Consider the following 57,671-nt stretch of genomic DNA (forward strand, 5'->3'; position numbering starts at 1 on the left):
CGAAGGTGCTCGGAGTGGCGGCGGCGCTCGCTCTCGGGCTGGCCGCCTGCAGCAGCGGGAACAGCGGAGGCGGCGGCGGGTCGACCGGCGACATCAAGGGGAAGACGATCTCCTTCGTCCCCGGTGTCTCCGGCGACAGCTTCTACATCACCATGCAGTGCGGCATCCAGGCCGAGGCGGCCAAGAACGGCCTGAAGGTCGACATGCAGGCGCCGCAGCAGTTCGACGCGTCGCTGCAGACCCCGATCGTCAACGCCGTCGTCGCCAAGAAGCCGGCCGGGATCCTGATCGCCCCGACCGACGCCAAGGCGATGGTGCCGCCGCTGCTCCAGGCCAAGCAGGCCGGCATCAAGATCGGCCTGGTCGACACCACACTGGCCAAGGACGGCATCGCCGGCTCCAGCGTCTCGACCGACAACCTGGCGGCCGGCGCCGCCGCGGCGGACGCCCTGGCCAAGCTCATCGGCCAGAAGGGCAAGGTGCTGGTGATCGCGTTCAAGGCGGGCGCCTCCACCTCGGACGACCGTCAGCACGGCTTCGAGCAGGAGATCAAGAAGTACTCCGGCATCAAGTACCTCGGCGCGCAGATCAACGACAACAGCCCGGCCAAGGCCGCCTCGATCATCTCCGCCACCCTGTCGGCCAACCCCGACCTGAAGGGCGTGTTCGCCACCAACCAGTTCGCCGCCGAGGGCGCGGCGACGGGTCTGCGCAACGCGGGCAAGCAGGGCACCGTCAAGACGGTCGGCTTCGACGCCGGGCCGGTGCAGATGCAGCAGCTCAAGCGCGGTGACGTCCAGGCGCTCGTGGCCCAGCAGCCGTACCAGATCGGCACGCAGGCGGTCGACCAGCTGGTCGCGTCGCTGACGGGGAAGAAGCCCAACGCCAAAATCGGGACAAGCACCACCACGATCACCCAGGATGACCTGTCGAAACCGGCAGGTCAGCAGGCCGCCTACAAGACGTCCTGCTAGGGGGTCGCACCGCGCCCCCGCGCACCACGAAGAAGGGACCGATGGTGGCATCGAGCGATCGCGTACGCCGATCCGGCCGTCCTCCGTACGCCGCGCAGCGTCAGCAGATCCTGCTGCAGACGCTGCGCAGCGCGGGGCGCATCGACGTCACGGACATGGCGGAGCGGCTCTCCGTCTCGACGGAGACGATCCGCAAGGACCTCAGCGAGCTGGAACGCCAGGGCCTGCTGCACCGCGTGCACGGCGGTGCGGTGGCCGTGGAGGACCTGTCGTTCGAACCGGCGGTCGCGGCGCGCACCGAGTACACCGAGGAGAAGCGGCGGATCGCGGGGGCGGCGCTGGCCGAGGTGCCGAGCGAGGGCGCGGTGCTCATCGACGCCGGGTCGACGACCGCCTGCCTCGCCGAGCTGATGCCCGGCGACCGCGACCTGGCCGTCTTCACCAGCGCCCTGACGATCGCCATGACGCTGGCGACGCGTCCGCGACTCACCGTCCACACCCTGGGCGGCCGGGTGCGCAGCCGTACGTTCGCCGAGGTCGACAACTGGGCGATCCGCGCGCTGTCGGAGATCCGGGTGGACGTCGCCTTCCTCGGCTCCAACGGGTTCACCGTGGAGGACGGCCTGCGGACTCCGGATGAGTCCGAGGCGACGGTGAAACGCCTCATGCTGGGCGCCGCGCGCCGCCGGGTGCTGCTCGCCGACCACAGCAAGGTCGGCCACATCAGCCTCTACAAATACGGCGACCTTTCCGACATCGACCTGCTGATCACCGACACCGGCCTGTCCGGCGCGGACGTCCGCCGGTTCGAGGACGTGGGAGTAGAAGTGAAACGCGCATGATCGTGACAGTCACCCCCAACCCGAGCGTCGACCGGACACTCGCCGTGGGCCACCTGAGCCACGGCGAGGTCCTGCGGGCGAGCACCAGCTGGAGCGAGCCGAGCGGCAAGGGCGTCAACGTGTCCCTGGCGCTGAACGCCCACGGGTACGCGAGCCGCGCGGTGGTCCCCGTCGGCGGGGCCGAGGGCGCCCGCCTGGAGGCGATGCTGCGCGAACGGGGCCTGGAGTACGTCACCGTGCCGATCGGCGGCGAAGTGCGCAGCAACATCAGCGTCCTGGAACCCGACGGCACGGTCACCAAGGTGAACGAGCCCGGCCCGCGCCTTTCCGACGCGGAGCTGAAGGCGCTGGTCGAGGCGGCGATCAGCGCCGGCGAGCAGGCCGAGTGGCTCGTCGGATGCGGCAGCCTGCCGGTCGGCGCCGGACCCGGCTTCTACGCCGAGCTGGTCGGCGCGGCCCGGCACACGCCCGCGCGCATCGCGGTGGACAGCTCGGGGGCGCCGCTCGCCGCGGCGCTGCCCGCCGGCCCGGACCTCATCAAGCCGAACGCCGACGAACTCGCCGAAGCGGCCGGCCGCGCCATCGAGACCCTCGGGGACGCCCTGACCGCCGCCCGCCGTCTCCGGGAGCTCGGCGCCGGAACCGTCCTGGCCAGCCTCGGCCCGGACGGCGCGGTGCTCGTGGAGGAGAACGAGGTCGTGCACGGGGAGGCGTACGTCGCCGATCCCCGCAGCACCGTGGGCGCCGGTGACGCGCTGCTCGCCGGCTTCCTGGCCGCCGGCGCCCGCGGGCCCGAGGCGCTGCGGACGGCGCTCGGCTGGTCCGCCGCCGCCGTACGGCAGCCGGGCACCGTACTGACCGCCGACGGCACCGACACCACCGCGGACGTCACCCTGCACGACCGCCTGGACGTACGGCGGCGCCTCCGCCGTTCCTGACCCTCGCCGACACGCCCCCTGATCTCACGCGCGGGCTCAGGCCGAAGGGGCGGACGTGACAGCGCCGTCGGCGGCACGGCCGCACGGCCGCCCCAGCACCCGGCACGCCCGATGCCCGGCGCCCGGAGCGTTCCAGCGTCCGGTACACCCGGAGCCGGTGCCCGGCACCCGAACGATGCACGGCGCCCGATGGCCCACGCCCGGAGCCTGGCGCCCCGGACCGTTCCAGCGCGCCCGCGCCCAGCCACGCGCCTGCGCCTGCGCCTGCGCCTGCGCCTGCGCCATGGGTATCACCGTCACCAGTTCCGTACAGCGGAAGCATCTCTTCAACCTGAACGAAGTAGATGCCGGAGAACTCTTGACTCAGTCCCGTGAGCTCACCAATCATTGGTCACCTCACGGAAGGGGTCCTTCGGTTTGACGGAAGCCATGCAAGAAGTGTCACTCGACGGCCCGGGCCCGACCACGGCCGAACGGCTGGTGACACGTCTGGGTCCCCTGACGCTGCGCAACCCGGTCCTGCCCGCGTCCGGCTGCTTCGGCCCCGAGCTCGCCTCGGTCATGCCGGTCGACCGGCTCGGGGCGGCCGTCACGAAGACGGTGTTCAGCGACGTACGGTCCGGCAACCCGGCGCACCGGATCACCGAGACGCGGAACGGGATGCTCAACTCGGTGGGCATCCCGTCGATCGGTGCGACGCGTTGGCGGGCCGAGACCCTGCCCGCCCTGCTGGACTGCGGTGTCCCCCTGGTCATCAGCCTGGGCGGGCTCGCGGAGGCCGACTACCGCCGGGTGGCCGAGGATCTCGCCGGCGTCCCCGCCGCCGCCTTCGAGCTGAACGTCTCCTGCCCGAACCTGGAGGCGGGAGGCGTCGAGCTCGGCGCCGACCCGGCCGCCGTCACCCGGACCGTCGCCGGGGTGCGCGAGGTGACCGACCTTCCGCTGCTGGTCAAGCTGACGCCCAACGTCGCGTCCGTCGTGGAGCTGGCCCAGGCGGCCGTACGAGGTGGGGCCGACGCCGTCGTCGTCGCGAACACGTTCGTCGGAATGGCCATCGACCTGCACCGGCGCCGGCCCGTGATCGGCAACGGTGTCGGCGGGTGGTCGGGCCCGGCCGCCAAACCGCTCATCCTGCGCATGGTCTGGCAGGTCGCCGAGGCGGTCGACGTCCCCATCGTCGGCTGCGGCGGCATCACCAGCGCCCATGACGTCGCCGAGTACCTGGTCGCCGGCGCGAGCGCCGTGCAGGTGGGCACCGCGACCTTCACCCGCCCCCAGATCATGACCGAGATCATCGCGGACCTCCCGCGCGTCCTCGACGAACTGGGCGTCTCCCGAGTCACCGAGCTCATCGGCACGCTCCAGTCGGACGCCCGTCCTTCCCCCGAAAGGACCACGCCTTGACCGACGTCGACCACCACGCAATGGCCGATCCCCCGACCAGCCGTACGACGACGGCCGACGAGAAGCCGAGCCGGTACGGAATCCAGGCCGTCATCGGCGCCGCCGTCGGATACGCGATGGACGGCTTCGATCTGCTCATCATCGGGTTCGCGCTCTCGGCGATCAGCGCGACGTTCCACCTGTCCGACACCCAGGCCGGCAGCCTGTCGACGTTCACCCTGGTGGGAGCCGTCGCCGGTGGCGTCGTCTTCGGCATCCTGTCCGACTACCTCGGCCGCGTCCGGGTGCTGACCTGGTCGATCCTCATCTTCGCCGTCTTCACGGGGTTGTCGGCCGCCGCCTGGAACTACGAGTCGCTGCTCGCCTTCCGCGTGCTCGCCGGAATCGGCCTGGGCGGTGAGTTCGGCATCGGCATGACGCTCGCCGCCGAGGCGTGGCCGGCGAAGAAGCGCGCACGCGCGACCGCCTGGGTCGCCAACGGCTGGCAGGGCGGCACGCTGCTGGCCTCGGCGGCGGCCGCGATCCTGATCCCGATCGGCGGGTGGCGGCTGCTGTTCGTGGTCGGGATCTTCCCGGCGATCATCGCCTACCTTCTGCGCCGGCGGCTGCACGAGCCGGACATGTTCACCAAGCTCAAGGCCGAAAAGGCGAAGACCGACTTCCCGGTGCGCAAGCTCTTCGCCGATGTGCGCACCACCCGCACCACGATCGGGCTGCTGGTCCTGACCTCGGTGCAGAACTTCGGGTACTACGGCGTGATCACCTGGATGCCCACGTACCTGTCCCGCTCGGTGGGCAGCTCGTTCAACAAGTCCGTGGCCTGGACCGCCGTCACGGTGGTCGGGATGATCATCGGCGTCTTCATCTTCGGCAAGATGTGCGACACGGTCGGCCGCCGCAAGAGCTTCTTCGTCTTCGAGATCGGTGCCATCGTCGCCGTCCTGGTCTACGCGAACCTGTCGTCCAGCACCGCGCTCCTGTTCGGCGGCCTCGTCATGGGCGCCTTCATCAACGGCGCGATGGGGGGCTTCGGCGCCCTGCTCGCCGAGCTCTACCCGACCGAGGCGCGCGCCACCGCGCAGAACGTGCTGTGGAACCTGGGCCGCGGCGTCGCCGGCTTCGCGCCGCTCATCATCGCGGCGGTCGAGACGGCGCACGGCTTCCCGTTCGCCATCAGCACGCTCGCCGGCATCTACGTCCTGGCGATGATCGCGCTGCTGGTCATCCCCGAGCGCAAGGGGGCCGAGCTCGCCTGATGCGTACTCCCGAGCGGCCCCGTTGCCGGCAGGTCACGAGACAGGTCACGAGAAAGGACAGGGCGATAGCATGACGGTGTCGCTTCGTGAGGCGCTCGCGTCGGGCGGCCCGGAGGTCTTCCAGGACCCCGGCGACCGGCGAGCCGAGCTGGCCCGCGACGTCGTGGCGGCCGCGTACCTGCGCGGTGACTACGTGCTCTCATCCGGGCAGGCCAGCGACTTCTACTTCGACAAGTACCTCTTCAACACCAAACCGACGGTGCTCCGGCGGCTGGCGAGCCTGCTCGCCGAACGGCTGCCGGCCGACGTCGACCGTATCGCCGGCCCGGAGCTCGGCGCGGTGCCACTGACGACGGCCCTGTCGCTGGAGACCGGAATGCCGTTCGTCGTGGTCCGGAAGGCACGCAAGAAGTACGGCACGGTGACCCGCCTGGAGGGCGAGCTCCACGCCGGAGAGCAGGTGGTCCTGATCGAGGACGTCGTGACCACCGCGAGCCAGGCACTCGCCGCCGCGAGCACGGTCACGGCCGCCGGCGCGAAGGTCAGCACGATCATGGCCGTGGTCGACCGCGAGCAGGGCGGCGGCGCGGCGATCGCGGCCGCCGGATACCGGTTCGACCCTCTGTTCCGCCTCTCCGAACTGCTCAACGTCAGGGCGAGCGCCGACGATCCGAAGGAGAACCGTCCATGAATCCCACGTCCGCGACCCCGTCGTCACTTCGCGACCCGAAGCGTACGGAACGGGTCGGCGCGGCCCTGGCCGAGCGGCTGCGCCCGCACGAGCCGGCCTTCGTCGTCTGCTGGGACACCAGTGAGGACGTCGTCCTGGCGCACGTCGTCGCACGCGAGCTCGGGGCCGACCTCCTCCTCGCCAACGAGATCGAGGGCATCGTGGCGCTGGAGTACGCGCTTCCCGACGGCGCGACCGTCGTCCTCGTCGCCGAGTCCCTCGACTCGCCGACGGCCGTGGCCGGCCTCGCCGGCGTCGTCGATCACGCGAAGGCCCGGGTGGCGGCGGTGGCGACCGCGCACGGCCGGGTCGAGGTCGCCGGTACCAGGGCCGAAGGGGCGGCGGTCGTCACCGCGGAGGCGGCATGAGCGTCACCTCCGAAACGCGTGCGGCCACCGGCCGTACCCGAGCGGATTCGCCCACGGGCGGTGCGGCCGGCCGTTCCAAGCGCGGTGCCTCGCCACGGCGCGGTCCGGAGGCGCCGCCGGCGGGGGCCGACGGCGCCTCCGGACCGCTGCCCGCGAGCGCGCCGCGGATCGCCGACGCCCTGGAGGAGCTGGCCGGGCTGAGTGAGGGCGGCCCCGGCGTGACACGGCTCGCGTACTCGCCGCTGGAACGGCAGGCGCACGAGCTGTTCGCGTCGTGGATGCGTGCCGCGGGATGCACCGTGACCGTCGACCCCGCGGGCAACACGATCGCCACCCGGCCGGGACGCAGCGCCGACGCGCCCGCCCTCGGCACCGGCAGCCACCTGGACTCCGTCTACAACGGCGGCCGTTTCGACGGGATCACCGGGGTCGTCGCGGCCGTCGAGGTCGCCCGGCTGCTGGCCGAGGCGAAGATCGAGACCGAGCACCCGCTGAGATTCGTCGCCTTCGCCGGCGAGGAGGGCGCCCGGTTCGGCCAGGCCTGTCTCGGGTCGAAGCTGGCCGCCGGGCTGTCCTCGGTCGCCGAGCTGAACAGCCGGCGCGACCGGGACGGCGTCTCCGTCGCCGACGCGATGAGCGCGCTGGGCTTCGACCCGGCACGGGCCGTCGCGAACCCCTGGCGCCCGCAGGACTGGGCGGCCTTCCTCGAACTCCACGTCGAGCAGGGCAGCGTCCTCGAGCGCGGTCAGATCAGCGTCGGCGCGGTCGATCTCATCTCCGGCTCGACACGGCTGGAGCTGACGCTCGACGGGCAGGCGTCGCACACCGGCGGCACGCCGATGCGCGGCCGGTCCGACGCGCTCGCGGCGGCGAGCGAGGCCGTGCTGATCGCCGAGGAGCTCGCGCTGGACACCCGGCATCGCGGTACGCGCGCGACCGTGGGGCGGCTGGAGGTCTACCCCGGTTCGATCACCACGATCCCGGGCCGGGTGACGTTGAGCGTCGACGTCCGCGACATCGACGCGGACCGGCAGCGGCTCACCGCCGCCGAGATCGTACGGCGCGTCCAGGCCGTCTGCGACCGTCGCCGCGTGCGCCTCGACGTCCGCCTGCTGGCCGACACCTCGCCGGTCGTGCTTCCCGTCTGGGTGCGGCGGTTCATCACCACCGCGGCGAGTGAGCTCGACGTCAGCTACCGCGTCATGACGTCGGGCGCGAGCCACGACGCGCAGATGATCAATCGGATCACTCCGGCGGGGATGGTGTTCGTGCCGAGCCGGGCCGGCCTGTCGCACGTCCCCGAGGAGTGGACGGCACCCGACGAGATCGCGACGGGGGTCCAGGTGCTGGCCGCCGGGCTGCTCCGGCTGGACCGCGACCTGACCGAGCTGGCGGGCCGGCGATGAGCACGGTCACGCCGTCGGTCGGGCGGGCCGCGACGAGCGGCGTGGCGTCCGGAGGCGCGCTGACGGTGCTCCCGGACGACCGGCGCCCGCGCCCCGTCAGCGTCGACGCGCCCGTCGTCGCCAACCGGCACCTCACCGACCGGTACTGGCGGCTGACCGTCGAGGCCCCGCTGGTGGCGACGACGTTCCTGCCCGGCCAGTTCGTCATGTTGACGGTCACCCGGGACGTCCGCGAGGGCCCGGTGCTGCCGCGGCCGATGGCCGTGTACGACGCCGATCCGGGCACCGGCCGCGTCGACGTCGTCTACTCGGTCGTCGGCGCGGGCACCCGCGCGCTCACCACCTTCACGACGGGCGAGCACATCGGCCTGGTCGGCCCGCTCGGCCGGGGCTTCGACCAGCCGGCGGGCGACCTGCTGCTGCTCGGACGCGGTATCGGCACGTGCTCTCTGACCTCGCTCACCCTGCGGCCGGCCGCCGGCACGACGGTGACCGCGGTCGCGTCCGGCCGCCACCCCGGCGCGGTCATCGGCCCGGAGCTGTACGAGGCGCGCGGCGTCCGCTGCCTTCCGGTGAACGACACCGACGGGTCGTCCGACCCGGGCCGGCTGGGACTACGGCTGCGCGCGCTGCTCGACGGCGCCCCTCCGGCGTTGATCGCGGCGTGCGGCTCGGCCCGGCTGGAGGCGCTGGCGCAGCGCCTGGCCGGGGTCTGGGGCGCCGAGGTCCAGGTCGCCCTGGAGGCGCACATGGCCTGCGGCCTGGGCTACTGCCACGGCTGCTCGACCGGTGACCGTACGGCGTCGTCCGAGGCGCCGCTCGTCTGCCGCGACGGCCCGGTCTTCGGGCTGCCTCCGGCGTAGGGCCGCCTCCGGCGCAGGTCCGCCGGGCCCGCTCACCGCCGACATCCACCCGGCCCACCGCGGCCGACGTCCGTTCGAAAGAGGAGTACGTTTTGAAGCTACTGGTCCGCAACGGCACCGTCGTCACCGAGAGCGGTCTGGTCGACGCCGACATCCTGTGCGTGGACGGCCGGATCCAGGAGCTGCTGGACACGGGTACCCCGGTCGCGTCCGACGAGGTCGTCGAGGCGCGCGGCCGGCTCGTCTTCCCCGGTTTCATCGACCCCCACGTGCACAGCCGCGACCCCGGTTCGACGCACAAGGAGACGTTCGAGCACTCCACGCTCGGCGCCCTGTGCGGCGGTATCACCACCGTCCTGGAGATGCCGAACGCGATCCCGGCCGTCGCCGACCTCGCGACCTTCCACGCGCGGCGTGCCGAGCACGAGCCGCGCACCTGGGTCGACTTCGGCCTGTGGGGCCTGGCCCTGGGACCGGACAACGCCGACGAGATCGCGCGGATGTTCGAGGCGGGCGCGGTGGCGGTCAAGCTGTTCTGGGGCTACGCGCTGCACCGCGAGACCAAGGGCCTGGTCTACAACTTCGCCGACGAGCCGCCGGAGAACCTGCTGCTGCCGCCGGAGAACGGCGAGGTCCTCGAACTCTTCCGCGCCGTCGCGGCGACCGGCGGCGTGCTCGCCGCGCACTGCGAGGACCGCCACGTCCTGGCCGAGTCGGCCGAACGCCTCGGCCACCCGATCGAGACCTACGCCGACCTGCTGGCCGCACGACCGGCCGTCGCCGAGGCCGCCTCGATCGCGGTCGGCGCCCAGTTCGCCCGCGCCACCGGCTGCCGCTTCCACGTGGTGCACATGGCCTCGCGGATGGGCGCCGACACGGTACGGAAGGCGCGCGAGCTCGGCGCGCCGATCACCGCCGAGACGTGCCCGCAGTACCTCACCCTGACCGACGCCGACGCCGAGCGCCTCGGGCCGCTCATGAAGGTGTACCCGCCGGTGCGCGAGGCCGACGACCAGGACGCCCTGTGGGCCGCGATCAACGACGGGACGATCTGCTCGGTCGGCTCCGACCACGCGCCGCACACCCTCGAGGAGAAGAACCTCGGGTTCGGCGCCGCACCGGCCGGGGGCGTCGGCATCGAGACGCTGGCGCCGCTGCTCGTCGACGCCATGTCCCGGGGCCGGCTGACGCCGGGGCGGCTCTCGGAGGTGCTGTCCAGCGGCACCGCGCGGCTGTACGGGCTGTGGCCGCGCAAGGGCGTCATCCGCCCCGGAGCGGACGCGGACCTGACGATCGTCGACCCGGCCGCCGAAGGTGCCGTGCGCAACGACCGGCTGCACGCGCTGAACCCGGTGAGCACCTGGGACGGCACTCCCCTGAAGGGCGTCATCACGGGCAGCGTGCTGGGCGGACGCCTCTCCATGAGCGACGGCGAGCCCGTGGGCGAACGCCACGGCCGGTTCGTACGGGCCGACCACGCCGCGACGCGTGCCGCCGAGGCCGCGCGCACGGGGGCGCGGGTCGCGTGAGCGGACCACTGCTCGACGACCTGGTGGAGGCCGCCCGCGGGCTGGCCGAGCGCGGACCGTCCGCGGACGTGCGGCGGCACGCGGCGCTGCTCGCCGCCGACACGCTCGGCGTCATGCTGGCGGGCGGCCGCCGCCCGGAGGCGGTGGCCCTCGTCTCCGGCGATCCGCTGACCGGGCCCTGGGCGCGCGCCGAGCCGGGCTCCGGGCCGGCCGCGCGGTTCATGACGGCCGGCGGCGGCTGGGGCGCGCCCGACCGCGCCGCCTACGTGAACGCGACCGCGACCTGCGCGCTCGAACTCGACGAGGGCATGCGGCCGACGGGGCATCCGGCGGCGCACGTCCTGCCCGCGGCGCTCGCCGCCGCGGAGGCGCTGGACCGCGACTGGGACGAACTGCTGACCGCGTTCGTCGCGGGTTACGAGGTGGCCGCCGGGCTGTTCGCCGGCATCCGGCTGCGGCCCCCGACGCATCCGCACGGCCACCTGGGCGCGGCCGGTGCGGCCGTGGCCGTCGCGCTACTCGCGGGCGACGACCCGCTGCCCGCGGCGCGCGCCGCGACCACGATCCCGCTGCTCACCACGTGGGCGCCGTGCCTGGAGGGCGCGAACGTCCGGAACTCCTGGGCCGGGCACGCCGCGGCGGCGGGCCTGCTCGCGCGGCGGCTCGTCCACGCCGGGTACCGCGGGGCCGGCACCGCGCTGGAGACCGCCTTCGACGGTCTGGCCGGCGACCGTACCGAGGTGGATCCGGGAGAGGTCGGCACCCGCATCACCGGCGGCTACATCAAGCTGTACTCGGCATGCGCGATCACCCATTCGGCGGTCGAGGCCGCGCTCGCCCTGGCGCCGGTCTCCGCCACGTCGGTCGCGTCGGTCCACGTGACGGTGAACGCCAACAGCATGAAGACGGCGGCCCAGCCGGCCGGCAACGACCTGTCGCGGCGCTTCTCCATCCCGTACGCGGTCGCGGTCGCGCTCCTGCGCGGCGACGCGGATCCCGCGCGCTTCGACCGGCCCGACGCCGAAGCCCTGGAACTGGCTACGAAGGTGACCGTGGCGGAGGACCCGGAGGCCACGGCGGCCTGGCCGGAGTACGCCCCGGCCACCGTCCGCCTGACGCCGGCCGAGGGCCCGGTCCGCACCGCGCACGTCGACGACGCTCTCGGGCATCCGGGAAACCCCGTCGGCCCGGACGCGGTGCGGAACAAGTTCCTGCGGCTGAGCGGCCGCCCCGCCGAGGTCTGGGATCTGCTGACCGGCGGGTACTCGTCGCGGAAGGTCCGGCATGTCCTCGACGCCGTCACCCGTACATGACTCGGGCAGGTCTCGCGCGGCCCGGCCTCGTCGATGCCGCCCGCATCGGCGGAGGCTACTCTCTCTCCGGGGAAGGAGAAGATCATGCAACCCGTCACGCGCGCGCTGTCGGTTCTGAAGACGCTGGCGGCGCATCCCGAAGGCCTGCCGCTGGCCACGCTCTCCCGGGAACTCGGCGTGCCGCAGGGAAGCATGCATCGGCTGCTCGCCGTGCTCGAAGGCGAGAAGTTCATCTCCCGGTCGCCGTCCAACCGGCACTTCTTCCTCGGCCCCGCCGCACGGCAGCTCAATGACGAGAACGCCCGTCACCACTCGCTGCTCGTCCCCTCACATCCGGCTCTGGCCAAGGCCGCCGAGGACAGCGGCGAGACGGTCTTCCTCACCGAACTCGTCGGCGATCGCGCGGTGTGCGTCTCCCTGGTCGAGTCGTCCCACGCGCTGCGGATGTTCGTACGGATCGGCCAGGAGATGCCGCTGCACGCCGCGGCGTCGGCGCGGACGCTGCTCGCGCACCTGCCCCCCGAGCAGGCGCGCAGGCTGCTGACCGGCCGCGAGCTGCCGGCGTACACGGCGGGCACGGTGACCGACCCGGACGAGCTGATGGGCCTGCTCACGCTCATCCGCGCCCGCGGCTACGACGTCTGCGACGACGAACTCGACCGCGGCGTGTGGGCCATCTCCGTGCCGGTCCGCGCCTCGACCGGCCGGGTCGTCGCATCGGTCACGCTCGCCGGGCCCGGCCACCGCATCACCGAGCCGCATCATCGCGACAGCTACCGCGAACTCGTCTTCGAGGCCGCGCGCTCGATGAGCGCCGACCTGGGCTACGCGGACCAGGAGAGCGAACCGGCCATGGCCGGCGAACCTCCGGTCCTCGACGAGATCCGGGGCCTGTCCGAAACTCCCCGTCCGTAGCGAGCGGCGTCCAGGCGTCGCGTCGCGAGGCGGAGGAGCGCGAGCGGGTCCCTCACCCGGCGACGGCCGCGCGGTACGCGTCGAGGTCCGTCACGCCCTCGGTGCCGACCACCAGGACCGTGCCGTCGCCGGCGTGCGGGAACGCCTTCTCCCGCAGGAGTACGGCCAGGCCCGCGAGGCCGGCCGCGCCGCTCTCGCTCGACGCGATGCCCTCGGCCGCGAGCCGTCGCATCGCGTCCCTCACCTCGTCGTCGGAGACCGCCACGGCGGCGCGCAGGCCGCGCCGCAGCATCGGCCACGCGACGTGCGACACCTCGCCGCAGTTGAGCCCCGCCATGATCGACTCGTGCGGGCCCGGAACCGCGACCGGCCGTTCCGCGGCCAGCGACCGCCGGACGCAGTCGGCTCCCAGGGGCTCGGCCGCGACGACGTCACAGCCGCCGGCGGCCAGGCTCTGGACGGCGGCCGCGGCGAACGAGCCCACGCCCGCGGGCACCAGCGCCAGCGTGAACCCGGCCGCCTCACCGGCCGCCTCCGCGAGCTGGGCACGGGCCTCACGGAAGATCGTCCCGTACCCCTCCACGATGGCCGCGGGGATCGTCTCGTACCCGGGCCAGGAGGTGTCCGAGACGAGCAGCCGGTCCGCGTGCAGGCGCGCGTCGGCGGCGGATCGGCGGACGGCGTCGTCGTAGGAGCCGCCGACGACCACGATGTCCGCTCCCTCGTTTTCGATCGCGGCGATCCGTTCCTCCGACAGCTGGAAGGGGACGAAGACCCGGCAGCCGAGCCCGAGCAGGGACGCCATGTGCGCGAGGGCCCGCCCGTGGTTCCCGTCGGTCGCGGTCGTGAGCGTCGTGCCGGACGGCAGCGACCGCGCCGCGGCCAGCGTCGCGTCGAACCGCGGCGGCAGGGCCGTACCGAGCCGCTCGGCGATCGCGCGGTGCACCGCCCACGCCGCCCCGACGATCTTGAATGACGGCAGGCCGAGGCGCTCGCGCTCGTGCTTGACGAAGAGCCGCCCGACCCCCAGGCCGGCGGCCAGCCGGGGCACCTCGACCAGGGGCGTGGCCTCGAACCCGGGCAGCGAGTCGTGGAACGCCTCGACGTCGGCGGCGTGCGGCGCCGGGCCGCTCACCTCGCGCCCGGCCCAGCGCGCGTTCATCGAGACCCGGTCCGGCACGAGAATACCTCCATCGCCATCGCTCATCGGCACTGCCGACAGCGTGATGGCTCGGCGCCGCCGAATCTTCGTCTCCGGCTCCCAACTCCACGCCGCGGGTTTGGCCGTACGTACTGATCCGGGCTCGGTCGCGCATCGGCCCGGAGCGGACCGGGCGACCTCGGAGCCCGGCCGCACGCGGGAGTCTGCCAAACTTGGCGATCATTCGTACGGTCCGGCGCACAGCAGAGGGCCGAGCCGGCCGGCGCCGGACCGGTATCGCCGTACGCACGACGGGAGGTTCGGTGGCGTGTCCGACGTCGCGCACGAACAGACGGGGCCGATCGGGGTCGTCTTCGAGACGCTCGACCCGGGAGCGCTGGCCCGCTTCTGGGCCGGGGCTCTGAACGGGACGACGCCCGAGGAGAACCTCGGCGGCGAGCAGACGGTCATCCGCACGGGCGACACCGTCCTGCGGCTGCGGTTCACACCGGCCACCCGGCCGAAGACGACCAAGAACAGACTCCATCTGGACCTGGCCGGCGGGTCCGACCCGGCCCGGGAGGTGGAACGCGTCCTCGCGCTGGGCGCCTCCAGGGCCGACATCGGGCAGGGTGAGGTGCCCTGGACGGTCCTCGCCGACCCCGAGGGCAACGAGTTCTGCGTGCTGCCCGAGGAGGGTTCCGCGGGACGTCTCGCCGCGATCTGCCTGGACGCCGCCGATCCGGACGTACAGGGCCGGTTCTGGGCTCCGGCCCTCGGGTGGCGGATCGTGGATCAGGGTGACTGGGGGATCAGCCTCCGTTCGCCGTCGGTGCGAGGCCCCAGGATGGTCATGGGTCCCCCCGCGGCCGCCAAGGCGGGAAGGAACCGCCTCCTCCTGGAGATCGCCGCCCACGGCGACGACCCGGCGACGGCGGCGGACCGGCTGACGCGGACGGGCGCCACGAGGGCCGATGCCGAACGGACCGGCCTCCTGGCGGATCCCGAAGGGAACGAGTTCCTCCTCGCGGCACGGTGATGACTGCCGGGATCGAGGGGGCGGGCGCCGCCCAGATCATCGCCTACACCGCGGCGGACGCCGCCGGGACGCTCACGACCGACCCGTACCGGACAGGGATATCGCTGTGACCGACACGACCGTCACCGACCGCTCCTTCGAAGAGGCGCTGCCGAAGCGGCGCCTGCGGATGGGGAGCCGGACCTCGCATCTCGCCCGCGCGTACGCGGGCCGGGTCGGCGACGCTCTGCGTCTGGTCGCTCCGAACGTCGACGTCGAGATCGTCGGCATCGAGACCTCCGGTGACGCGTGGAAGGGCGACCTCGCCCGGCTCGGCGGTAAGGGCGCCTTCATGAAGGAGATCGACAAGGCGCTGGCCTTGGGCGAGATCGATATGGCCATGCACGCGATGAAGGACGTGCCCGGCGACGTGCCGCTGCCCCGCGGCCTGGTGTTCGCCGCCTACCTCGAACGCGACGATGTCCGCGACTGCGTCGTCTGGCGCGCCGGCTCCCGGTACGAGTCCCTCGACGATCTACCGCCCGGCACGGTGATCGGCACGTCCGCGGTTCGCCGCAAGGCGCAGATCCTCCGGCGCCGGCCCGATCTCCAGGTCGTGCCGTTCCGCGGGAACGTCATCCCTCGCCTGGCGAGGCTGGACGAGAACGAAGACGGAATCGAGGCGATCGTCCTGGCCCACAGCGGCCTGACGCGCGCCGACGCCGGCGACCGGATCGGCGAGACCTTCCCGATGGACATGATGTGCCCGGCGGTCGGCGCCGGCGTCATCGGCGTGCAGTGCCGCGAGAACGACGAGGGCGTCCGCGGGCTACTGCGGCTCATCGACCACGACGAGACCCGCCGCCACATCACGGCCGAACGCGCGATGCTGCACGGCCTGCAGGGGCACTGCAACAGCCCGATCGCCGGTCACTGCTCGACGACCGCTGACGGCCGGCTCTCGCTGACCGGCATGGTGTTCTCCCACGACGGCGGCGAGTTCGTCCACGCGCACGGGCAGGACGAGCGCGACCGCGCGCACGAACTCGGCGCACACGTCGCGGCCACGCTCGCCCGTGAGGGAGCCCGCGACATCATCGCGGGCATCCCGCACTGAGCACATGCCCACCGTCCCGCCGATCCGGCGTACCGGCTGCGGCTACGTGGCCTTGGCCTGGCGCACGTCCGAGGTGTCCATGGCGAAGCGGCCGATGGTCCAGGCGATCGCGGGCACGTTCTCGTCCAGGGCCTGAAGGCTCAGGTTCGCCACCCGGTCGCACGTCTGGTGATAGCAGTGGTCGTACTGCTGCCCCGCCTGCCCGCCGAACATCGCGGCCTCCTCCGGCGTCTTCAGGCCGATCGTGCCCATGTCCATCCCGCCGACCGCGATGCCGGCCGTCACGAACGGTGCCTGGTCCGAGCCGACGCCCGTCACCGGTTCGGTCACGAACGGCAGGCCGGCGCGGGTGAAGTACTGCTCGAACACCTTCGTGACGGTCGCCGATCCCGGTGCCTCCGGCACGTCGCCGTCGATGAGGAAGCGGGCGAAGTTCGGCGAGGCGATCAGCTCGAAGTTCTCATAGAGGTCGATGGCGGCCCTCTCGGCGGACGACAGGTGCTCGACGTAGTAGTCGGAGCCGACGTCGACCTGCTCCTCCGCTCCCCAGAAGGCGAACCGCACCTTGTCGCGTACGCGGTTCTGGAACGGAGCGAGCCGCTTGGCCGTCGCCAGCAGGGCGGCCACGCTGCTCGCGTTGTCGTCGATGCCCGGCCCCTCGGGCACGCTGTCCAGATGGGCGCCGGCCATCACGATGTGGTCGGCGGAGCCCCCGCGCGTCTCCGCGAAGAGGTTGACGGTCTTCTTGTCCGCCACGTGGCCGCGGAGTTCGAGGTGGAAGGTGACGGGGTGCTGCGCGGCGTCGGCGCTCAGTTGCCCGGCCTGCGCGGGCGAGATGGTCGCCGAGGGGATCGTGAAGTCCGAGGGGGTGAAAACGTGCAGCCGGTAGATGTTCTCCGGGTCCGGCACCGGCAGGTACATCAGCATCGCCAGGCCTCCCAGCCCGGCGATCACCTTCTGCTGGTCGGCGTACCCGCAGGAACTGCGCGGGGTGAGCACGATCGCGCCGCGTACCGGAAGCCCGTCGTAGTCCGCGGCCGTGCATCCGCTCGTGCCGTCGGCCTTGACCGGCGCGAGGACCAGGGGTGCCGTTAAGCCGCCCTTGGGGGTGACCGGCGAGCCGTCCAACATCAACGTGCGGATCGTACGAGCGTGCGGGGCGGTCTCCCGGCCGGACTCGGCGTCGAACACGAACTGCCGGTAGGGCACCGTCTGGCTCTTCACCCGGTAACCGGCGGCGGTGAGTTGCTCGGTGACGTAACGCGCCGACGCCGCGAATCCCGGCGTGGCCGTCGCGCGCTGGCCGCCGTCCTCGTCGGCGATCCGTTCGAAGACGCGCAGGTGGGCGAGGGCTTGCTGCCCGGACGTGGTCTTGGCGAGGTGGTCGGCCAGCCAGAGATCGTCGTCCGGAGCCGAGGTGGCCGCGGTCAGCGAGCCGGTGATGGCCACCGCGGCGACGGCGGCGAGAAGGGTTCTCATCGGACTCCTCGGGTCAGATGGCGGTGCACGGTATCGGCCATCGACGTAGCCGATAGGGCAGACACAGCGCATCACGGCCATTACTGATGATCAAGCCCGATCGCAGCAGTCCGATGGGCAGGCACGGCGTCTCGAGCAGGTGCCAGGGCATCGAGACGAGGCAGACACGCATGGGGCCTCCCGGGACCGGTTGAGGGGGCGGCCCCGTGCCCCGGGCACCAGGCCGCGGGGCACAGGGCCGATCACTGGGTTCAGTGCACGTAACGCATCGCACACCTCCTTCGCGTGCTAGACGACACGGGCCTCGAACCGAGACGGCCCGCGGAGGGTCAGGTTGCGCCGGTAGACCGGCGCCGCGACGGCACGGATCTGGCCGCACTCGGCGGCGAGGATCCCCAGGACGACGCCCGCCTGTAACGTCGCGAGAGACTGTCCGAGGCACGAGTGCGCACCACGGCCGAAGCCGACGTGCGGATTCGGATCACGGCCGAAGTCCAGTGCGTCCGGGTCGGAGAAGCGCGCCGGGTCCCGGTTGGCCGCGCCGAGCAGCATCGTGACCGCCTGGCCGCGGCGGATGACCGTCCCGCCGATCGAGGTCTCCTGGACACAGGCCCGGCCGTCGGCCTGCACCGGCGAGACGTAGCGGACCAGTTCCTCGACCGCCACCGGCGTCTCGGCCGCCGCGAACCGGCCGAGCGCGTCCGGCATCGCCGCCATCACGGCGAGGGCGTTGGCGAGCAGCCGGCCGGCCGACTCGAATCCCGCGTGGAACACCGCGCGAAGCGTGTTGAGCAGGATCGGCCGCTCGATGCCCGAGTCCGCGCCGTGGACCGACACGTAGCCGACGAGACCGGCGTCCGGCGGATCGGCGAGCCAGCCCTCGGCGAGTTCGGCGAGCCGTGCGCGCGCCGCCACCGCCGGCTCGTACGTCTCCGGCCACACCCCGGCGTCCATGCCGTCGACGATCGCCTGGGAGGTCGGCAGGAACCACTCCGGATCCGGTCGCGCGACGCCGAGCACCGCGACGATGGTGTCGAGGGCGATCGGGGCGGCGAACTCGGTGACGGCGTCGAAGGAGTCCTTGCGCCGTACCCGCGCGAGCCGCTCGCGGACCCGGTCGGCGATCATCTGCCGGAGCGCCGGATAGTCGAGGGTACGGACGGCGTTCACCATGAAGTGGCGGATCAGCGTGTGCTCGGGGGGATCGAGCGACTGGATGCTCAGCAGCGGAGTCGGGATCCGCTCTCCCGTACGGCGCCAGTCCGACGCGAACGCCCGTGAGTTCCGCAGGACGGCGGCGCAGTCCTCGTAACGCGTCAGCACCCAGGAATCGATCGCCTCGCTCCAGTAGACGGGTTGGGACTCCCGCAGCCGGGCGTACGCCGGATACGGATCACGGAGTGTCTCCGGCTCGGCCAACGCGAGGATCCGGTCGGTCGACAGGGCTTCGGGCATCGGGGAGCAACCTCCTGAGGACATCACACGCGGTCCGCAGCCATACGGAGTCTTGGCCGACGGCTTGCACGTCCGCTTTACATCTGCTTTACGCGAGGTCAGAGGACGGGGTTCAGCACGTGGGCCGGGGCCCGATCGCTGGGACCGCTCCAAGTCACGGGGCGAGCGCCGATCGCGCCGACCGCGTGCCGTACGTCCGCCGGCTCCTCGACGTGAGCTCGCTCCAGGGCGAAGGCGCGGAGGATGCCGTCGAAGAAGTAGCGAACATGCCCTCCGGGCACGCGCACCGACTCCAGCAGGTGATGCTGGGCGAGATGGTCGAGCAGGCGGCCCGCGTACGTGATGTCCTCCCCGGTCACCGCCGCACAGATCCAGTCCGCGAAGTGGGAGGTCTGCAGCAGCGCGAGCCTCCGGAAGGCCCGCTGGGCCCGCGAGTCGAGGCGTTCGTAGCTGAGGCGGATGCTGGAGCGCATCGACAGATCGCCGATCGCGAGCTCGTCCAGCGGGGCCGTGCGGAGCCGGCCGGCGACCCCGTCGAGCGTCGCCGCAGGGCTCACGGCCAGCATGGATCCGGCGATCCGGATCGCGAGTGGCACGTACCGGCACAGGCGGACGACCTCGGCGGCCGTACGGGTCTCCGACACCGCCGGCTCGTGGCCGGAGACGCGCGAGAGCAGTTCGACCGCCTCCTCGGGGCCGAGCGGCTCGACGACCAGATGCCGGGCGCCTTCGAGGCCGGCGAGGCTCTGGCGGCCCGTGATGATGACCGCGCAACCGGCGGACCCGGGCAGCAGCGGGCGGATCTGCGCCTCATCCGCGCAGTTGTCCAGGACGAGGAGCAGATGACGGTCGGCCGTGAGGCTCAGGAAGCACTCGCGGCGTTCTTCGACGTCGCCGGGCAGGTCGGCGGCGGGCACGCCCAGCGTGCGCAGGAAGCGCTCGAGCACGTACGAGGGCTCCAGCGGGCGCGGGCCCAGGCCCTCCAGGTCGATGAAGAGCTGGCCGTCCGGGAAGTCCCGGCGCACCTGGTGCGCGATCCGGACGGCCAGCGTCGTCTTCCCGACTCCGGGTTTGCCGACGAGCTTCAGGACGGGCAGGGATCTCCGCCTGCCCGGCCGCCGGTCGCCGCGCAGGACCTCGCAGCCGTGGGCCACCTCCCGCGAGCGTCCGGTGAAGTCGCCGATGCAGGAGGGGAGCTGGGCGGGGACGGGCCACCGCGCGACCACGCTCTCGGGCGCGTTGAGGTTCGGGGCGGAGTTGAGGATGGCCTCCTGGAGGCGGCGCAGCTCGTACCCCGGTTCGACGCCCAGCTCGCTCATCATCATGCGCCGGGTGCCGCGGTACTGCTCCAGCGCCTCGGCCTGACGCCCCGAGCGGTACAGGGCGAGCATGAGCCGGCCGCGCAGCCGTTCCCGGAAGGGATGGATGGCGACCAGCGCCGTCAGCTCGCTGACCAGCCCGGTGTGGCGGCCCAGCGCCAGCTCCGCGTCGAGCCGCTCCTCGATGGCCCGCAGCCGCTGTTCTTCGAGGCGGCAGGCCTCCGCGGCCACCGTCGGCATCCCCTGGACGTCGAGGAACGGCGCCCCGCGCCACATGTGGAGTCCGTCGCTCAGGAGCCGCACCGCCGCCTCGTGCCGCCGTTTCGCCAGCGCGTCGCGCGCGTCGTCCAGCATCGACTCGAAGCGCGCCGAGTCGAGGTCGGCGTCGTCGCAGCTCAGCAGATAGCCCGGTCCGCAGGTGCGCAGGCTCTCGGCGGCCGCGTCATCGCCACGGTCGCGCAGCTGACCCCGGATGCGTGAGACGTACTGCTGAACGAGGTTGTTCGCCGATTCGGGCGGCTGGGAACTCCAGAGTTCGTCGACGATCCTGGAGGTGGAAAGGACATGATTTCGATTGATGACGAGTAAGGCGACGATAGAGCGTTCTCTGGGGCGCAGAACAAGCGGTTCGCTGCCGGTTACCGTAAGCGCCCCTAATACGCCGTACTTCATATGAAGAAATACCCCCAAGATCCTGACGAGCCATTGGGTGTCGGGTGTCCCGTTAATTCCCGGTCACACGTCCGGTTTCGCGTCGAGCAGGCAGAAACCGGAGGGCACGGTAAGCTGAGACGCTCGAACAGCGCGTAACCGGTATTGAAAGCGCGGAGTTCGATCGGATTGACGGCGTCAGCGGTTGCGGGCACTTTTCCTCCACGGTCGGCACACACGAGCACATCCGGCGTATATTCGGCCAGATGTCCGGATTACTGCACCTTCCGACCTCAGCACGGATTCATCCCTTTTTCACGCGACGTTACTGACCGGTATCGGCCGCTCGTGCGGGATTGACGGTCCGTGCTCGCGGCCACCCGTGTGGCTCCCCCGCTAACCCCGCCGCAACCGCAGCGTGACGATCTCGAAGGGCCGGAAGGCGATCTCGATCGGTTCCCCGGCCGCCCACGCGGAGGCCTGCACCACGGTGTCGGCGAGGCCGGCCGCGTCCCGTTCGAGCAGGTCGGTCGTCCAGGCCCGCTCGACGGGCTCGGAGACCTCGACGCGCGCCCGCGCCCGGCCTCCGCGCGCCTCGTAGAGCCGCACGACGAGGTCGCCGGAGCGGTCCTCGGCGAGCTTGACGGCCTCCACCACGACCGCGGGCGAGGAGACCGTGACGAGCGGGGCCACCGGGCCGCCTCCGGTCACCGTACGCACCGGAAGGTTGAGCCGGTAGCCGGTGTCGAGGGCCTCCAGCACGGTCGGGGCGGGCCGCAGCGCGGTGCGCAGGACATGTTCTCCCTGGTCGGCGTGGGGGTCCGGGAAGCGCGGCGCGCGCAACAGCGACTCGCGCACGAGCGTGACCGTCGAGCCGTCGGGCGCCCACCGGCGGGTGATGTCGTGACCGTAGGTCGAGTCGTTCGCGACGGCCGCGCCGAAGCCCGGTTCGCCGACGTGCACCCATCGGTGCGCCGCCGTCTCGAAGCGCGCCATGTCCCAGGAGGTGTTCGCATGGGTGGGCCGCTGCACGTGCCCGAACTGCACCTCCGACGACGCCCGGTCGGCGTGCACCGCGAGCGGGAACGCGAGCTTGAGCATCTTCTCCCGCTCCTGCCAGTCGGCGCGGGTCTCGATCTCCAGCTCGCGCGAACCCTCCGCGAGCCGGAAGGTCTGCGTGAACGTGGAGCGGTGGAACGAGCGCCGTACGATGAGCGCCTCGCCGGTGGCCTCCACCGCGTCGGCCTCGCGCAGCTCGGTCACGGTGTGCCGGTAGTGCGCGTCGATGTCCCAGGCGTCCCACTGGTTCGGAGTGTCGCGGAACACCTGGAGCAGGGCCGCCGCCTCGCCGGCCGCCACGAGCTCCCGCCCCGAGGAGGCCTCGACGAACGAGACGAGCAGGCCCGTGGCGTCGAAGACGGCCCGGACGACGCCGTTGTCGAGCACCCACCCCGGATCGGCGGCGACGGGCGCCACGCGGGCGGGTGCGGACCCGGCCGCCGCTCCGAGCGCGGGCGCCCCGGCCGCCGCGACCGGTGCCGCGTTGAAGACGACCGGCGCCGAGCCCGGCCCGGCGAGCGCCCGCTGCGCCTCGTCGATCAGCGGTTCGAGCGCGGCGGCGACGGCCGCGTAGTTGCGCTCGGCCTCCTGGTGCACCCAGGCGATCGAGGAACCGGGCAGGATGTCGTGGAACTGCTGGAGCAGCACGGTTCGCCACGCGTCGTCGAGCGTCTCATGCGGATAGTCCGCGAGCCCGCGCCAGGCCGCGGTCGCGCTCCAGAGCTCCGCCTCGCGCAGGAGGTGTTCGCTGCGCCGGTTGCCCTGCTTGGTGTTCGCCTGGGAGGTGTAGGTGCCCCGGTGCAGCTCCAGGTACATCTCCCCCGACCACGTCGCCGGCGCCGGGTGGGTCTCCCGCGCGAGTCCGAAGAAGCGCCGCGGCGTGCCGACCTCGACCCGCGGCGACCCCTCCAGCGAGCGCGTACGAGCGGCGGCCTCCATCATCTCCCGGGTCGGCCCTCCTCCCCCGTCGCCGAATCCGAACGGCGTGAGCGAGACGTTGGAGACGCCCTTCTCGGCGTACTGCCGCTGGGCGCGGGCCAGGTCGGCGCCGGAGAGGTCGGAGTTGTAGGTGTCGGCCGGGGGGAAGTGCGTGAAGATGCGGCTGCCGTCGATGCCCTCCCACCAGAACGTGTGGTGCGGCATCCGGTTGGTCTCGTTCCAGGAGATCTTCTGGGTGAGGAACGCGTGCGCGCCCGCCGCACGCGCGATCTGCGGCAGCGCCCCCGTGTAGCCGAACGAGTCGGGCAGCCACACCTCGTCGGGCTCGAAGCCGAACTCGCGCAGGAAGAAGCCCTTCCCGTACACGAACTGGCGCGCGAGCGCCTCGCCGCCGGGCATGTTCGTGTCGGACTCGACCCACATCCCGCCCACCGGCACGAACCGCCCCTCGGCGACGCGCCGGCGGATGCGCTCGAACAGCGCCGGATAGTGCTCCTTCATCCACGCGTACTGCTGGGCGCTGGAGCAGGCGAACACGAAGTCCGGGTACTCATCCATGAGCGCGAGCACGTTCGAGAACGTACGGGCGCACTTGCGGATCGTCTCGCGCGTCGGCCACAGCCAGGCCGAGTCGATGTGCGCGTGCCCCACCGCGATCACCTGGTGCGCGCTGGAGTAGGCGGGCGAGGCGAGCACGTCCGCCAGGGCCTCCCGGCCCGCGGCGGCGGTCTCGGCCACGCGGTCGGGGTCCACGACGTCGCACATCCGCTCCAGCGCGCGCAGGATCTCGGCGCGGCGCGGCAGGGACGCCTCCAGCTCCTCCATGAGTCCGACGAGGGTCCAGCAGTCCTGGAGCAGGCCGTAGACGGTCAGGTCGCGCTCGACCAGGTCGACGCGGCGGAGCGTGTAGATGGGCTCGGTGCCGGCGGTCGCCTTGTCGCCGAGCGGGGTGGGCAGGTAGAAGTAGTGCCCGCCCACGTCGGGGTTGGACGCGGCCTCGATGTAGAGGTCGACCGGCCCGGGGCCGACGGGCACGGCGTTGTTCAGCGGCTCCAGGCCCTTCACGATCGTGCCGTCGGGCCGGTAGATGAGGCCCTCGGCCTGAAAGCCCGGCTGCCGTGCCGAAAAGCCCAGGTCGACGACCATCTCCAGCGCGACGTCCGGACCTCCCCACCCCTCGGGGATCTCACCGGTGACCCGGAACCAGGTCGTCCCCCACGGCCTGCTCCAGGACATGCCGGGCTTGAAGACGGTGAAGCTCTGCGCCGCCGCCTCCGCGAACGGCACCGGCTCGTCGGGCACCTCCCACGCCGTCACGTCGAGCGCGACGTGACGGCGCTCCACGGCGGGCGCGATCCGCTCGCGTACGAAGCGCTCGACGCGCATCTCGATCTGGGGGGTGGTGTCGTGCATGAAGGCTCCTGACCGTGGCAGAGGTGAGGGAACGCAATGCGGGGGAACGAGCGGGCTAGCGAACCGGCGCCTCGCCGCGCCACCCGGCGCAGCGCTCCGCCCAGCGTTCGAGCTCCTCGCGCATCTCGCGGAACCGGTCCGGGTGGGTCCGCGACAGCTCGCGCCGCTCACCCGGGTCGTCGAGGAGGTCGTAGAGGCCCTCGGGCACGGCCACGTCCACCTGCATGCTCTCGCAGGCGTCCAGCACCACCTTCCAGCGGCCGAGCCGGCCGGCGAGCTGCCCCTCGTACTCCCAGAACAGCCAGCGGTCGGGACCGGCCTCGCCGCTCTTCAGCAGCGGCAGCAGCGACCTGCCGTCGATCGTCTCGTCGGCGGGCTCGGCGCCGTCCACGGCCTCGAGCACGGTGGGGACGACGTCGGCCATGCAGCCGACCACGTCACCCGGCCCGCCGGCCGGAATCGCCGCGGGCCAGGAGATGATGGCGGGCACGCGGATACCGCCCTCGAAGAGCGAGCCCTTGTGGCCGCGCAGGCCGCCGGCCGAGCCGCCGTCGTAGGAGACCTCCTCCCCGTCGAGCCAGTTGCGCTCCTCGATCGACGGGCCGTTGTCGGAGGACATGAAGACGATGGTGTTCTCGCGCAGGCCGAGCCGGTCGAGGGCGTCGAGGATCTCCGCGACGCCGTCGTCCATGGCCTTCACCATCGCCGCCATCATGCGCCGGCCGTCCGGCAGGTGGGCGAACTGCGCCATGTACTCCTCGGGCGCGTGCAGGGGGTAGTGCGGCGCGTTGAACGGCACGTAGCAGAAGAACGGGCGTTCGGCGTTCCGCTCGATGAAGTCGACGGCCCGGCGCGCGATGACCGTGGTGAGGTACTCGCCGTTCAGCCAGACCTCGTCCTCGCCCTCCCACAGGTCGTGGATCGGGTTGTGGTCGCCCCAGTAGTAGATGTGGGAGTAGTAGTCGACGCAGCCGGCGCGGAAGCCGAAGTGCTCGTCGAAGCCGCGGTGCAGCGGCCCGTAGGCGGGGTCGGCGCCCAGGTGCCACTTGCCGAAGATGCCGGTGGCGTAGCCGCGCTCCCGCAGGGCGCTCGCGAGCGTCGGCTGGGGCGGGAGCCCGGGGGTGCGCCGCGTCCCGCCGAGGATCGCCTCCACACCGGCGTGCGCGGGGTGGCGGCCCGTGAGGAGCGACGCCCGGGAGGGCGAACAGACGGGCGCGTTGGAGTACCACTGCGGCAGGCGGACGCCGGAGGCGGCGAGCCCGTCCAGGGCGGGGGTGTCGAAGTCGTCGGCGCCGAAGCAGCCGAGGTCGCCCCAGCCCAGGTCGTCGGCGTAGATGACGACGACGTTCGGGCGTTCGTCGGTCGGATTCATTCTTTGACGCTCCCAGCGGCCATTCCGGCGACCAGCCGTTTCTGTACGACGGAGAACAGGACGATGGTGGGGACGGTCGCCACCGTGGCGGCGGCCATGATCACGCCCCAGTCGCTCGTGTACTCCCCGAAGAAGGACGACAGCCCCACCTGGACGGTCTTCAGGTCCTCGCTCGTGTTCAGCACGCTCGCGAAGAAGTACTCCTCCCACGTCGCGATGAAGGTCGTGACGATCACTGTGACGATGCCGGGCAGCGCGATCGGGAAGACGACCCGGAAGATCACGCCCACGTTCGAGCAGCCGTCGATGCGCGCCGCCTCGTCGAGCGCGATCGGGATGGTGTTGAAGTAGCCCATCAACAGGTAGATCGCGAGCGGCAGGGTCATCGCGGTGTACACGATGATCAGGCCGACGTAGGAGTTGAGCAGGCCGAGCTCCCCGAACGAGAGGTAGATCGGCGTGATCAGCACGACGAAGGGCAGCAGCTGCGTCGCGAGGACGACCATCATGATGGTCCGGCGCAGCCGGAAGGCGAACCGCGACAGCGCGTAGGCCGCCAGGCTCGCCAGCACGACGGTGCAGACCGTGCTGACGGCCGAGACCAGCAGGCTGTTCCCGATGTACCGCGCGAAGTCGGAGTTGCCGAACAGCCTGGAGTAGGCGCCGAACCCGAGGCCGTCGAAGTACCGGCTCCAGGGCAGCCGGGCGGCGAGCGCCGTCGTCGGCCGCAGCGAGGTGAAGACCATCCACAGGACGGGGAAGACGATCACGAGCAGGATCGCGAAGGTCGGCACGATCACGAGCAGGTCGCGCGCCCGCCGCCGGTTCGGGTCGCGTCTCGGGGCGGGCCTCTTTCGCTCGTCAGGGCGGGCCGGCCTCGACGTCACGTCGGCGGTCATGCGGACCGTCCTTCCCGATCACTCGTCACCCGCAGGTAAACCAGGGCGAACACCGCCATCGTCGCCGTCATGACGATGCCGATCGCGGCGCCCTGTCCGAGGTCGTTGGCCACGAACGCGGCCGAGTACAGCTGGGTGGCGAGCACCTGCGTGTACGTACCCGGCCCTCCCCCGGTCGAGAGCCAGACGTAGACGAAGTTGTTGAACGTCTGGATCACCGTCATGAGCACGACGACGACGATGACGGGCCGCATGTTGGGCAGCGTGATGTGGAGGAAGGACTTCCAGCGCCCCGCGGAGTCGATCGCCGCCGCCTCGTACTGCTCCTTGGGGATCGACTGCAGGCCCGCCATCATCACGACCACGACGAAGGGCAGCTCACGCCAGACGATGATGGCGATCACCGACCACCACGCGGTGCTCGTCTGGGCCAGGAAGGGCACGCCCTTGGACACGAGGTGCGTGCTGACGAGGAACTGGTTGAGCACTCCGGTGTTGGCGTCGAAGATCGACTTCCAGCAGGCGACCGCGACGACCGGCGGGAGCATCCACGGGACGAGGACGAGGGTGCGGCACAGGCCCCGCAGGTGCCACCGCTGGAGCACCCGGCTCTGCAGGAGGAGCGCGAGCGCCAGGCCGAGCACGAGCCGGATCGTCACCGTCAGCGCGGTCAGCCAGAAGGCCGTGTTGAGCGTGGCGCTGCCGATCTGCGGGTCACTGAAGATCGCTTTGAAGTTGTCGAACCCCACCCACTCGGCGTCGCCGGGCGCGTCGTACGGGCTCAGCTTCTGGAACGCCAGCACCACGTTGTACACGCTGGGGAAGACGAACAGGACGCCGATGACGAGGAGAGCCGGTGTCGTCAGCGCGTACGGCTGACGTCGTGCGGAGCGGGAGGCCATCGGCACCGCTCAGCCCTTCAGGCCCTTGGTCAGCCCGGAGATGATCGCCCCGGCGGCCTCCGAGCTGGACGACTGGCCCGAGTAGACGGCCGAGAAGTGCTGGTTGACGAGCTGCTCGATCGAGGCGACCGTCATGTCGGAGCCGATGTAGCGGGCGAACGAGCGCGAGTGCGGCAGCTGCTTGACGTATCCCTGCTGCGACTTCGGCACCTTCAGCTCGGTGAGGGTGCTCGTGGAGGCCGGGTACTGGGAGTAGGTCTTGAACGTCGTGGCGCTCATCAGGTACTTGATGACCTGCCACGCCTCGTCCGGGTGCTTGCTGTTGCGGTTGATGCCGAGCGCGCGACCGCCGAGGTGCGTCGTGCCGTCGGTCAGGCCCGAGGGCATCGGCGCGGTCGTCAGCGTCGTCCCGGCCGCCTTCGCCTGCTTCTCCAGGGACGCGAAGGTCTCCGGCGGCTCGTAGCTCATCGCGCACGAACCGGTCGCGAGGCCGTTGACGATGGAGGGGTCGCTGTAGTCCTGCACCGCCTGGTCTGCCTTCGGTGAGGCCCCGGAGGAGAACAGGTCGGCGAAGTACTGGATCGCGCTCGCGAGCTGGGGCTGCGCGATGCCGGGCTGCCACGTGCCCGAGGCGTTCTTCTGCACGAGCGTGCCGCCGTGCGCCCAGATGTAGTAGTTGATCGCGTTCCACTGGGAGCTCGTCGCGGAGCCGGAGGCCGCGAAGCAGAAGCCGCTGGTCTTGCCGGAGCTGTGGGAGCTGATCTGCTTCGCGTCGGCGGCGAGCTGCTCCCAGGTGGCCGGCGGGCTCGGGACGCCCGCGTCGGAGAGTGCCTTGGGGTTGTAGACGAGTGCCATGGTGTCGGCCGTCCAGGGCATGGCCCAGGTCTTGCCGTCGAAGGTGACCATGTCCTTCGCGAGGAGGTTGTCCGTCCCGCCGGGCAGGGGGTCCTTCTTCATGAGGTCGTCCAGCGGCAGCAGGATCTTCGGCTTGGCGACGAACGCGACGTCGGCGTAGCCGATCTGGTCGATGTCGGGCCCGGACCCGGAGTTGGCCTCACGTGCGAACTGCTGCACGTTGTTGGGGCTCAGCGTCTGCATCTCGACGTGGATCTTCGGGTGGCTCTTGTTCCACGCGTCGATCGCGGTGCTGAGGCCGGCGACCTCGCCCTTCGGGTCGAACTGCCGGAAGACCAGGTTCACCGAGCCGGATCCGGAACCGGAGCCCGAGCACGCCCCGAGGGGAAGGACGAGGCTCAACATTGCGGCGGCCACGGCCGACTTCGTGAACTTCATGCTGCAACTCCTTCAGAGGCACTGGCCCGCAGCGGGATCCCAGGACGCTAACACAATCAATTTGATTTACAACAGACTCTTCCGTGACCTACGATCTCCGCCGTCAGCGTGTGATCTACGATCTGTTTGCGTCAGCGCCGAAGCGCGCGTGACGGCCCCCACTCGCCGGACCGGGAGGATCGCGATGGAGCGACGGGGATCGAATCTTCCGCGCGTCGGCGACTACAACCAGCTGCTCATCCTTGACCTGGTACGCCGCGGCTCGAACATCAGCCGTGTCGAGCTGTCCGAGCGCACCGGCCTGTCGGGGCAGACCGTCTCCAACATCTGCCGCCGCCTCGTCGACGCGGGGCTCATCGAGGCCGCCGGGCGCGTGGCGGCCGACACCGGAGCGCGCCGGACGATGTTCAGAGTGGTCCCGCAGGGCCGGTACTCGGTGGGTCTGCACATCGACCCGGCCCGGATGACGCTCGTGCTCCTCAACCTCGCCGGTGAGGTCGAGGACCGCGCCTCGATCGTGACCCCGACCACGGACGGCCCGGAGGACGTGCTCAAGGCGATCGTCGACGCGGTCGCCGACCTCGTGGGCCGCCGGGGCATCCCCCGGCAACGCGTGTCCGGGCTCGGTGTGTCGGCTCCCGGGCCCATCAAGGCGGACTCCGGCTCGCTGGTCGGGCCGCCCAACCTCCGCGGCTGGGGCGTCGTACGGCTCCGCGACGAGCTCGAGAGTCGCGTCGGCCTGCCGGTCGTGCTGGAAAAGGACACCATCGCCGCCGCCACGGGAGAGCTCTGGGCGGGCGGCGGTACGCTCTCGAACTTCGCCTTCATCTACCTCGGCACCGGGATCGGCGCCGGCGTCGTCCTCGACGGCGAGGTGATGCGCGGCACGTCCGACAACCTCGGCGAGATCGGCCACCTCAGCGGCGATCCCGACGGACCCCGCTGCCCGTGCGGCGGGCGCGGGTGCATCGCGATCACCTCCGCCCCGGTTCACCTCGTCTCCGCGGCCGCCGGCTCCGGCACGATCCCGTCGGTGGACCTCGACGATCCCCTGGCCGTCGAGACCGCGTTAAGGCATCTCTGCGCCCTCGCCGACGGAGGCGACGAACAGGCGCTCGCCATCGTCGAGAAGTCGGCGCGCGCCATCGCCCGCATCGCCGGCAACCTCGCCAACATCCTGGACCTCGACGCCGTCGTCCTGGGCGGGCCGAGCTGGTCCGCGCTCTCGCGGATCTACCTGCGGATCGTGCCGCCGATCACCGCCTCACTGCTCACGGTGAGCGACGTGCACACGGTCGAGGTGCGCGGCACGACCCTGGGCGAGGACGGGGGCGCCATCGGCGCGGCCTCGCTCGTCATGTCGTCGATGGCCTCGGCGCGCTCCGACCACCTGCTCGTCCCCCACTGATCGGAAGCGATGTCGCCGGCACGCGCCGCCCGGCCCGTACGCGGACGGCACGCACGCCGGTGACCGGGCGGGCGCGAACGCCAGTGGCCCGGCCATGCCGGTGACCCGGTCGGCCGCCAGGGCGTGGGCCTTGACATGATGCGGGTCACGCACGCCAGGAGGTTGCTCGTGCACGTCAGGAGGTTCTTCGCGCATGTCCGGATGCTGTCCCCCCTCGCGCTCTCAGGGCCGGGAGGTCCCGCATGACCTGCCGAGCCGCGGTCACGCCTCCGGCGAGCTGATCACGCTGCCGGGCGGCACGTTCCTGATGGGCACCCAGGACACCGACGGATTTCCCGACGACGGCGAGGGGCCCGTCCGCGAGGTCACCGTCGCGCCCTTCGCCATCGATCCGTACTGCGTGTCGAACGCGCGGTTCGCGGAGTTCGCCGACGCGACGGGCTATCGAACGGACGCCGAGGAGTTCGGCTGGACCTATGTCTTCGCCAAGTTCCTGCCCGGCGAACTGCGCAAGAGATCGCCGAGGCCGCCACAGACGCCGTGGTGGTGTGGCGTCTCCGGAGCGTACTGGCGGGCGCCGGAAGGGCCCGGGAGCACGGTCGAGGACCGCTGGGACCACCCGGTGGTACACGTGTCATGGCGTGACGCCGTCGCGTACTGCGCCTGGGCCGGCCGGCGGCTGCCGACGGAGGCCGAGTGGGAGTACGCCGCACGTGGCGGCCTGGAGCAGGCCCGTTACCCGTGGGGCGACGAGCTCACCCCCGACGGCGAACACCGGTGCAACATCTGGCAGGGCCGCTTCCCGGTGCGCGACACCGCGGAGGACGGTTACGCCGGCACCGCTCCGGTGGACGCCTTCCCGCCCAACGGCTTCGGGCTCTACAACGTTTCGGGCAACGTGTGGGAATGGTGCGCCGGACGGTTCCGTACGAGCGACGCCGAGCGTCCGATGCGCGGCGGTTCGTACCTGTGCCACGACTCCTACTGCAACCGCTACCGGGTCGCCGCACGTACCTTCAACAGCCCCGACAGTTCGAGCGGCAACCTGGGCTTCCGCTGCGCCGCCGACGTCTGACCGGCACTCCGCCGCGCTCCCGCGCCGGGTGCCGGTCAGACCTCGCTTTTCGCTCTCCTCCGCCGAGCTACTACGGCGAGCCGAGCTCCTGGTAGCGTTGGCGGACGATCTCGGGAAAAGGGAGAGCCGCACATGGCAGGTGACGACGACATCTCCGGGTGATGCCCGGAAGTAGTCGGCCGCAGGCAGGCGAGACGCCGCCGTGGCCGTTCTGTCGTCGTCCCCTTTGAACCCTTGCCGGGCGCCTTGGGCGCGCCCGCGTTATTTCCGAGGACCACCTCCATGTCCGACGCATGCATCGTCTGCTCGAACCTGTCCTTCTCCTGGCCGGACGACACGCCGGTCTTCCAGAACCTGTCCTTCGCGGTCGGCGGTGGCCGTACGGGCCTGGTCGCACCGAACGGCGCCGGTAAGAGCACTCTGCTCAAGCTGATCGCGGGTGAGTACCGGCCCGGCGGCGGGACCGTCTCCGTCGACGGAGTGGTCGGCCATCTGCCGCAGAGCCTGCCGCTCACCGGCGACCTGACGGTGGCCGAGGTGCTGGGGATCGCCCCGATCATCCGGGCGATCGACGCCGTCGAGTCCGGTGACGTCGATGAGGAGCACTTCACCACGATCGGCGACGACTGGGACATCGAGGAGCGCACCACGGCCCAGCTGGACCGGCTCGGTCTCGGCGACGTCGCCCTCACCCGGCGCCTGGACACCCTCAGCGGCGGCCAGGTCGTCTCCCTGGGCCTGGCCGGCCGGCTGCTGAAGCGCCCCGACGTCCTGCTGCTGGACGAGCCGACCAACAACCTCGACCTCGACGCGCGTCACCGGCTCTACGGGGTGCTCGACGATTTCAGCGGCTGCCTGCTCCTGGTCAGCCACGACCGGGCGCTGCTCGACCGCATGGACCGCATCGCCGAGCTCGACCAGGGTGAGGTCCGGTCCTACGGCGGGAGCTTCACCGCCTACCAGGAGGCCGTACGCACCGAGCAGGAGGCCGCGGAAAGGACCGTCCGCAACGCCGAGCAGCAGGTCAAGCGGGAGAAGCGGGAGATGCAGCAGGCCCGTGAGCGGGCCGAGCGGCGGGCGAGCAACGCCGCGCGCAACCTCGACAGCGCGGGGCTGCCGAAGCTCTTCGCCGGGAACATGAAGCGGCGCGCCCAGGAGTCCGCGGGCAAGGCGAGCCAGACGCACTCCGCCCGGGTCAGCGATGCCAAGGCCCGGCTCGATGAGGCCGGCCGGGCCCTGCGCGACGAGCAGAAGATCGCCCTGGAACTGCCCCGCACCAACGTCCCGGCCGGACGCACGGTCTTCCGCGGCGAACGCATCCAGGTCCGCCACGGCGACCGTGCCGTCTTCGCCGGGAACGGGGTCGGCCTGACCGTCCAGGGTCCCGAGCGGATCGCGCTGACCGGGCCCAACGGCTCCGGCAAGTCCACTCTGCTCCGCGTGGTGAGCGGCGAGATCGAGCCGGAAGGCGCCACGATCAAGCGCTTCGACGGCCGGATCGCGTACCTGTCCCAACGGCTGGACCTGCTCGACCTCGAACGCACCGTGGCGCAGAACCTGGCCGCCTTCGCGCCCGGCATCCCCGACGCGCAGCGGATGAACCTGCTCGCCCGCTTCCTGTTCCGGGGTTCCCGCATTCACCTTCCGGTCGGCGTGCTGTCGGGCGGCGAGCGCCTGCGGGCCACCCTCGCCTGCGTCCTGTACGCCGAACCGGCGCCGCAGCTCCTCCTCCTGGACGAACCGACCAACAACCTCGACCTGGTGAGCGTCGGCCGGCTGGAGAGCGCGCTCAACGCCTACGAGGGCGCGTTCGTGGTGGTCAGCCACGACGAGCGGTTCCTGGCCGAAATCCGGGTCAACCGCCGGCTCCGGCTGTCCGGAGGCCGGCTCGTCGAGACCGGTGCGCCGGCGGTGCCCCATGCCTGAGCCGGCGCTGCTCGCCCACGATCTGGTTCGCACGTTCGGAACGCGGCGGGTGCTCGACGGTGTCTCCCTCACCGCCGCCCCCGGGCAGCGGATCGGGCTGATCGGCGAGAACGGCGCGGGAAAGTCGACACTGCTGCGGCTGCTCGCCGGGGCCGACGAACCCGACGCCGGTACCGTCGTACGCCCGCCGGACCTCGGCTTCCTGCGTCAGCAGATGGTGTACGAGAGCAGGTCGACGATCGCCGAGGTGATCGACGACGCCCTGCGCGAAGCCCGTGAGGACCTCGCCGACCTGGACCGGCTCACCCGGGCGCTCGCCGAGACACCGCAGGACTCCCCCGGCCACGCTCACCTTCTCGGCGAGTACGGCGAGCGGCTCGAACACGCGCAGGAACTGCAGGCCTGGGACGCCGACCGGCGCGCCGAGATCGTTCTCAGCGCCCTCGGGCTCGGCGGGCTGAGCCACGACCGCACGCTCGGATCGCTGTCCGGCGGGCAGCGCGGTCGGCTCGCCCTGGCCGCGCTCCTGGTCCGGCGGCCCGCGGCGCTGCTGCTCGACGAGCCGACCAACCATCTCGACGACGCCGCGGCGGCCTTCCTGGAGGAGCAACTGCGGGGGCTGCCCGGCGTCGTCGTGCTGGCGAGCCACGACCGGGCGTTCCTCGACGCCGTCTGCACGGACCTGATCGACCTGGACCCCTCGGTGTCCGGCCCGATCCGCTACGGCGGCGGCTACACCGCCTACCAGGCGGAGAAGCGTGCCGAGCGGGAGCGCTGGCAGAGACGTTTCGCCGAGGAACAGCAGGAACTCGCCGACCTGCGCCGTACGGTCGCGGTGACCGCGCACCGGGTCGCGCCGGACCGCGAGAGGCGCGACAACGAGAAGATGGGATACGGGCACTCCGGCGGCCGGGTGCAGAAGCAGATCTCGCGGCGGGTGCGCGACGCCGCGCACCGGCTCGACCGGCTGGAGCGCGACCAGGTCGGCGAGCCGCCGGAGCCGCTGCGGTTCCGTGCCGCGACGCTCGCCTCCGAGTCCGCCGGCGGAACCCTCCTGTCGCTGCGCGGCGTCCGCGTACCCGGACGGCTCGCCCTCGACGGCCTCGACCTCGCGGCCGGCGAACGGCTCCTGGTCACCGGGACGAACGGAGCGGGGAAGTCGACGCTGCTCCTGCTGCTGGCCGGCCGGCTGGAGGCCCGCGGCGAGGTACGGCGGCGCCGCGGGCTGAGGGTCGGGCTGCTCACCCAGGACACCGTGTTCGCCCGGCCGGACCGCACCGCGCGGCAGACCTACGAACAGGCGCTCGGCGTCGAACGCGCCGAGTCCGTACCGCTGCGGTCCCTCGGCCTGATCGGCGGCCAGGACCTCGACAGGCGGGTGGGGGAACTGTCCGTCGGGCAGCGTCGCCGGCTCGCCCTGGCCTTGCTCATGGCGGACCCGCCGGAGCTGCTGCTGCTCGACGAGCCCACCAACCACCTGTCGCCCCGGCTCTCCGACGAGCTGGAGGAGGCCCTGGGCACGACCGCCGGCGCCGTCGTGGTCGCCAGCCACGACCGGTGGCTGCGCTCGCGCTGGACCGGCCGCGAACTGCGGCTGTGAACCGCCGGGGAGGACATCCGGCGCTCGGCCGGCGGACGTGCCGATCGCCGACATCGCGTTCTCGGCCCCGCCCGTGGCCGATGGCGTGGATACTTAAAAAATCATGAACGTCGACGACACGTCCGAACCACCCTCGCCGTCCAGTGCCGACTCCCTACGACGCCAGGTGGTCGAGGTCGCCACCGAGATGATGCGGGGCCCGGCCGCCCCGGCGCGTGGGGGCTCGGAGTCATCTGACCAGTCCGCGATGACCCTCTATCTCGCCCTGCTGACCGACCGCCTGCCGGTCTACGCGCGCACGATGATGGAGCTGGAGTCGCGGGCCGGCAAGGCGAGCGTCGAGGAGAACCTCGTGCCCGTCGCCCAGGCGACGATCCGGTTCTACTGCGAGATCCTCGCCGCCAAGGTGAGCGTCTTCACCAGACCCGACCAGCTTCTCCAGCTCCGGCGGGTGCTCACGTCGCGCGGCATGGGACCGCAGGCCGCGGACACGCGGGTCGCGGCCTACCTCGACCAAGAACGCGAGCTGGGCCGCATCGCGGCCGACGTCGACTGCGACGCCGCCGCCCAGCTCCTGATCGGCACGTGCGTCAACTACGCGTTCACCAAGATGCTTTTGGACGACGTCATGCCGCAGGATCACTTCATCGACCGGGCGATCCGGGGACTCCGCCTCGCGCCGTGAGACCGGTCGGCCCGGCGACGGGCTGCTCGGCCGAGAGGCACGTGCACTGTCCCTCCTCGCCGTCGCGGGAACGCGGTGCGATCGCACGGCGAGGCACCTGACGAAGTCGAGACCCGATTGGGATCTTCGCTGCCTACCGTGAACTCATGCGAAGACGATTTGTTCTTGCCTCCCTCGGATTGGCCGCGTCTCTCATGGCCGTGGCCGGCCCCGCCTCCGCCGTCACCTACGGCTCCCCCGACGGAAACGCCCATCCGGAGGTCGGAGCCCTCATCGCCGACCAGGCCTACTCCGACGGGACATGGGCCTACTGCAGCGGCACGCTCGTCTCGCCGACCGTTTTCGTGACCGCCGCCCACTGCGGTGACCCAGGGCAGACCACCGCCCGGGTCTCCTTCGCGAGCAAGTACCAGCCCGGCGCGACGACCTACAACGGCCGGTACATACCCAACCCGCAGTACAGCGGTAGCCAATCCGACCCGCACGACATCGCCGTGGTCGTCTTCGACAAGGCCGTACCGAAAATCACGCCCGCCAGGCTTCCCACCGCGGGCCTACTCGACGGCATGAAGACGGCCGGGACCCTGCAGACGTCGGCGTTCACCTCGGTCGGATACGGCTCGCTCGCCCCGGTGAACGGCCCCGGCGGGAAGACCTACGTCTACACGGACACCCGCAACCAGGCGTCCGGATCCCTCAACAGCCTCACGAACGCATGGCTCCGGCTGTCCCAGAATCCCGCGACGGGCAACGGTGGCACGTGCTACGGCGACTCGGGCGGCCCGAACTTCCTCGGAGACACCGGCTCGAACCTCCTGGTCGCCACGACGATCACAGGTGACACGGCCTGCCGGTCGACGAACGTCGATTACCGGCTGGACACCCCCGACGCCCGAGCCTTCCTCGGCCAGTACGTCACCCTTCCCTGAACCACACCGTACCTGGGGCAGGACATCAGTGACCGCGGTGCCGGGTCGCGGCCATCGTGGCGAGCAGGGCCAGGGACTGCTCGTCCGGTGAGCCCGGCCGGGCATGGAGGACGGTGAGCACCTGGCCGTCCTCCAGCGGCATCGCGTGGAAGCGGAGGCTGATCACGCCCAGCTCCGGGTGCCGGAAGCTCTTCGCGCCCGCCGTGGTGGTGCGGACGTCGTGACGGGCCCACAGTTCCCGGAACTCCTGGCTGTGCAGCGAGAGTTCGCCGATGAGTTCGGTCAGTTCAGGGTCGTCCCGCTCGGTTCCGATCCGGGCCCGGAAGTTGGCGACCGCGTCCGACGCCGCCGCGTTCCAGTCCACATGTGTCTCCCGTGTCCCAGGGTCCAGGAACACCGCGCGCAGCAGGTTCGTCCCGGGCACGTAGCAGGAGGCCAGCTCGCACGCCAGGGCGTTCGATCCGACGACGTTCATCCGGCGGCTGGTCACCGTGGCCGGTGTCGTCGTCCAGGCGTCCAGTAGTTCCTGCACGGTGTCCGGCACCCGCTCCCGGGTGCGCGTGGCGGTCGGTGCCGGGCGGGCCAGGGCGTACAGGTGCTCCGTCAGTTCCTCGTCCAGTCGCAGCGCCCGGGCCAGCGACTCCAGGACGCTCTCCGAGGGCCGGTGGCCGCGTCCCTGCTCCAGGCGCACGTAGTAGTCCGCGCTCACTCCCGCCAGGAGGGCCAGTTCCTCGCGCCGCAGCCCCGTCACGCGGCGGCGGGCGTCGCCGGCGTCGCCGAGGCCCACGTCTTTGGGCCGGACCAGGGCTCGGCGAGCCCGGAGGAATTCTGCGAGAGCGGCGTTGTCCATCGCTTCAGGCTACGTCCGGCCGTCCGGTACGAGGGTGGCCCTGGGATTCCCAGTCATCGGCCACCGATGGTGGGACGGCGCGGTCCGGCGACAGCATGGGCGTGTTGTGAACGAGAGGAGATCCATTATGCGAACGGTCAACGGCTGGGCCGCCCAGGCGCCCGGGTCGGCGTTGGCGCCCTGGCGCTTCGAGCGCCGTGAGCTGCGACCCACCGACGTCGCGCTGCGAGTGACGCACGCGGGGGTGTGCTTCACCGACCTGGAGGCCGTGCGCCCCCAACCGGGCCACGAGCAGCCGGACGTCTTTCCGTTGGTGCCGGGCCACGAGATCGTGGGTGAGGTGGTGGCCGTCGGCGGTGCGGTCACCGGTGTGCGGGTCGGCGATCCGGTCTGTGTGGGGAACATCGTCGATTCGTGCGGGGTGTGCGAGGCCTGCCGCAGCGGTGATCAGGAGTTCTGCGCGGAGTTCCCGACCCTGACCTACGGGGGGCGCGACCGGCACGACGGGTCCATGACCCAGGGCGGGTTCAGCGACGAGTACGTGGCCGACCAGGCGTTCGTGTACCGGCGCCCCGAGGGGCTCGACCCGGCCGGGACAGCGCCGCTGATGTGCGCGGGGATCACCACCTGGGTGCCGCTCCGGCGGTGGGAGGTCGGCCCGGGGCAGACGGTCGGCGTCATCGGCCTCGGCGGGCTCGGGCACGTGGCGGTGAAGCTGGCCAAGGCGCTCGGCGCCGAGGTCGTGGGCTTCACGACCTCACCCGGCAAGGCGAAGGACATGCTGGAACTCGGTGCCGACGACGTGGTGGTGTCGACCGACGCCGAGGCCATGGCCGGGCAGCGCGGGAGATTCGACTTCATCCTCGACACCGTGCCCCGCGCGCACGACCTCTCGCCCTACCTGACGGCGCTCCGCTTCGATCGGACCCTGTGCACGCTCGGCATCGTGCCGGAGCTGTCCTTCACACCTCAGACCCTGCGGTTCGGACGCAAACGGCTGGCGGCCGCGGGCAGCGGCGGCATCACCGACACCCGGGAGATGCTCGACTTCTGCGCCACCCACCACGTGACCGCGACCGTCGAGGTACTGCCGGTCGCCGAGGTCAACACGGCACTGGACCGGCTGGCCGCCGGCGACGTCAAGTACCGGTTCGTCCTCGACCTCACGTCCTGACGAACGCGACGCCTTCCCCTGCGACGGCCGACATCACGGGCGCCGAGGCTTCGAGGCTCGAACCACCGACCCGCCGCTTTTCAGGCGGACGGGCAGGCTTTGGGTGGTGTTGGTGAACAGGGACTCCGTGGGCGTGAGTGCGGTCGGCTCGACGGCCAGAGCCAGGTCCGGGTAGCGGGTGAACAGCGCGCGAAGCGCGACGGTGGCTTCGAGCCTGGCCAGGGGCTCACCGAGGCAGACGTGGGGGCCACCGCCGAAGGCCAGGTGTTTGGTCTTCTCTCGGGAGATGTCGAATCGGTCGGCGTCGGGGCCGTGCTGGGCCGGGTCGCGTCCGACGGCGCTGTACGGGGCCAGGATCGCCTCCCCGGCGGGGATGGTGACGCCGGCGATGGTGATGTCCTCCTTCGGGTAGCGGGCCATGAAGTTGCCGATCGAGGCGTCCCATCGCAACACCTCCTCCACCACGGCCGCCCAGGTCGCCTCATCACCGCTCTGGGCGAGGGCCCGCTGGTCGGGATGGGTGAGAAGAGCCCGGGTGGCGTTGAGGATCAGGCTGAGCGTGGTCTCGTGGCCGGCGGTGAGCAGCAGCCACAGCGTGTCGACCAGTTCCGACTCGGTGAGCGCGTCGGGATCGTGGGCGCAGGCGGTGAGGAGCGCGCTGGTCAGGTCATCGCCGGGCCGTTCACGCCGCAGCCTGATCAGCTCGTGCAGCAGCCGGACTCTCTCGTGCTGAGTCCGGGTCACCTCATCGGGACCGGTGGTGGAACGGAAGATGGACTCCACGAGTTCCCGCAGCCGAGGCCGCCACGGCTCAGGCACGCCGGTCAACTCGCAGATCACCTGCATCGGCACCTGAACGGCGAAGTGCGGACGGAGATCGACCGAGCCGTCAGGGGCGGTGTGTCCGGGCAGGGCATCGAGCAGGTGCCCGGCGATCTCGGCGATGCGAGGCCGGAGTTCTTCGACGCGGCGGCGGGTGAGGGTCTGGGTGACGAGCCGCCGCAGACGATGGTGGCGGGGGCCGTCGGCGGTGACCATGTTGTCGACCTTCAGCATGCCGATCAGCGGCCAGTCGTCCGGGATCCGGCCGTCCCGGATGGCGGTCCAGTTACGCCAGTCCTTGCTCACGCGCTGGTCTTTGACCAGGGTGGCGAGCTCGGCGTGGCGGGTGACGGCCCAGGCGTGGACGCCGCCGGGGAGGATGACACGGACGACCGGACCGGCCGCACGGAGGCGTGCGGCCTCGCCGTGGTGGTCGGCACCGGTGGGGTCGAGCGTGATCACCGAGACCGGCGGTAAAGCCTCATGGGGGGACGTCATCGGCTGCCTCCAGAAAACGCGCGCGGTTGCCGGGTGCGAAGGTCATGCCCGAGGTCCACCCTGCCTCAGGCAGGTGGTGAAGCGCACGGGCGAGGCCGCCGGGCGCCGGGGTCCCGGCGGCCGCCCGGCGCCGTATGGCCGGTATGGCCGGTACGGCGGTCAGCCGCCCGCCATAGCGCCCACCACGAGGAGCGGCTCGGCACCGCTGATGACCGCGTCGGGCAGTGGGGCGTCCGGTGGGTCGTGGGACAGGTCGTTCTCGCAGGCGTAGAACCGGATGAAGGCGCGGCGCCGCCCGGTGCCGTGGTCGCGGATCGTGCCGCGCAGCATCGGATACCGCTCCTCTAGCGCGTCGAGCACCGAGTTCTGCGTGACCTCCCCGTCGACGTCCAACTCGACCTCGGCGCCGGCGTGCGCGAGGACCCGCAGGTGCGCCGGGAGCACGACGCGGATCACGACAGTGTCTGGACTTCGACGGACAGGACGGCCGGCAGATCGCGCACGATGGGCGCCCACGTGTCGCCGGCGTCCGGCGAGGCGTACACCTGCCCGCCGGTCGTGCCGAAGTAGACGCCACAGGAGTCGAGCCCGTCCACGGCCATCGCGTCGCGCAGCACGTTGACGTAGCAGTCGCGCTGCGGCAGGCCGTTCGTGAGCGGCTCCCACTCGTCGCCGCCCGTACGGCTGCGGTAGACGCGCAGGCGCCCCTCCGGCGGGTAGTGCTCGGAGTCGCTCTTGATCGGCACGACGTAGACGGTCTCCGGCTCGTGCGCGTGCACCGCGATCGGGAAGCCGAAGTCCGACGGCAGGTCACCGCTGACCTCGCGCCAGGAGTCGCCCCCGTCGTCGCTGCGCATGACGTCCCAGTGCTTCTGCATGTACATGGTGTCGGGGCGCGCGGGGTGCAGCGCGATGCGGTGCACGCAGTGGCCGACCTCGGCGTCCTCGTCGGGGATGCCGCCCGACCGCAGCCCGCGGTTGGCCGGCCGCCAGGTCTCGCCCGCGTCGTCGGTGCGGAAGACGCCCGCGGCCGAGATGGCGGCGTACATCCGCGCCGGGTCGTCCGGGTGCAGCACGATCGTGTGCAGGCACATCCCGCCGGCCCCGGGCTGCCACGAGGAGCCGGAACCGTGCCTGCGCAGGCCGGGCAGCTCCTGCCAGGTCGTGCCCCCGTCGGACGACCTGAACAGGGCGGCGTCCTCGACCCCGGCGTAGATCGTGTCCGGGTCGGTGGGCGAGGGCTCCAGGTGCCAGACGCGCGCGAACTCCCAGGGGTGCGGCGTGCCGTCGTACCACTGGTGGGTGCCGGTCTTCCCCTCGTACCGGAACTCGTTGCCGACCGGCGACCAGGTCGCGCCCCCGTCGTCGGACCGCTGGATCAGCTGGCCGAACCAGCCGGTGGACTGGGCGGCGAACAGCCGCGAGGGGTCGGCGGGCGAGCCGGTGACGTGGTAGATCTCCCAGCCGCCGAAGTGGGGGCCGCTCACCTCCCACCGCTCGCGCCGGCCGTCCGACGTCAGGATGAACGCGCCCTTGCGCGTCCCGACCAGTACCCGTACTCCGCTCATGAGCCCTCCTTCGGGGAAATGACCAGGGCTGTCGTGTCGCCGACTCGCTCACCGCGTGCGCTCACTGGTGCTCCCTCGTTCGTACGGTGACCGCCGGTCGCGGCTCACCAGGGATTCTGACCGACCCCTCCGACGAAATTCATCGGTACGCGGCGATGTCCTGAATGTCGGCCGCCGCGGCCCGCACCGCCACCATCGACTGAGCCCCCATCCATCTCACTTACCAGGAGGAGACACATGCACGGTCCGGCGGACACCTCACGGACTCCCCGAACCCCACGTGCCGACGGCTGGGCCGCGCCCGGCTTCGAAGCCGTACGCGACGGCTTCGAAGCCGGGCAACGAGACGATCCGGGAGCCGCTCAGCTCGCCGTCTACCAGGACGGGAAGCAGGTCGTGGACGTGTGGGCCGGCGCCGACGTCATCGGCGGGCGGCCCGTGGACGCCGGCTCCCTCAGCGTGGTCATGTCCGTGACCAAGGGCGTCGTCGCCACCTGCGCCCACCTGCTCGCCCAGCGCGGACTGCTCGACCTGGAGGCGCCCGTCGCCGCCTACTGGCCCGAGTTCGCCCGGAACGGCAAGGAGGACGTCACGGTCGGCGACCTGCTCGCGCACCGCTCCGGGCTCTCCGCCTTCCCGCCGGAGGCCCGCATCGGCCTTCCGCAGCTCCTCGACTGGGATCACTGCACCCGCGTCCTCGCCGCCATGGCCCCGCTGTGGCGGCCGGGCACCGCCTGTCACTACCACGCCCTGACCTACGGCTATCTGGTCGGCGAGGTGATCCGCAGGATCACCGGGCACAGCGTCGGAGCCATGCTCGCCACGGAGCTGTCCGCCCCGCTCGCACTCGACCTGTGGATCGGCCTGCCCGCCGCCGAAGAGCCCCGCGTGCTCGCGCAGTTCACTCGCGAGACGCGCCCCACCGCCCGGCAGGTCGACGAGGAGCTGGCACGCTTCGGCATCGACCGGAGCGACCCGCTCGTCGGCGGCACGCTGGCGACCATGGCCTCGGTGGCCGAGGCCACCGAGGCCTTCAACAGCCCCGCCGCCATCGCCGCCGAGATCCCGGCCGCCAACGGAGTCGGCAACGCCCGGTCCCTGGCCCGCCTGCACGCCGCGCTCATCGGACCCGTGGACGGGACACGGCTCCTGACCGCGGACACCGTGGAGCACGCCACCGCCCCCCGGACCGATCATCTGCCGCCCCCGAGCCCTTTCGACCGCCTGCCCGCCGGAAGCCGGTCCCGGCACGCACTCGGCTACGAGCTGCCCGCCTCCCACCTGCCCATGCTGGGAACCGGTTCCTTCGGCCACGCGGGCGCCGGCGGGCGCCTGGCCTTCGCCCAGCCCCGGACCGGAACCGCCGTCGCCTACACCTGCACCAACCTGGCATGGAACCCGGCGGCGGGACCCGACCCGCGGTGGGTCCCCTGGACCGCCGCCCTGCGCGACCGCCTCGGCATGCCCGCGGCGTGACGTCACGGCTCCCGCGGTGTCCGGTACCCGCCTGGAGCCCGCCGGGGACCGTCGGGGAGCCTGGTGCCGTGGGCCGAAGGCCGAAGTGAGGGGGCACGGTGGCCGGAGACCGTACGGAGCGGGGCGGCTCGGGGCTCGATCTGCACCTCGATCTGCGTCTCGAACCGGCCGAGGGCGGGGTCGGGCGTGCGCTGGAGCGGGCGCTGCGCGAGGCGGTGGGCTCCGGGCGGCTCCCCGCGGGGACGCGGTTGCCCGGCAGCCGCGGTCTCGCCGCCGGCCTCGGGCTGTCGCGGGGCACGGTGGTACAGGTGTACACGCAGCTCATCGCGGAAGGATGGCTGACCGGGACGCCCGGATCCGGCACCCGGGTGGCCGGCCTTGCGGCCGGACCGGGCGAGCCGCCCGCCGGGCGACGGCCGTGGCCGGACGCCCGCCTCGGCGTGAGTGACGCGTCCGGAGCCGGAGGGCGTTCTCCCGGCGGCCGGAACGCTCTTGCCCACGGCGGCCCCGGCGCCGGGTCACCGCCGGATGATCAGGTACGGCCCGGCACGGTCCTGGGCGGTCACGAGCCGGTGCCGCACCAGGGCTGGGCCGACCTGCGGCCCGGCCGGCCCGATCTCAGTTCCTTCCCCCGTGCCCTGTGGGCGGCGAGCGTCCGGCGAGCGGCGGCCGCGGCGGATCCCGGCCTGTTCGACTACGGTGAGCTCGCCGGCGTGCCGGCTCTCCGGGCCGCCGTCGCGGGCTACGTCTCCCGTACGCGCGGCGTGCGGGTCACCGCCCGGACCGTGGTCGTCACGGCGGGGTTCTCGCACGGACTGGCGCTGCTGGCCCGTACGTTCGCGCGGCTCGGCGTGCGGCGGGCCGGGATCGAGGATCCCTGCCTCGCCCGTCACCGCGAACTGCTCGAAGCCGCGGGCCTGGAGACGGTTCCGCTGGCCGTCGACGCGGACGGCGCCGACCCGGCCGCCCTGGACGGCGGCGTCGGAGCGGTCCTCCTGACGCCGGCGCACCAGCATCCGCGGGGCGCCGTCCTCGCGCCCGGCCGCCGCACCGCCTTCGTGGACTGGGCACAACGCTGCGGCGCGTACGTCATCGAGGACGACTACGACGGCGAGTTCCGCTACGACCAGCGGCCGGTCGGGGCGTTGCAGGCGCTGGCGCCCGACCGCGTCGTGTACGGCGGGACCACCAGCAAGGCGCTGGCGCCCGGCACGCGCATCGGCTGGCTCGTGGTGCCGGAGGAGCTCCACGGGCCGCTGCTGGACACCATCGAGCACACCGTCGCGGCGGTACCCGTCATCGACCAGTTCGCGCTCGCGGACCTCATCGGCCGCGGCGACTACGACCGCCACATCCGGCGGCTGCGCCTGGCCTACCGCCGACGTCGTACGGAACTGGCGGAGCGGCTGGCCGCGGTCACGCCCACACCGCTGGAGGGGATATCGGCGGGCCTGCACGCGCTCCTGCCGGTCGCCTCGGTGGAACGGGAGCGGGCGCTGGTCGCCGCCGGCGTACGGGCCGGGGTACTGACGAACGGCCTGCAGTCCTCGGGCGACTGGCACACGACGGAGACCCGCACTGCGGCTCTCATCCTCGGGTACGCGACGCCGCCGCCCCACGCGTGGCACCGCACCCTCGACCTGCTCACGGAACTGATCGCGACCGTCGGCGACCGTTGAGCCCAGGAGGCGAAGACCGTCCCTCCCGCGGTCTCACGGCGTGAGAGCGGCGAAGCCCTTTCGCCAGGAGGGCCGGCCGGGAGTCCAGCCGAGTTCTTCGCGGGCACAGGCGTTGTCGGCCCCGCGGGCCCAGCCCTGGCGTTCGGCGTTCCCGGGCGCGGGAGGCGGCGCGCCGACCGCCGCGGCGAACACCGGGCCCCAGTCGTCCGCGGGGGCGGGTTCGTCGTCGCAGATGTTGACCGCGGCCGACGGCCAGGTCAGCGCCCGCACGGCCGCCTCGGCGGCGTCGTCGGCGTGGACGAAGCTCGTCACGTCGGCGCCGACGGTCAGCCCGCCCGCGCGTGCCCGATCCGCCATCATGCCGTCCGCGGCGTACCAGGTGCCCGGCCCGTACAGCATCCCGTACCGCAGGATCACCCACTCGGGAAGCTCCCGTACGGCCGCCTCCAGGGACCGTACGCCCTCGACGGACGTCCGACGCGGCTCGGGCGCGGTCAGGTCGAGCGGTACGGACTCACCGGCCGGCTCCTCGCCCGGCTCGTACGCCCACGCGATGCTCTGCGCGACGATCCGCGGCACGCCCGCCCGCAGCGCCGCGTCCACCAGGTTGCGGGTGCCGGCGACGCGGATCCGCGCGTTCGCCCCGGTGACGCCGCGGCTCAGGTCCGTGAGCTGGTGCATCACGACATCGGGTGACGCGACGCGCACGACGCGCGTGAGCGCCTCCGCGTCGTAGACGTCGGCGAGGGCGGGCACGGCGCCGAGCACGAGCAGGGACGCGCCGCCCTCCGTCGTACGGGTCAGCGCGGTGACGCGGTGCCCCTCGGCCACGAGCAGCGGAACGATCCGACGGCCGAGAACGCCCGTCGCGCCGGCGAGGAACACATGCATCCGAAGGACCTTCCGGGATCGTCTCGGAACCGGCATGTCGTTCACGTTAGGAGGCGACCGGACCGGGCTCATAGACCACTTGCGACCCGATCCGGTGTACCGGTCAGATCTCCGCGACCAGCAGCCTCGTCCCGGGCGGCAGCGCGGCCCGCTGCGCCTCGGTGATCGCGGCGTCGGTGACGAACGCGTCGATCTCGGAGTGGCCGCAGATCGGAACGGGCGCGGTCTGGCGCAGCTTGGCGGAGTCGGCGAGGAGCACGACGTGGTCGGCGATGCCGATGAACGCGCGCTTGACCTCGGCGTCGAGGGGCGTGGCGCAGTACGCTCCGCGGTCGCCGAGCCCGCTCGCGGCCAGGAAGAACGTGTCCACGCGCAGCCGGCCGATCGCGGCGACGGTGTCCGGTCCGGTGAACGCCTTCGTCGGCGGATGGTGGAAGCCGCCGAGGCCGATGAGGTTCGTGCCGGAGCGCTCCCCCAGCACCGTCATCGCGGGCAGGGAGTGGGTCACGACCGTGACGTCGCGATCGTCGGGCAGGAGCCGGGCCAGCTCCAGCGTCGTGGTGCCCGCGTCGAGGCCGACGGTCGCGCCGGGCTCGACGAAGCGCAGCGCCAGCTCGGCGATGGCGCGCTTCTGCTCAGAGCGCGCCTGCGACCGCACGCCGAACGGCGAGCGCGGGGTCACGCCGCCCGGGGCCAGCGCGCCGCCGTAGACGAGCTCCGCGAGGCCGAGTTCGGCGAGTCTCTGCAGGTCGCGCCGGACCGTACGCTCAGAGACGGCCAGCTCGGCGCCGAGGTCGGGAGCCGACACGTAACCGGTCTCACGGAGCCGGCGCAGGATCTCCTCGCGACGCTCGGGCGCGGAGTTGTACCGCAGCTCGCCGCCGCGCTCTCGGGTGACCACGGCTCGACCGTACCCGCCCTCTTGCCAAAATGTCCGAAGTCGGACGACAATTGTCCGAAGTTTGACATCCTTCGGGAGGACGAGTGCGGGAGGCGACCTGGCGCGCGGAGATCGCCGCCGACGGCCGGTTCACGGTGATCGTCGACGACGACCCCACCGGCACCCAGGCCGTGAGCGACGTCGAGGTGATCCTGCGCCCCGGCCGGGCCGCGTTCGACGCCGCCGCCGCGCACCGCTCGGTGTTCGTGCTGTCCAACAGCCGGGCGCTGCCCGAGCGCGAGGCCGCCGCCCTGGTCGCCGGCATCGCCCGTACGGCGCAGGACGCCGCTCGCACCGCCGGACGTCCGCTCCGGCTGGTCCTGCGCGGCGACTCGACCCTGCGCGGGCACGTGTTCGCCGAGGTCGACGCCGTGTCACCGGGAACGCCGGTGCTGTTCGTGCCGGCGTTCGTCGACGGCGGCCGGTTCACCGAGGACGGCGTGCATCGGCTGCGCACACCGTCCGGGCCGGTCCCGGTCGCCGAGACCGAGTTCGCCCGCGACCCGGTCTTCGGCTACACGAGCCGCGACCTGGCGGGCTGGGTCCGCGAGGTGGGCGGCGGCCGGCGGCACGCGGTGACGGTGCCGCTGGCGCGGCTGCGCGAGCGCGGGCCCGACGCCGTCGCGGACGCCCTGGCGGAGGCCGGGCCGGACGCCGTCGTGGTGCCCGACTGCGTCACCGAGTCCGACGTGCTGGCGGTCGCGGCGGGGCTGGTGCGCGCGGAGCGCCGGGGCGCGCGGGTGCAGGTCCGCTGCGCCGCGTCGCTCGCCGCCGCGCTGGCCGGGCTCGCCACCCGGCCGCTCGACCGCGTCGCCGTGCCGCCGCCCGGACGGGTGCTGGTCGCCTGCGGATCGTTCACCGAGGCCAGCACCCGGCAGCTCCGCGCCCTGGACGGCCTGTGGGAACGCCGCGTCGAGCTGCCGGTCGCCCCGCATCCCGGCGACGACCGCGCGCTCGCCCGCGCCGTGCGCGAACGCCTCGCCGAGGACGGCCGCGCGCTGCTGGCGACGGACCGCGCGCCCGGCCACGACCGGGTCCCGGCGGCGCCCGCGCTCCTGATGGACACCCTCGTCGCGACGGTGCGGCACCTCGCGCCGGAGGTGGATCTGGTCGTCGCCAAGGGCGGCATCACCTCGGCCCGGCTGGCCACCGACGCCCTGGCCGCCACGAGTGCCCACGTACGCGGCCAGATCCTGCCCGGCGTCCCGGTGTGGGACCTGCACACGCCACTGGGCCGCCCGGCGTACGTCGTCGTGCCCGGCAACGTCGGCGCCGACGACACGCTCCACCGCGTCCTCGCCCAGGTCGGCGAATGACACTCCCCGTGTCGACCATCACGCTCGCGGGCGTCGACATCGGCACCACGCACACCAAGGCCGCCGTCTACCGGCCGGACGGCACGTGCCTCGCCTCGCGCCGGGCCGCGACGGCCGGCGACGCGGACGCCCTGCGGGCGACCGCGCTGCGGCTGCTCGCCGAGTGCGTGGCCGAGGCCGGGACCCCGCCGGTCGCCGTCGGCGTGGCGAGCATGGCCGAGACCGGGGTGCCGCTGGACGCCCACGGCGAGCCGGACGGACCGCTGCTGGACTGGCGCGACGGCAGCGCGGCGTACGAGGCGGATGAGCTGGCCCGCGCGGTGGGGGCCGAGTCCTTCTTCTCCGTCACCGGCCTGCGTCCGGGCGCGAAGCTGCCGCTGGCCCGCTGGATGCGGCTGCGCCGCCACGCCCCGGACGTGCTCCGGGACATGGCCCGCTGGGCGAGCGTCGCCGACCTCGTCGCCGCCTCCCTCACCGGCGTGCTCGCGACCAGCGCCACGCTGGCCTCCCGTACCGGCGCGTACGACATCCGCCGGGGCGCGTACCGGGCCGACCTGCTCGACCTGGCGGGCCTGTCCCCCGATCGGCTGCCGCCGGTCGTCGCCGGCGTGGCCGGGCGGGTCGGTACGGCCGCCGCCGGGCGTACCGGGTTGCTCTCCGGCACTCCGGTGGTGGTGGCCGGGCACGACCACATGGCCGCGGCGTGGGCGGCCGGGGTCCGCGCGCCGGGTCGGGTGGCGGACTCCATGGGCACCGCGGAGGCGATCGTCACGCCGGTCGCGGCGGTACCCGCGCGGGTCGTCGCCGGCGCGACCGTCGGCCCGTTCGTGGACGGCGCGTCGTACTGCCTGATCAGCGGCCTGCCCGCGAGCGGCGGCCTGGTCGCCTGGCTGCTCGGCCGGTTCGCGCCGGCCGGACATCCCGACCCGCACCGGTGGTTCACCGAGCTCGTCGGCCCGCCCGAGGCGCCGCCGACCGGCATCACCGTGCTGCCGTACCTGCGGGGCCGCGCCACCCCGGAACCGGATCCGCGCCGGACGCTGTCGGTGCACGGCCTGCGGCCGTCGCACACCCTCGCCGACCTGGGCCGCGCCGTACTGGAAGGGCTGTCGATGCAGATCCGGTGGATGCTCGACACGGCGAGCGGCGGCGTACGGCCCGGCACGGTCACGGTCTTCGGCGGCCCGGCCGCCAACCCGACCTGGATGTGGATCAAGGCACGGCTGACGCCGACACCGCTCGCGGTGGTGCCCGGCGCGCACGGCGCGGCCCTCGGCGCGGCCCAGCTCGCCGGCCGCGCGATCGGCGTTCCGGACACCTCCGTGCCCGCTCCGCCCCAGGCTCCCGTCCCCGCACCCGAGTGGGAGGAGGCGTACCGGTCGAGGTTCCTGCCGCTGGCCACCGCGCCTTCGCCCTCCGACGAAGAGGAAGCACAGTGACAGCTCCGACCCTCGACCGCCTCGCGCGGCCGTCCGGGACCTTCGCCATGGTCGCCATGGACCAGCGCGAGAGCCTCCGTGCGATGTTCGCCGAGGAGGGACATCCGTCCGACGACGCGACGCTGACGGCGTTCAAACTGGAGGTGGCGGACGTGCTCGCGCCGCTGGCCTCGGCGTTCCTGATCGACCGGCACTACGCGTACGCCGACCTCGTACGGGAGCGGCCGCTGCCGTCGAGCTGCGGGCTGATCCTCGCGGCCGACGCGCTGACCCACATGCCGGGCGGCGTCGTCGAGGACACCGAACTGGACCTGGCGGTCGACCCGGGGCACGCGCGGCGCGACGGCGCCGTGGCGCTGAAGCTGCTCGTCATCTGGAAGCGCGACGGCCAGGAGGCGCGCCGGGAGGAGATGGTCCACCGGTTCGTCGCCCTCTGCCGCGACGCCGGGCTGCTGTCGGTGCTCGAACCGGTCGCCGTCCCGGCTCCCGGGCAGACCGGCTTCGACCTGGACGCGGCGATCCTCGATGCGGCCTCCGCGCTCGGCCCGTCGGGGCCGAGCCTGTACAAGGCCCAGGTGCCGAGCCGGGGACGCGGCTCGATGAGCGAACTGGTGACCGCCTGCGAGAAGCTGGACGGCCGGCTCGCCCGGCCCTGGGTCGTGCTGTCCAACGGCGTGCGGGCGGCGGACTTCCCGGCCGCCGTCGAGGCGGCCTGCCGCGCGGGCGCCTCGGGCATGCTCGCCGGCCGCGCCCTGTGGCGCGACGCGATCGCCACGCCCGACCCGGCGGCGGCACTGCGGGCGCGCTCCGCCGACCGGCTGCGACGCCTGGGCGAGACCGTCGACCGCTACGGCCGCCCGTGGACCGAGGCCGGCTGATGCCCGCGGAGAGGAAGCCCATGACCGAGCGCGGCGAGGGAATCGCAGGCACCGTCCCCCCGGTCACTTTCCCGACGAAGGAGGGTCCATGACCGAGCGAAGCGAGGGAATCGAAAACACAGCCCCTGTGGTCACACCCTCCGACGCAGGAGGACCCATGACCGAGCGAAGCGAGGGAATCAAAAGACACGCCCCTGTGGTCACACCCTCCGACGCAGGAGGACCCATGACCGAGCGAAGCGAGGGAATCAAAAGACACGCCCCTGTGGTCACACCCTCCGACGCAGGAGGACCCATGACCCGGGTCTGTCTTCTGCACACCGTCACGAGCCTGCCCGCCGTCTTCGCCGGTCTGCTTCCCGCCGAGGTCGGTGTGGTCGACGCGGTCAACATGGTGGACGAGACGCTGCTGCGGGACACGATCGAGCACGGCCTGCTGCCCCGCACCCGCCGCCGCGTCGCCGCGTACGCGCGCTTCGCGGCGGAGTCGGGCGCGGAGGCCATGCTGGTGACGTGCTCATCGATCGGTGAGGCGGCGGAGGAGGCGGACGCGGAGGCCGGCATCCCGGTGTACCGGGTGGACGCTCCGATGGCCGCGGAGGCGGTGCGCACGGGCGGGCGGATCGGGATCCTGGCCACGCTCGCCGCGACACTGCGGCCGACCGGCGACCTGCTCCGGCGCGGGGCGACCGGACCTCGGAAGATCCGGGAGTCGGTGTGCCCGGGCGCGTTCGAGGCGCTGAAGGCGGGCGACGCGGCACGGCATGACGCGATCGTCGCCGCCGAGGCCCGCCGCCTGGCCGCCGAGGTCGACATCCTCGTCCTGGCCCAGGCCAGCATGGCCCGCGTGGTCGACGCCCTCCCGCCCGGAGAGGTGAACGTCCCGGTCCTCACCTCACCCCGCTCGGGAGTCCGCCAGCTCCGCCCCTACGCCACCACCTGACCGTCGCGGCCGTGACACGAGCCACAACGACGGTCGGCCGAACGCGGCAGCTCGGGGGACGAAGGGGGTGGCCGGCCTCGGGGGTGCCTGAAGCCCGGCCGAGGCCGGGCGGACCACGCCGCCCGGCCTCGGGGTTGGTCGATCCAGTGGGTTGGGTTAGGGGCAGTTGCCGATATCGCTCTCGGAGGACGCCAGAACGACATCGGTCTTGGCCAGGCCGAGGGCGTCGACGGTGACATGGACGGCGTTGACGGTCAGGCCCTTATCGGGGGTGGTGATCGGGGTCTGCTCGTTGAGGACGAGCTTGACGACGCCGACGTTGACCGTGGTGTTGGGTCGGATGACGGTGGGTTCTGGGATGACCACCGTGTTGCCGACCTTGAGGTAGGCGATCGTGGTGGTTCCGGTGGATCCGGTACACGTGGTGGTGGAGCCGGAGTTGATGGTCTTGACGCTGATCACCGGGATGCCGGTGATCCCGATGGTGGTGTCGTCAATGGAGGCGGTGGCCACGGATTTGCCGGGGAACTCGGTGGTCGCGACCTTGGCGCACAGGGCGTGCGCGCTGATCAGTCCGCTGAGTGTGGCGGTACAGGGCACCGAGGTGCTGCCGGTCGAGGTGGTGGAGATGTGGCCGGTGTCGGGGGTGGGTGCGATGTGCACCAGCTGGAGGCCGGCCAGGGAGGCGTCGGCGGTCAGGCCGTAGGCCCGTCCGGTCAGCCGCTGCGGCGTGACGGTGACCTGTTCGGCGCTGCACGGTGAGGTGACGGAGTTGTTGTTGGCGTCGCCGCCGTAGGAGGCGGTCCACCGGTAGGTGCCGGCCGCGCCGATGGTCACGTTGCCGGATGCGGTGGTGCCGCTGCCGGACAGCGTGTCGGTGCGGGTGGCGATCGGCGTCGTGCAGGTGGTGTCGCCGGGGGCGTACAGCTGGAACGTGACGTTGCCGGTGGGGTGGTACCCGCCGGAGATGGTGGCGGTGTCGGACACGACACCGCCGGCGGGAACGGACCCCGATGGGGTGGTGGCGATACCCGGGGTGGCCTTGACGACGACGACCTGTTCATCGCCGCACGAGGAGGTGACCGGGTTGTTGCTGTCATCGCCGCTGTAGGAGGCCACCCACCGGTAGGTGCCCACCCCGCCCGCGGCGACATTCCCGGACGCGGCGGTGCCGCTGCCCGACACCGTTCCGGTACGGGTCGCGATCGGCGTCGTGCAGGTGGTGTCACCGGGGGCGTACAGCTGGAACGTGACGGTGCCCGTCGGGTGATACCCGCCGGTCAGGGTCGCTGTGTCAGAGACGTTCCCACCCGCGGGCGCCGAGTCCGATGGCGTTGTGGCGATCGACGGGGTCACCTTCGGGACGTGTTCGGTGATGGTTTCAGTGAAGCCTGGTTGCAGGACGCCGTTGAGCAGGAAGTCCACCTTGCAGTTCAGGGTGCTTCCCGGTGCGGCTCCGGCGCCGGCGGAGACGACCTCGGTGAAGCCGGCGTCATCGCCGCTGGTCACCGTCCGGCTGTCCGGGGTCAGGGACACCGACAGGTTCGGGTCGCAGTCGCGCAGCCGGTGGGTGACCGTGACCGGCAGGTTGTGCAGGGCCGCCAGGATGGTGCTGCTGACCTGCGAGGCGTCGATGCCGGAGAACAGCTGTCCACCCGTGGCGTTGGTGATCGCGGTCGCCTGCCCGGTCGAATCCAGCCCGGAGAGGTCGAGCGCCAGCACGGTGATGCCGGCGGCCTGCAGGGCGCTGGTCGCATCGGCCAGCGAATGGCCGTTGCTGGGGTCATGGCTGGGGGCGTCCCCGATCAGCAACACGATGCGAGAGCTGTTCGACCGGAAGTCGACCGCCCCGGACGCGACCTGGAACAGACCGTTGATGCCGTCCTCGGGGTAGTCGCCGCCGCCCGACGCGACCAGCGAGTTGAGACCGTTGGCGACGTCGGCCTGGTCGGCGGTGAGGTTCTGCGCCACCCGGAACGGTGTCGCGTCCGCCGACACGTCCCTGTACTCGGCGACCGCGAACTGCGCGTCCGGCTGCGCCGAAGCGACGTTGGACAAGATGGTGTTCGCATTGGCCTGGACGTTCGAGATGACCCCGCCCATGCTCCCCGTCGTGTCGATCAGAAACGTGATATCCGGCTTTGGCGGGATCGCCGGAGTGGACACGGTCTTGGCGATCGTCGCCGATTCGCCCGGGGACAGGTTCAGCGTTACGTCGGACGGGGTCACCCCGGGCGTGGCGGACGCCGTCCCCACCCCGGCCACCAGCATCGCACCGGCCACCACCACGCACACGGCGGCCCGTAATCTTCGCGTCATTCTCACGGTGTCATTTCCTTCTGACATGGCGTCATGCCATAACTAATTTGGGATCGCCGGACGTACAGAATTTCTATGATCGCACCAGCCGGAATGCCCCCTCCTCGCGTGCCGGCGCACGCGGATACCAATCGACTTTGATTGACAAACTCGGCGACCCTTTCAGCGCCAGCCGCTGATCAACGAGGCAGGTGCGGCCACGGCCATAGAGTGACCGGTCGCCAAATAGATGTAAATAGACCCATTACTGCAAGTTCCCGGCTGGCCACAGTAGGCCACCCTTTGCCGATGAGAGGTGCCCGAGGGAAACGTGATCTTTTTTTAGGTAGGCCGGATGAAATGGCTGATCCGCAGTTTGCCGCTTCAAAAAGAACGACCGTTTCCAGTCCTCCGGACCGCCAGAATTGCGACTACGCGCATCGCCGCAGAGTCGACCGACGACCTCCCGCACGGCAATCACATACGGCCGGCCCGGCTCGGTCGGTGCGCACTCGCCTGGAAGTCAGGGCGGTCAGCGCTCCGGTAGAGGGCCGATCAGTTCGATGCCGTACTCGGCGCCCAGCGCCCGGAACGTCTCCGCCGTTCCCGTGTTCTCCTCGAGGGCGCGGTGCACGTCGCGGAAGAAGCCCTCGGATCCACCGGGGATCATCATCGTCAGTTTGCGTCCGCCCGACGGCCCGGCGCGCAGGCCGTGGGCCAGTCCGCCGGGCACGAAGACCACGGCTCCGGTGTCGGCCGGTATCCACTCGCCGGCGACGTAGAAGTCGTAGTGCCCGTCGAGGATGTACCAGAGTTCGGCGACGTCGTGCCGGTGCAGGGGGGTGGCGAAGCCGGGTGCGTCCACGCCTTCGAGCAGGCCCAGGCCGCCACCGGTCGACTCGGCGGACGCCTTCAGCCGCATGACCGAGCCCTCGGGCGCCGCCGCCGGCTCCCCCTCACCCGCGGCCAGGATGTACGGGCGAGGCATCCGCCCCGTCGCTTCGCTCTCCTGAGCGGCCATCGTCACACGCCCGCGAGCCCGGCCGTCACGTACTCACGGCGCGGGGTCAAGGAAACAGGAGCAAGGGATGTATGCCGGTATGCCCACATAAGACGATCTTGACATGACCTGCCCCTTATTTGATCTCAAACGCATTCCCGCTCCGCGAAACCGAGGCGGCGCCCGATCGGCCCGACGGGCGCGTGACTCCTCCCGCGACGGCCCCCTGGTGCCCGCCGCGTCACAAGGAGCCTCGCGACCTTCCACTTCGCCCCCGCGTCCGGATCCGGTCGTTGACAGCCGTGCGGCCGTCATGGGCGATGGTCACGGAGCACGGAGATGACCGCCTACCGGCCGAGGTCCGCCAGAGGCGTCCAGTCGCCGTTCCAGAAGACCATGGTGGCCGGGGAGATTCCCAGCCGCCGCACGGTCGCCGAGAACGCCGGGAGGGCCACGGCGGGCTCGTTGGTCTTGGGCACGAAGAACTCGATGCGGTGCCCGTTCTCATCGGGTTCGCCGGAGTCGGCCTCGCCCTGGACCGCCCGCGCGATATCGGCGATCGCCTCGTCCGGCACGGTTTCACCAGCCGGAGTGATCATGACGATGTCGTAGTCGGTCCGCTGGTCGCTGCCGAAGGGCCGGACCTCGGGCGAGATCACGCCGAGGAGTTGTTCGAGGGCGAGCAGGCCGTCGTCGGCGAAGACACAGGACGTCGCCAGCACCTTGCGCAGCCGGTCGCGGTCCACGGGCGGCGCTTCCGCCGTCCGTGCCCAGGCCATGATCCGGTCGAGCAGGTCCTCGTCCTCGGCCGGCGCCGACTCGGGCAGGGGAACGTCGAGTTCGGCAACGGCCCGTTGGTAATTGATGTAGGCGTTCCACCGGGGCGTACCGTCCAGATAGCCGGTGATCCCGGCGAAGTCGCTGTCACAGACCGCCGACAGCAGAGCCGGGCCGGGGATGCCCGAGAGCGCGGCTTCGAACTGCTCGTAGTTCGTGATCTCGCCGGTGAGGTAGGTCCACCCGCCCACCGCCACAGCGGCGCGCTCGTGGCCGGGAAACCGCACGCGCCCGTCAGCCGGAGCGCGAAACGCCAGATAGGCGGCCCAGGTACCCATGTCATCACCCTTCGTCGCAGGTATGGCGGCACGGTAACGACGAGGTACGACATCCGCGGCCCTCAACGGCCCATGGCCGCCCATGGACCCGGGTGAGGGGGTTTCTGACCGCGCCAGAGCGCGGTCAGAAACCCCCTCACCATCCCGGCTCACCGGGCCGTCGCGCGCTGGGCCGATCTCATTTGCCGTTTCGGCAAATGGGGTTGGTGCCGCGCCATGCGCGGGCCGAGGCTGCGCGTTGAAGCGATCCCCAGCCTGAAAGGCATTCGATGCACGTCTTCGTCACCGGCGCGAGCGGCTACATCGGCGGCACCGTCGCCACCCGTCTGGTCCGGGCCGGTCATACCGTCACCGGGCTGACCCGGGACCGGGCCAAGGCCGAGGCGCTCTCCCGTATCGGCGTCCGGCCGGTGGTGGGTCTCCTGGACGACCCCGATGTCCTCGCGGACCAGGCGCGCCGCGCGGACGCGGTGATCAACGCGGCCGACAGCGACCACCTCGGCGCCGTCCGGACACTGGTCGCCGCGCTCGCCGGCTCGGGCAAGCCGCTGATCCACACCAGCGGCTCCAGCATCGTGGGGATGGGCACGGACGGCGAGGCGTCCGCCACGGTCTTCGAGGAGGACGTCCTCGACGAGGGATCCGGCTGGGAACCGAGCCATCCCGTACGCCGGGCCCGCGTGGCCGTCGACCGCCTGGTCCTGGCCGCCGCCGAGCAGGACGTACGCTCCGCGGTCCTGTGTAACAGCCTCATCTACGGCCACGGACGAGGCCCGGCCCAGGACAGCGTCCTGATCGCCGCGCTCGTGAACCAGGCCCGCGCCGGTGGCGTGGTCCAGCGGGTGGGCGCCGGCCGCAACATCTGGTCCAACGTCCACATCGACGACGTCGCCGACCTCTACCTTCTCGCCCTGGCGAAGACGCCCCCCGGCACCTTCTACTTCGTGGAGAACGGCGAGGAGTCCTTCGCCGCGATGACCGACGCCATCGCCGCCGCGCTCGGCCTGCCCGGCCCCCGGCCCTGGGACCCCGACGCTCCCGGCAACCTCTGGCATCCCGAGTTCGCCCGTCACGCCCTGGGTTCCAACAGCCGGGTTCGCGCCACGCGAGCCCGCGGCCTTCTCGGCTGGCGCCCGCGGCATCGGTCGATCACCGGCTGGCTCGCCACCGGCCTCGTCCCGGACTCAGGTGGTCTCGAAGGTCACTCCGCGGGCCGGTCCAGGTGATCCTCATACACGGCGATCTTGTGGTTGATCACGTCGAGACAGCGGTGGAGGTCGGCGATCTGAGCGAAGATCCGCCCCTGCTGCTCGCGCAGCAGGGCCAGCCGGTCCCCCTCGGTGCCGGCTCCCTGGCGCGCCAGTTCGGTGTAGCGGCGGATCGCCGGGATGGGCATGCCCGAGGAGCGCAGCACGATGCAGAGGTTGAGCCAGTCGACGTCGTGCTCGGCGTAGACCCGCCGGCCCCCGGACCCGCGCCGTACGGGGTTGGCCAGGATGCCCTCGCGTTCGTAGAAGCGCAGAGTGTCCACGCTCAGGCCGGTACGGGCGGCCACTTGGCCGATGGTCAGGCTCTGTGGGGAATCGCTCACGGACCCAGGATGGGGCTTGAGCTGGAGTCGGGTCCAGCTCCTAGGGTGCGGCGGACGGGCCAGAGCCACTTCCGATCTTTCACAGGAGCCTCACCTTGCGTTACCGCTATCTCGGCCGTACCGGTATGGAGGTCAGCGTCCACTGCCTGGGCACCATGATGTTCGGCGCCGTGGGCAACCAGGACCACGACGACTGCGTTCGCATCGTGCACGCCGCGCTGGACGCCGGCATCAACTTCGTCGACACCGCCGACATGTACTCGGCGGGCGAGTCGGAGGAGATCGTCGGAAAGGCCCTGCGGGGACGGCGCGACGAGGTGGTGCTCGCCACCAAGGTGCACTTCCCGATCGGCGAGGGCCGCAACCGCGGGGGCAACGGCCGGCGGTGGATCACCCGAGCCGTCGAGGACAGCCTGCGGCGGCTGCGCACCGACTGGATCGACCTCTACCAGGTCCACCGGCCGGACCACGCCACCGACATCGAGGAGACCCTGTCCGTGCTGACCGACCTGGTACGGCAGGGGAAGATCCGCGCGTTCGGCTGCTCGACCTTCCCCGCCGAGGAGATCGTCGAGGCCCACCACGTCGCCGAACGCCGCGCCCTGCACCGGTTCCGCACCGAGCAGCCCCCGTACTCGATCCTCGCCCGGGGCCTCGAGGCGAACGTGCTGCCGACCTGCCGTCGATACGGGATGGGCGTGCTGACCTGGGGTCCGCTCGCCTCGGGCTTCCTCACCGGCCGCTACCGCAAGGGGCAGGACATCGATCTGAGCACCGGGCGCGCCGCGCTCACCCCCGGCCGCTTCGACCCCGCGCTGCCGGTCAACGCCACCAAGCTGGACATCGTCGAACGACTCGTCGAGGTCGCGGACGGCATCGGGAGCACCCTGCCCGAACTCGCGGTGGCCTTCGCGGCGGCGCACCCTGCCGTCACCTCGGTCATCGTCGGGCCGCGCACCATGGCACAGCTGGAAG

48 protein-coding genes (2 of these 48 only partly in view) are annotated in these 57,671 nt (G+C 71.9%); 29 read left to right on the top strand and 19 right to left on the bottom strand.

The features are described 5' to 3' along the window. The 12 genes from OG417_RS35165 to OG417_RS35220 all read left to right on the top strand — a co-directional run. Nucleotides 1-974: the 3' portion of an ABC transporter substrate-binding protein gene (locus OG417_RS35165; protein WP_329238070.1), read on the top strand. The gene continues 10 nt to the left of window position 1, outside the view; only the last 974 of its 984 coding nucleotides appear in the window; the start codon falls outside the window, past its left edge; it ends in the stop codon at nucleotides 972-974. A 41-nt stretch (nucleotides 975-1,015) separates the two neighbouring features. Beyond that, on the top strand, nucleotides 1,016-1,816 hold the full coding sequence (locus tag OG417_RS35170) for a DeoR/GlpR family DNA-binding transcription regulator (protein ID WP_329238074.1): 801 nt from the start codon (nucleotides 1,016-1,018) through the stop codon (nucleotides 1,814-1,816). Continuing rightward, complete coding sequence (locus tag OG417_RS35175) at nucleotides 1,813-2,754, top strand: 1-phosphofructokinase family hexose kinase (RefSeq protein ID WP_329238077.1); 942 nt, start codon at nucleotides 1,813-1,815, stop codon at nucleotides 2,752-2,754. The genes OG417_RS35170 and OG417_RS35175 overlap by 4 nt, the downstream gene beginning before the upstream one ends. Before the next feature lie 429 nt (nucleotides 2,755-3,183). Continuing rightward, nucleotides 3,184-4,158: a dihydroorotate dehydrogenase gene (locus OG417_RS35180; RefSeq protein WP_329238081.1), complete on the top strand. Its 975-nt coding sequence runs from the start codon at nucleotides 3,184-3,186 to the stop codon at nucleotides 4,156-4,158. Continuing rightward, on the top strand, nucleotides 4,155-5,414 hold the full coding sequence (locus OG417_RS35185; RefSeq protein ID WP_329238084.1) for an MFS transporter: 1,260 nt from the start codon (nucleotides 4,155-4,157) through the stop codon (nucleotides 5,412-5,414). Before OG417_RS35180 ends, OG417_RS35185 begins: the two co-directional genes overlap by 4 nt. Before the next feature lie 70 nt (nucleotides 5,415-5,484). Then, entirely contained in the window at nucleotides 5,485-6,105 is a 621-nt protein-coding gene (pyrE, locus tag OG417_RS35190; RefSeq protein ID WP_329238087.1) for an orotate phosphoribosyltransferase, read from the top strand. Next, nucleotides 6,102-6,512 carry a hypothetical protein gene (locus tag OG417_RS35195; protein ID WP_329238089.1) on the top strand — a complete coding sequence of 137 codons (411 nt, stop codon included), beginning with the start codon at nucleotides 6,102-6,104 and terminating at the stop codon, nucleotides 6,510-6,512. Before pyrE ends, OG417_RS35195 begins: the two co-directional genes overlap by 4 nt. Continuing rightward, nucleotides 6,509-7,918: a Zn-dependent hydrolase gene (locus OG417_RS35200; protein ID WP_329238092.1), complete on the top strand. Its 1,410-nt coding sequence runs from the start codon at nucleotides 6,509-6,511 to the stop codon at nucleotides 7,916-7,918. Before OG417_RS35195 ends, OG417_RS35200 begins: the two co-directional genes overlap by 4 nt. Then, entirely contained in the window at nucleotides 7,915-8,781 is an 867-nt protein-coding gene (locus tag OG417_RS35205; RefSeq protein ID WP_329238095.1) for an iron-sulfur cluster-binding protein, read from the top strand. Before OG417_RS35200 ends, OG417_RS35205 begins: the two co-directional genes overlap by 4 nt. A 92-nt stretch (nucleotides 8,782-8,873) precedes the next feature. Further along, entirely contained in the window at nucleotides 8,874-10,310 is a 1,437-nt protein-coding gene (locus OG417_RS35210; protein ID WP_329238098.1) for a dihydroorotase, read from the top strand. Then, on the top strand, nucleotides 10,307-11,623 hold the full coding sequence (locus OG417_RS35215) for an MmgE/PrpD family protein (protein ID WP_329238101.1): 1,317 nt from the start codon (nucleotides 10,307-10,309) through the stop codon (nucleotides 11,621-11,623). Before OG417_RS35210 ends, OG417_RS35215 begins: the two co-directional genes overlap by 4 nt. Before the next feature lie 84 nt (nucleotides 11,624-11,707). Next, nucleotides 11,708-12,538 carry an IclR family transcriptional regulator gene (locus OG417_RS35220; protein WP_329238103.1) on the top strand — a complete coding sequence of 277 codons (831 nt, stop codon included), beginning with the start codon at nucleotides 11,708-11,710 and terminating at the stop codon, nucleotides 12,536-12,538. A 52-nt stretch (nucleotides 12,539-12,590) separates the two neighbouring features. Here OG417_RS35220 and OG417_RS35225 read toward each other — a convergent pair whose 3' ends face one another. Then, complete coding sequence (locus OG417_RS35225; RefSeq protein WP_329238106.1) at nucleotides 12,591-13,718, bottom strand: diaminopropionate ammonia-lyase; 1,128 nt, start codon at nucleotides 13,716-13,718, stop codon at nucleotides 12,591-12,593. A gap of 289 nt (nucleotides 13,719-14,007) precedes the next feature. Between OG417_RS35225 and OG417_RS35230 the strand changes: the two genes are divergently transcribed. Then, nucleotides 14,008-14,718, top strand: coding sequence for a VOC family protein (locus tag OG417_RS35230; RefSeq protein WP_329238109.1), 711 nt, complete (start codon nucleotides 14,008-14,010; stop codon nucleotides 14,716-14,718). Between the two features lie 106 nt (nucleotides 14,719-14,824). Further along, nucleotides 14,825-15,814, top strand: coding sequence for a hydroxymethylbilane synthase (gene hemC, locus OG417_RS35235; RefSeq protein WP_329238112.1), 990 nt, complete (start codon nucleotides 14,825-14,827; stop codon nucleotides 15,812-15,814). Between the two features lie 42 nt (nucleotides 15,815-15,856). Here hemC and OG417_RS35240 read toward each other — a convergent pair whose 3' ends face one another. The 8 genes from OG417_RS35240 to OG417_RS35275 form a co-directional block, all read right to left on the bottom strand. Then, entirely contained in the window at nucleotides 15,857-17,293 is a 1,437-nt protein-coding gene (locus tag OG417_RS35240; protein ID WP_329238115.1) for a M20/M25/M40 family metallo-hydrolase, read from the bottom strand. A 288-nt stretch (nucleotides 17,294-17,581) separates the two neighbouring features. Further along, nucleotides 17,582-18,748: a cytochrome P450 gene (locus OG417_RS35245; RefSeq protein WP_329238118.1), complete on the bottom strand. Its 1,167-nt coding sequence runs from the start codon at nucleotides 18,746-18,748 to the stop codon at nucleotides 17,582-17,584. A gap of 98 nt (nucleotides 18,749-18,846) precedes the next feature. Continuing rightward, nucleotides 18,847-20,739 carry an AfsR/SARP family transcriptional regulator gene (locus tag OG417_RS35250; RefSeq protein ID WP_329238120.1) on the bottom strand — a complete coding sequence of 631 codons (1,893 nt, stop codon included), beginning with the start codon at nucleotides 20,737-20,739 and terminating at the stop codon, nucleotides 18,847-18,849. 375 nt (nucleotides 20,740-21,114) lie between these two features. Beyond that, nucleotides 21,115-24,129: an alpha-mannosidase gene (locus OG417_RS35255; protein WP_329238123.1), complete on the bottom strand. Its 3,015-nt coding sequence runs from the start codon at nucleotides 24,127-24,129 to the stop codon at nucleotides 21,115-21,117. A 55-nt stretch (nucleotides 24,130-24,184) separates the two neighbouring features. After that, nucleotides 24,185-25,501, bottom strand: coding sequence for a sulfatase-like hydrolase/transferase (locus OG417_RS35260; protein ID WP_329238127.1), 1,317 nt, complete (start codon nucleotides 25,499-25,501; stop codon nucleotides 24,185-24,187). Beyond that, on the bottom strand, nucleotides 25,498-26,400 hold the full coding sequence (locus OG417_RS35265) for a carbohydrate ABC transporter permease (RefSeq protein WP_329238129.1): 903 nt from the start codon (nucleotides 26,398-26,400) through the stop codon (nucleotides 25,498-25,500). Before OG417_RS35265 ends, OG417_RS35260 begins: the two co-directional genes overlap by 4 nt. Beyond that, on the bottom strand, nucleotides 26,397-27,302 hold the full coding sequence (locus OG417_RS35270; RefSeq protein ID WP_329238133.1) for a carbohydrate ABC transporter permease: 906 nt from the start codon (nucleotides 27,300-27,302) through the stop codon (nucleotides 26,397-26,399). The genes OG417_RS35265 and OG417_RS35270 overlap by 4 nt, the downstream gene beginning before the upstream one ends. 9 nt (nucleotides 27,303-27,311) lie before the next feature. Further along, on the bottom strand, nucleotides 27,312-28,595 hold the full coding sequence (locus OG417_RS35275) for an ABC transporter substrate-binding protein (protein WP_329238136.1): 1,284 nt from the start codon (nucleotides 28,593-28,595) through the stop codon (nucleotides 27,312-27,314). Nucleotides 28,596-28,779: 184 nt separating this feature from the next. On the opposite strand from OG417_RS35275, the gene OG417_RS35280 reads away from it, so the two are divergent. The 6 genes from OG417_RS35280 (at nucleotide 28,780) to OG417_RS35305 (ending at nucleotide 36,218) form a co-directional block, all read left to right on the top strand. Beyond that, on the top strand, nucleotides 28,780-30,003 hold the full coding sequence (locus OG417_RS35280; protein WP_329238139.1) for an ROK family transcriptional regulator: 1,224 nt from the start codon (nucleotides 28,780-28,782) through the stop codon (nucleotides 30,001-30,003). A gap of 193 nt (nucleotides 30,004-30,196) precedes the next feature. Beyond that, complete coding sequence (locus OG417_RS35285; protein ID WP_329238142.1) at nucleotides 30,197-31,078, top strand: formylglycine-generating enzyme family protein; 882 nt, start codon at nucleotides 30,197-30,199, stop codon at nucleotides 31,076-31,078. A 282-nt stretch (nucleotides 31,079-31,360) separates the two neighbouring features. After that, on the top strand, nucleotides 31,361-33,004 hold the full coding sequence (locus tag OG417_RS35290; RefSeq protein WP_329238146.1) for an ABC-F family ATP-binding cassette domain-containing protein: 1,644 nt from the start codon (nucleotides 31,361-31,363) through the stop codon (nucleotides 33,002-33,004). Continuing rightward, nucleotides 32,997-34,604 (top strand): ABC-F family ATP-binding cassette domain-containing protein, encoded by a 1,608-nt coding sequence (locus tag OG417_RS35295; RefSeq protein ID WP_329238148.1) that lies wholly within the window; start codon nucleotides 32,997-32,999, stop codon nucleotides 34,602-34,604. Before OG417_RS35290 ends, OG417_RS35295 begins: the two co-directional genes overlap by 8 nt. Before the next feature lie 103 nt (nucleotides 34,605-34,707). Continuing rightward, nucleotides 34,708-35,289 carry a TetR/AcrR family transcriptional regulator C-terminal domain-containing protein gene (locus OG417_RS35300; RefSeq protein ID WP_329238151.1) on the top strand — a complete coding sequence of 194 codons (582 nt, stop codon included), beginning with the start codon at nucleotides 34,708-34,710 and terminating at the stop codon, nucleotides 35,287-35,289. 146 nt (nucleotides 35,290-35,435) lie between these two features. Then, a complete protein-coding gene (locus tag OG417_RS35305; RefSeq protein WP_329238154.1) occupies nucleotides 35,436-36,218 on the top strand; it encodes a S1 family peptidase in 783 nt (260 codons plus the stop codon). Nucleotides 36,219-36,243: 25 nt separating this feature from the next. On the opposite strand, the gene OG417_RS35310 is transcribed toward OG417_RS35305, so the two are convergent. Further along, a complete protein-coding gene (locus OG417_RS35310) occupies nucleotides 36,244-37,068 on the bottom strand; it encodes a helix-turn-helix transcriptional regulator (protein ID WP_329238157.1) in 825 nt (274 codons plus the stop codon). 127 nt (nucleotides 37,069-37,195) lie between these two features. Between OG417_RS35310 and OG417_RS35315 the strand changes: the two genes are divergently transcribed. Next, nucleotides 37,196-38,242, top strand: a complete 1,047-nt coding sequence (locus tag OG417_RS35315; protein WP_329238161.1) for an NAD(P)-dependent alcohol dehydrogenase — start codon at nucleotides 37,196-37,198, stop codon at nucleotides 38,240-38,242. 33 nt (nucleotides 38,243-38,275) lie between these two features. Here OG417_RS35315 and OG417_RS35320 read toward each other — a convergent pair whose 3' ends face one another. From OG417_RS35320 to OG417_RS35330, 3 genes are all read right to left on the bottom strand, one after another. Beyond that, nucleotides 38,276-39,526, bottom strand: a complete 1,251-nt coding sequence (locus OG417_RS35320; protein ID WP_329238164.1) for a cytochrome P450 family protein — start codon at nucleotides 39,524-39,526, stop codon at nucleotides 38,276-38,278. Nucleotides 39,527-39,721: 195 nt separating this feature from the next. Further along, nucleotides 39,722-40,018 (bottom strand): MoaD/ThiS family protein, encoded by a 297-nt coding sequence (locus OG417_RS35325; RefSeq protein WP_329238167.1) that lies wholly within the window; start codon nucleotides 40,016-40,018, stop codon nucleotides 39,722-39,724. Then, nucleotides 40,015-41,130: a WD40/YVTN/BNR-like repeat-containing protein gene (locus OG417_RS35330; protein ID WP_329238170.1), complete on the bottom strand. Its 1,116-nt coding sequence runs from the start codon at nucleotides 41,128-41,130 to the stop codon at nucleotides 40,015-40,017. Before OG417_RS35330 ends, OG417_RS35325 begins: the two co-directional genes overlap by 4 nt. A gap of 237 nt (nucleotides 41,131-41,367) precedes the next feature. On the opposite strand from OG417_RS35330, the gene OG417_RS35335 reads away from it, so the two are divergent. Both OG417_RS35335 and pdxR read left to right on the top strand, forming a co-directional pair. Further along, nucleotides 41,368-42,606: a serine hydrolase domain-containing protein gene (locus tag OG417_RS35335; RefSeq protein WP_329238173.1), complete on the top strand. Its 1,239-nt coding sequence runs from the start codon at nucleotides 41,368-41,370 to the stop codon at nucleotides 42,604-42,606. A gap of 98 nt (nucleotides 42,607-42,704) precedes the next feature. Then, nucleotides 42,705-44,285 (top strand): MocR-like pyridoxine biosynthesis transcription factor PdxR, encoded by a 1,581-nt coding sequence (pdxR, locus tag OG417_RS35340; RefSeq protein WP_329238175.1) that lies wholly within the window; start codon nucleotides 42,705-42,707, stop codon nucleotides 44,283-44,285. Between the two features lie 33 nt (nucleotides 44,286-44,318). Here the strand turns inward: pdxR and OG417_RS35345 are convergent, their stop codons facing one another. Further along, entirely contained in the window at nucleotides 44,319-45,176 is an 858-nt protein-coding gene (locus OG417_RS35345; RefSeq protein WP_329238178.1) for an NAD-dependent epimerase/dehydratase family protein, read from the bottom strand. Between the two features lie 103 nt (nucleotides 45,177-45,279). Next, complete coding sequence (locus OG417_RS35350; protein ID WP_329238181.1) at nucleotides 45,280-46,077, bottom strand: DeoR/GlpR family DNA-binding transcription regulator; 798 nt, start codon at nucleotides 46,075-46,077, stop codon at nucleotides 45,280-45,282. 83 nt (nucleotides 46,078-46,160) lie between these two features. Here OG417_RS35350 and OG417_RS35355 point away from each other — a divergent pair, with 83 nt between their 5' ends. From OG417_RS35355 to OG417_RS35370, 4 genes are all read left to right on the top strand, one after another. Beyond that, entirely contained in the window at nucleotides 46,161-47,432 is a 1,272-nt protein-coding gene (locus OG417_RS35355; RefSeq protein WP_329238184.1) for a four-carbon acid sugar kinase family protein, read from the top strand. Further along, complete coding sequence (locus OG417_RS35360; RefSeq protein WP_329238187.1) at nucleotides 47,429-48,871, top strand: FGGY-family carbohydrate kinase; 1,443 nt, start codon at nucleotides 47,429-47,431, stop codon at nucleotides 48,869-48,871. Before OG417_RS35355 ends, OG417_RS35360 begins: the two co-directional genes overlap by 4 nt. Next, complete coding sequence (locus OG417_RS35365) at nucleotides 48,868-49,749, top strand: hypothetical protein (RefSeq protein WP_329238190.1); 882 nt, start codon at nucleotides 48,868-48,870, stop codon at nucleotides 49,747-49,749. The genes OG417_RS35360 and OG417_RS35365 overlap by 4 nt, the downstream gene beginning before the upstream one ends. Before the next feature lie 295 nt (nucleotides 49,750-50,044). Further along, the gene (locus OG417_RS35370) at nucleotides 50,045-50,692 is read left to right on the top strand and encodes an aspartate/glutamate racemase family protein (RefSeq protein WP_329238193.1); all 648 of its coding nucleotides are present in this window, start codon (nucleotides 50,045-50,047) and stop codon (nucleotides 50,690-50,692) included. A gap of 156 nt (nucleotides 50,693-50,848) precedes the next feature. On the opposite strand, the gene OG417_RS35375 is transcribed toward OG417_RS35370, so the two are convergent. The 3 genes from OG417_RS35375 to OG417_RS35385 all read right to left on the bottom strand — a co-directional run bounded on the left by OG417_RS35375 (nucleotide 50,849) and on the right by OG417_RS35385 (nucleotide 55,105). Then, nucleotides 50,849-53,011, bottom strand: a complete 2,163-nt coding sequence (locus OG417_RS35375; protein ID WP_329262803.1) for a vWA domain-containing protein — start codon at nucleotides 53,009-53,011, stop codon at nucleotides 50,849-50,851. A gap of 511 nt (nucleotides 53,012-53,522) precedes the next feature. Next, entirely contained in the window at nucleotides 53,523-53,978 is a 456-nt protein-coding gene (locus OG417_RS35380) for a cupin domain-containing protein (RefSeq protein WP_329238197.1), read from the bottom strand. Nucleotides 53,979-54,337: 359 nt separating this feature from the next. Next, nucleotides 54,338-55,105 (bottom strand): hypothetical protein, encoded by a 768-nt coding sequence (locus OG417_RS35385; protein ID WP_329238200.1) that lies wholly within the window; start codon nucleotides 55,103-55,105, stop codon nucleotides 54,338-54,340. Nucleotides 55,106-55,374: 269 nt separating this feature from the next. On the opposite strand from OG417_RS35385, the gene OG417_RS35390 reads away from it, so the two are divergent. Beyond that, entirely contained in the window at nucleotides 55,375-56,331 is a 957-nt protein-coding gene (locus OG417_RS35390; protein ID WP_329238202.1) for an NAD-dependent epimerase/dehydratase family protein, read from the top strand. Here the strand turns inward: OG417_RS35390 and OG417_RS35395 are convergent. Then, on the bottom strand, nucleotides 56,307-56,696 hold the full coding sequence (locus OG417_RS35395) for a MerR family transcriptional regulator (RefSeq protein ID WP_329238206.1): 390 nt from the start codon (nucleotides 56,694-56,696) through the stop codon (nucleotides 56,307-56,309). The genes OG417_RS35390 and OG417_RS35395 overlap by 25 nt on opposite strands. A gap of 95 nt (nucleotides 56,697-56,791) precedes the next feature. Between OG417_RS35395 and OG417_RS35400 the strand changes: the two genes are divergently transcribed. Then, a protein-coding gene (locus OG417_RS35400; RefSeq protein ID WP_329238209.1) for an aldo/keto reductase crosses the window boundary here: on the top strand, nucleotides 56,792-57,671 show its 5' portion. It continues 170 nt past the right edge of the window; only the first 880 of its 1,050 coding nucleotides appear in the window; it begins with the start codon at nucleotides 56,792-56,794; the stop codon falls past the right edge of the window.

This window comes from Actinoallomurus sp. NBC_01490 (assembly GCF_036227085.1).
Classification (GTDB): Bacteria; Actinomycetota; Actinomycetes; order Streptosporangiales; family Streptosporangiaceae; genus Actinoallomurus; species Actinoallomurus oryzae.

Excerpts from the sequence above, each read along its gene's own strand:
- OG417_RS35170 (WP_329238074.1), top strand. The coding sequence starts at position 1,016 with ATGGTGGCATCGAGCGATCGCGTACGCCGATCCGGCCGTCCTCCGTAC.
- OG417_RS35175 (WP_329238077.1), top strand. The coding sequence starts at position 1,813 with ATGATCGTGACAGTCACCCCCAACCCGAGCGTCGACCGGACACTCGCC.
- OG417_RS35180 (WP_329238081.1), top strand. The coding sequence starts at position 3,184 with ATGCAAGAAGTGTCACTCGACGGCCCGGGCCCGACCACGGCCGAACGG.
- pyrE (WP_329238087.1), top strand. The coding sequence starts at position 5,485 with ATGACGGTGTCGCTTCGTGAGGCGCTCGCGTCGGGCGGCCCGGAGGTC.
- OG417_RS35195 (WP_329238089.1), top strand. The coding sequence starts at position 6,102 with ATGAATCCCACGTCCGCGACCCCGTCGTCACTTCGCGACCCGAAGCGT.
- OG417_RS35200 (WP_329238092.1), top strand. The coding sequence starts at position 6,509 with ATGAGCGTCACCTCCGAAACGCGTGCGGCCACCGGCCGTACCCGAGCG.
- OG417_RS35205 (WP_329238095.1), top strand. The coding sequence starts at position 7,915 with ATGAGCACGGTCACGCCGTCGGTCGGGCGGGCCGCGACGAGCGGCGTG.
- OG417_RS35220 (WP_329238103.1), top strand. The coding sequence starts at position 11,708 with ATGCAACCCGTCACGCGCGCGCTGTCGGTTCTGAAGACGCTGGCGGCG.
- OG417_RS35240 (WP_329238115.1), bottom strand. The coding sequence starts at position 17,293 with ATGAGAACCCTTCTCGCCGCCGTCGCCGCGGTGGCCATCACCGGCTCG.
- OG417_RS35245 (WP_329238118.1), bottom strand. The coding sequence starts at position 18,748 with ATGCCCGAAGCCCTGTCGACCGACCGGATCCTCGCGTTGGCCGAGCCG.
- OG417_RS35250 (WP_329238120.1), bottom strand. The coding sequence starts at position 20,739 with ATGAAGTACGGCGTATTAGGGGCGCTTACGGTAACCGGCAGCGAACCG.
- OG417_RS35255 (WP_329238123.1), bottom strand. The coding sequence starts at position 24,129 with ATGCACGACACCACCCCCCAGATCGAGATGCGCGTCGAGCGCTTCGTA.
- OG417_RS35260 (WP_329238127.1), bottom strand. The coding sequence starts at position 25,501 with ATGAATCCGACCGACGAACGCCCGAACGTCGTCGTCATCTACGCCGAC.
- OG417_RS35265 (WP_329238129.1), bottom strand. The coding sequence starts at position 26,400 with ATGACCGCCGACGTGACGTCGAGGCCGGCCCGCCCTGACGAGCGAAAG.
- OG417_RS35270 (WP_329238133.1), bottom strand. The coding sequence starts at position 27,302 with ATGGCCTCCCGCTCCGCACGACGTCAGCCGTACGCGCTGACGACACCG.
- OG417_RS35275 (WP_329238136.1), bottom strand. The coding sequence starts at position 28,595 with ATGAAGTTCACGAAGTCGGCCGTGGCCGCCGCAATGTTGAGCCTCGTC.
- OG417_RS35280 (WP_329238139.1), top strand. The coding sequence starts at position 28,780 with ATGGAGCGACGGGGATCGAATCTTCCGCGCGTCGGCGACTACAACCAG.
- OG417_RS35285 (WP_329238142.1), top strand. The coding sequence starts at position 30,197 with ATGTCCGGATGCTGTCCCCCCTCGCGCTCTCAGGGCCGGGAGGTCCCG.
- OG417_RS35290 (WP_329238146.1), top strand. The coding sequence starts at position 31,361 with ATGTCCGACGCATGCATCGTCTGCTCGAACCTGTCCTTCTCCTGGCCG.
- OG417_RS35295 (WP_329238148.1), top strand. The coding sequence starts at position 32,997 with ATGCCTGAGCCGGCGCTGCTCGCCCACGATCTGGTTCGCACGTTCGGA.
- OG417_RS35300 (WP_329238151.1), top strand. The coding sequence starts at position 34,708 with ATGAACGTCGACGACACGTCCGAACCACCCTCGCCGTCCAGTGCCGAC.
- OG417_RS35305 (WP_329238154.1), top strand. The coding sequence starts at position 35,436 with ATGCGAAGACGATTTGTTCTTGCCTCCCTCGGATTGGCCGCGTCTCTC.
- OG417_RS35310 (WP_329238157.1), bottom strand. The coding sequence starts at position 37,068 with ATGGACAACGCCGCTCTCGCAGAATTCCTCCGGGCTCGCCGAGCCCTG.
- OG417_RS35315 (WP_329238161.1), top strand. The coding sequence starts at position 37,196 with ATGCGAACGGTCAACGGCTGGGCCGCCCAGGCGCCCGGGTCGGCGTTG.
- OG417_RS35330 (WP_329238170.1), bottom strand. The coding sequence starts at position 41,130 with ATGAGCGGAGTACGGGTACTGGTCGGGACGCGCAAGGGCGCGTTCATC.
- OG417_RS35335 (WP_329238173.1), top strand. The coding sequence starts at position 41,368 with ATGCACGGTCCGGCGGACACCTCACGGACTCCCCGAACCCCACGTGCC.
- OG417_RS35345 (WP_329238178.1), bottom strand. The coding sequence starts at position 45,176 with ATGCATGTGTTCCTCGCCGGCGCGACGGGCGTTCTCGGCCGTCGGATC.
- OG417_RS35360 (WP_329238187.1), top strand. The coding sequence starts at position 47,429 with ATGACACTCCCCGTGTCGACCATCACGCTCGCGGGCGTCGACATCGGC.
- OG417_RS35370 (WP_329238193.1), top strand. The coding sequence starts at position 50,045 with ATGACCCGGGTCTGTCTTCTGCACACCGTCACGAGCCTGCCCGCCGTC.
- OG417_RS35375 (WP_329262803.1), bottom strand. The coding sequence starts at position 53,011 with ATGACGCGAAGATTACGGGCCGCCGTGTGCGTGGTGGTGGCCGGTGCG.
- OG417_RS35380 (WP_329238197.1), bottom strand. The coding sequence starts at position 53,978 with ATGCCTCGCCCGTACATCCTGGCCGCGGGTGAGGGGGAGCCGGCGGCG.
- OG417_RS35385 (WP_329238200.1), bottom strand. The coding sequence starts at position 55,105 with ATGGGTACCTGGGCCGCCTATCTGGCGTTTCGCGCTCCGGCTGACGGG.
- OG417_RS35390 (WP_329238202.1), top strand. The coding sequence starts at position 55,375 with ATGCACGTCTTCGTCACCGGCGCGAGCGGCTACATCGGCGGCACCGTC.